This window comes from Pirellulales bacterium (assembly GCA_035939775.1).
In the GTDB taxonomy this organism is placed as follows: Bacteria; Planctomycetota; Planctomycetia; order Pirellulales; family DATAWG01; genus DASZFO01.
This window is the reverse complement of sequence record DASZFO010000159.1, coordinates 57,672-111,925: the sequence shown is the minus strand read 5'-3', so window position 1 is coordinate 111,925 and position 54,254 is coordinate 57,672. Positions and strand designations below refer to the sequence as shown.

Genomic DNA, 54,254 nt, shown 5'->3' with positions numbered 1-54,254 from the left:
ATGGGGCAGTCTTCCCCCAATTTCGAAACACCCACATGGGCTACGCGCCCCCGGCGCTATGCTCGGATAGAAGAATGGACTTACACTGATTCGAATTCTGAAAATGCAGTAGTTGACACGCAACGAGCTTTCATAGAAGGGGAACGCGGCCAGGATTTCGTCGAGATTCCGCTGCCGCTCGTCAGCCGGAGTGTTGAGCACGCTGAACAGTCGTGCGAGGTGCAGGCCGAGATCGCCGCCATCCGGCTTGGTTCGGTCTTCGATATAGAGCCGGAACGCCTCGCGCTCGAAGATCCCGGTGTCTTCGGCAAAGAGGCAAAACAGGACGCGAACCAAAAAACGCTCCAACTCATGGCCGCGATAACCGCCATGTTCCAGAGCGTCGTGAAGATCGCCCATGATTCCCACGGCGCGAAGATTGATCGGGTCTTGGTCTTCAAACCGATGTCGCTGGTAGCCCGGTATGAACGCGAATTCATGGATATGGCGATGCAACTCGGTGAGCGGGAATTCGCTCGTGTCGACGCGGAAACTGTCGAATAGGGGCACTCGGCGCTGATCGTCTGGCTCTAGATCGTGGAGGGCAATGCGAGCGAAGTCAGATACGATGACATAACGTGGGATTTCGTCGTGCCGGTTTTCTCGAACCAGGTCTTGAACGTAGCGGAACGCCTGCGATTCAGCCTTCCCAAGGTCTCGGCCGCGGCTTTTGTGCTCGACCAACAACATCCCGCGCCAGAAGAGATCGATGAATCCGTAATCGCTGGAGATATTCCTGACCGGCTCCTCGAAAGCCGCGACGGTGCGACGGCGAATGCCGAAGACCGCGAAGAATTCGTTCCAAAACGTCTGTTTTTCCGCGCTCTCGCTAGTCGCGCCGGCCCATTCGCTGGAAAACAGAATGGCGTTCTGACGAATTTCGTTCCAAGAAATCGGCATGGAAACCCGTTTACCGCGGAAAACCGCGTGAAAGATGGCTGACGCCGCCGGATTGAGCGTCATCATATTCGCGCGGTCACGCCATCGCTAGCCGCGCTATGACACCAGCCCGTCGGCCGGATGCTTCCACGGCTCGCGATATTCGCGGCGGAGCATGGCCGTGGCTTGCTCGTCGCCGACGACTTGCCGCTTCGCCGGATCGTAGACGATCGCCCGGCCGAGATTCATCGAGAGGTTCGCGAGAATGCAGGAGGAGGTCGAGATGTGCCCCTGTTCGATATCGGCGATCGGGCGGCCGCGGCTTTCGATGGCGGCTAGAAAGTTCTTCATGTTCGCCCGAGTCGCCGGAGCGCCGGAGAGATCGATTTCTTTCTCGGTGACGTCCTCGGGAAACTGCTCGCGCTCGAAGACGGCGTCCTTGTGAATCGCTTTTCCCTTCCCCTCGGGAACGAAATCGTAGCCGTCCATTCCCGCCTTGAGCGTCCCTTTGTCACCATAAAACTTGAACGACCAGGCATACTTCGGGTCATTGGCCGCGCCCCAAGTGCGATGCTGCCAGGTGACGTTCAGCCCGTCGTATTCGAACGTGGCCGTTTGCGTATCGGTGATGTTCGACTTCCCCCCTTTCTCCACGAAAATCCCGCCGCCGGACGAAATCCGCTTCGGCCAGCCCAGCCCGAGCATGAAGCGCGTCGCGTCGAGCATGTGAACGCACATATCGCCCATGATCCCGTTGCCGTATTCCGTGAAGGTCCGCCACCAGCGGACGTGCGGGATCATGTCGTACGGACGAAGCGGCGCGGGGCCGGTCCACATTTCGTAATCGAAATAATCCGGCACGGGGCTGAGCGGTGGATCGCCGTTGGCCCGCATGTGGTAATAGCAGCAAATATCGACCTGCCCGATCTTGCCTAGCAGGCCGGCGTCGACGACGTTCTTCTTCGCATCGAGCATGTGCGGCATGCTCTTTCGCTGCGTGCCGACCTGCACGACGCGGCCATGCTTGCGGGCGGCGGCGACCATCGCTTCTCCTTCGAGCACGTCGCGGCTGATCGGCTTTTGCACGTACACGTCGGCCCCGGCCTCGACGGCGGCGATCATCGCCAGCGCGTGCCAATGATCGGGCGTGCCGACGAGCACGATATCGAGGTCCTTTGCCTTGAGCATCTCGCGATAATCGCCGTAGGTACGCGGGGTCTTCTTGGATTTCTGCCGCTGGGCGACCAGATCGGCCGCGGCCGACAACTGGTGCTTATCCACGTCACAGAGCGAGACGACCTCAACCGGCGAGACCTGGATCAATCTCAGCAGATCGTTCTTGCCATACCAACCCGTGCCAATCAGCCCGACGCGATAGGTCTTCTCGTCTGCGGCCCCGGCAACATGCGCCCCGATCATCGACATAGCCAATCCAGCCGCGCTGGTTTTGAGTGCATCACGACGGTTCATGAGAGACCTCCCGAGCAGAAACGAGGAGAGAATCAATGGCAAATGACGCGGCACCCCACCGCCCGCCACTGTAGCCGAACCGATGGCGATGTCAATTCCGCGACATTACTTGCTCACGACCACAGATTGCGATCGAGCATTCGATAGTTGATCGCTTCGCTGACGTTGTGGGAGCCGATTTTTTCGAGGCCTTCCAGATCGGCGCAAGTGCGGGCGACGCGGAGGATTTTGTCGTGCGCGCGGGCGGAGAGGCCCAGCTCGGCCATCGAGGCTTTGAGCAAGTTCATGCCGGCTTCGTCGAGTTGGCAATGCGCACGGATTTGGCGGTGCGTCATGTGGCCGTTGTTGCGTGTCGAGGTGCCGGCGAAACGACCGCGCTGTGTTGTTCGGGCGGTGGCAACGGCCTCGCGCATTTGTGCGCTCGAGGTGCCTGGCGCCGCGGACGACAATTCGCGAAACGCGACTGCCGGCACTTCGATGTGAATATCGATCCGATCGAGCAACGGGCCGCTGATCTTGCCCATGTACCGCTCGACTTGCGGCACCGTGCAGTTGCAATTCCGCCGGGGATCGTTGCGATAGCCGCACGGGCAAGGATTGAGTGCCGCGATCAGCATGAAGTTCGCCGGAAAGGTCGTGCTCGAAAGGGCCCTGGCAATCGTCACCGTGCCGTCTTCCAGCGGCTGGCGGAGGACTTCGAGCGTTCGGCGATTGAACTCGGGCAATTCGTCGAGAAACAACACGCCATTGTGCGAAAGGCTGATCTCGCCGGGCGACGGAGTCGAGCCGCCGCCGACCAGGCCGGCGTCGCTGATCGTGTGGTGCGGCGAACGATAGGGGCGCGTGGCCAAAAGCGGCTGGCCGGGGCGCAGCAATCCCATCGCGCTATAGATGCGCGTGGTCTCGATCGACTCCGGGCCGGTCAGATCGGGCAAGATCGTGGGAACGCGCTTGGCGAGCATCGTCTTGCCGGAACCGGGCGGGCCGAGCATTAGCAGATTATGCCCGCCGGCCGCGGCGATCGTGATCGCGCGCTTGGCCATCTCCTGGCCGCGAACGTCGGCGAAGTCCACGTCGTAAACTGCGAACTCCTGAAACCATTCGTCGAGCCGCGGTGGGGTTGGCTCGATCTCCAACTCGCCGGCAAAGAAGGCGACTGCCTCGGTGAGCGTCGAGACGCCGATCACTTCGATTCCCTCGACGACGGCCGCCTCCGCCGCGCTCGATTTCGGAACGACTAGCCCGCGCAGCTCCTTCTGCTGCGCCGCGGCGATCGCCATCGAGAGGGCGCCGCGCGCTGGCCGGGTGCTGCCGTCGAGGGCCAGCTCGCCGAACACGGCGTATTGCTTGAAGCGATCAGAAGTGAGTTGCCCGCTGCCAGCCAACAGCCCGAGCGTGATCGGCAGATCGAACGACGCGGCCTGCTTGGGCAGTTCGGCGGGCGCGAGATTAATTACGATCCGGTCCTGCGGGCGCTGGAAGCCGGAGTTGACCATCGCCCGTTCGATCCGATGAACGCTCTCCTTCACCGCCGCCTCCGGCAAGCCGACGAGCACCGTCTTGGGAAGCGCACCGGGCGACACGTCCACCTCGACCTCGACCGGCACGGCCTCGATCCCCAAGAGCGAATAGGTGCGAAGCTGAGCCAGCATGAGGATGGGGCGACGGACTCGGGGCGAGGGTACGAAGACTAGCGACCGATGGCCGGCATGAAGCTTCAAAAGAGCGGATGCTGGCAAAGTGCGGTCATTCTCGCTGGGGCGAAACTCGTTCGCAAGAGGCGGGTAGGGCCGGAGTGAGGAGCCGAATCGAACGAAAGGCCGGTTTCCGCAAGCTGGGATGGCGGATAGGCCGTGGAAATGCCCAATTCGCCGTGCCATCCCAGGTAATGTTTACCAAGGCAGCGCAGACTATGAAAGCCGACGGTTTGCTGGATTGTCGCGCCGATCTGTCTTGTCAATTTAAACTGTTTGGGATAAGAATTGTGCCCCAAATTGCGTATCTGCGCAATGAAGGTGGGCAATGAGTTCCGAATACGTGTGTAGGGGACCGCGGCGCATGGCCGTTGGTTGACGCTCGGCCCGTATCCATTGGGAGTCACGGCGTGGCGAATCGCGATGTCAGCTCGATCGAATCGCGGCCCCCAGTCCACGCATGGCGGGCTGTGGCTTGGCTGACGCTGGCGATCGCCGCTTCGTCGACCGGTTGCCGGCTGACTCCGTCGAACGATCGCGATTGGGCGCCGGAATACTCCCGTGTCGCCACCGCCAATTTTCGCGGCGATCTGGTGACGATCCACAACGTTCGAAACTGCGACTATCGCAGCCAGGACGAATTTGACGTTCACTACTCCGATCGGACCTACGATCTGACGAAAGTCGATTCAGTCGATTACATCCTTGTTCCGTTTGCCGACATGCCGAGCGTGGCGCACACGTTCCTGAGCTTCGGCTTTCAGGGAGACAACTATTTGTCGGTCTCGGTCGAAGTGCGGCATCTGCGCGGGGAGAAATACACGCCCATCCGCGATCTGTTCAACCAGAGCGAAATCGTCTATGTCGTGGGGGACGAGCGCGACCTCATTCGCCTGCGATCGAACTTCCGCAAGGACGACGTCTACCTCTATCGCGCGAACACGACCCCAGGCGAATCGCAGGCGCTGTTCGTCGATATGCTCCAGCGGGCGAACAAGCTGGCCAGCCAGCCGGAGTTCTACAATACGATCACGAACAATTGCACGACGAACATCGTGACCCACGTCAACCACGTCATCCCGAATAAGATTCCCTACAGCTATCAAGTGCTGTTCCCCGGCCTTTCGGATCGGCTGGCCTACAACTTGGGCCTGATAAAGGGGAACGGCACTTTCGAGCAAACGCGCGCCGAGGCCCGAATCAACCGCGTGGCCTACATCTACCGCGACAGCCCGGATTTCTCGCAGCGGATTCGCCGCTATTGACCGTTGCCATTCTGGGGTTGCATGAGTTGTCGTGCGATCTGGCGCGCGCGTGCATTCGCGTGCAGTTTCCCGATGCCGGCGAGGCTGAGGTCGAGGCCGGTTTGCTACGGCGAATTGATATGACGCGCGCATGGGAAGCGATCGGGAGCTGTTGATCGATTGTCTCGAGCGGCTAAGCTACAGCGGTCGTGCCTACATGCTTACCGGCTCAATGGCGAGCGATTATCGGGATAGTCGCAACCGGCCCTCTCGATCGTATATACTGGGTAGAGCGTCGTCATATTCAATGAGGGTTTGTGGTTCGCTTTCTCGAACCGAATCGAGTGATGGCCGCCAAATTGACTTGTCCGCAAGGTCACTATTGGGCCGCCGAAGCCGCGGGCGTTGCCGGTGACGGATCGACCATCGTCGCACACTGCTGTCCGATTTGCGGCGAGGCGGCGGTCGCCAACGGCGAGATGCCGTCGCTTGTCCACGATGCCTCCGCTAGGGCGCCGGATGTCAATTCGCCTCTTAACACGCTCGATCAAAACCGTTCGCCGCTGCCGACGGAGATCTTTGACGGCGCGGCGCAGAAGGAGACCGAATGGGCGCGCCGCGCCGGTTCGACCGCTATCGGCCCAAGCGCCGCCGCTGCCGAGCCGCCGCCCTACGAGATTCTCGGCGAACTCGGCCGTGGCGGAATGGGCGTGGTCTATAAGGTCCGCCAAAGGAGTCTGGGGCGAATCGTCGCGCTGAAGACGGTCATGACCGGAACCGATTCCGACGCCGAACTCTTGACCCGCTTTCATGCCGAGGCGCGAGCGGTGGCTGCGCTCCAACACCCGAACATCGTCCAGATTCACGAGGTCGGGCAATGGAACGGGCGGCCGTATCTGCTTCTGGAATTCATGCCGGGCGGCAGCCTGGCCGACACGTTGCGATCGGATCCGTTGCCGGCGCGCGAGGCCGCTCGGATTGTCGAGATACTGGCCCGAGCGATCCATTTCGCGCACGGCCGCGGGATCGTTCATCGCGATCTCAAGCCAGCCAACGTACTCTTGAGTGAAGAGGGGACGCCAAAGATCACCGACTTTGGCCTCGCCAAACAGCTCCAAGTTCCCGGCCAGACGCAAACCGGCGCAATCCTGGGCACCCCGAGCTACATGGCGCCCGAGCAAGCCGGAGGGGTGATGAAGACCGTCGGGCCGCCCTGCGACGTGTACTCACTCGGGGCGATTCTTTATGAACTAGTGACGTGCCGGCCGCCGTTTCGAGGTCAAGACGCTGTCGCGACGATCTTGCAGGTGCTCGCCGACGATCCGATTTCGCCGCGACTAATGTTTCCGTCAATTCCGCGCGATCTGGAAACAATCATCTTGAAGTGTCTGGAAAAGTCGCCGCGAAGGCGCTACGAATCCGCCGCGGCGCTCGCTGATGACTTGGCCCGGTTCCTCGATGGCCGGCCGATCGTTGCCAGGCCATCGCGGCCATGGCAGCGCGTGGCAAAATGGGCGCGGCGCCGGCCTTCGGTAGCTGCGCTCGTCGGCGTCGTGATTTTGGCAACCGTCGCGATCATCTCGTTCGGAGCGTGGAAGAACGCCCAGCTCAGCGAGTCGTTCGAACGCACCGATCGGGCGCGGCAGCGGGCCGAGGCGAATTTCTCCAAGGCCCTCATCGCCAGCGAAACGCGGCTCAATCGGGCCGGCGAGGATTACCGCTTGCAACTTCAAGACGAACTCGATTTCTATAGAGACATCTATAGCCAAGAGGGAAACGACCCGGAAGTCCGCTTCGAGAAGGCGCTGGCCCGCAAGCAGGCTGGGAACATCTGGATCAAGCTGCATCGCTTCGACGAGGCGCGATCGTGCCTCGAAACGTCGCTCCAACTGCTCAATCAATTGGTGGCCGAGGCGCCCGATTCACTTAAATACGGCCGTGAACTGGCCGCCGCGCATGCGAGCAACGGAAATCTTGAGGAAGCCGCGGGAAACGAAGAAGTGTCTGAAGCGGAATTCCGCAAGTCGCTCGATCTCTTCAAGCAACTCGGCCAAAAGGCACCCGACGACGCGCTCTTGCGCTCGGCCCAGGGAAATCTGTGGAACAATCTGGCTCTGCTCGAATCCCGGCAGAAACGGTTCGACGAGGCGGAGGCCAGCTTTCGCCGCGCGATCGACATTCGCCTTCAATTGGCGGAGCAATCCGAGGGTGAAGCCCATTGGATCGACGATGGTTGGCATGACCTGGCGATCACCTATGCCAATATCAGCTCGCTGTATCTCCGCACGAATCGGCCGCAAGATGCTGTCAACATGCTGGTCAAATCACAGTCAATCTATGATAAACTTCCGCGGTTTAGGGCCGACCAGAGTTTCCGCGAGGGCCAAGCAATGACTTCCATGACGCTGGCCGCCGCCTATCGCGATCTAAAGCGATTCGAGGAGTCGCAAGCTGCGTATTCCCACGCGCTCGCGAGCTATAGGAAATTGACCGAAGACTACCTCGAAGTGCCCGCCTTTTCTCAGAGAGTGGCCGAGGTCGAGGCCAGTCTCGGTCTGCTCTCGGCGCTCGCCGGCCATCCGGCCGCCGAGTCGATCGAACATTATCAAGCGGCAATTCGTGGTTTCGAAAGGCTCGCGACCTACTATCCGAAAGCGCCCGAATACTCGTTGGCGGTCGTCGCCAACCTGTACAACCTTCGGCTTCTGCACCTTGATTCGAAACGGTCCGAGGCGGCGCAGCAGGATTGGGAGCGGATTTCCGAGACGCTCAAGCACGCCGTCGCGGTCGGCAATTTATCCGTGAGCAACGTCACCGAAGAACCGAGCCTCGTGCTGCTGCGGGCCGACGCGGCATTTGCGCCACTGTTAAGGGAGCTTAACCGATGAACGACGCTTCGCTCGAAGAACTCACTAGACAGATCAAGCAACTTACGATCGAGGCGGCCGCTCTCAAACGCGATTTGGCAATGTTTCGCGATGATGCGGCGTCGCAGCCTCACGCGTCGGGCGCCAGAATCGCGCCTGGAGGATCGTCGCGGCCGCCGAGTGGTCGGAGCAACGTCGGTCTCGTAATGCTAGTCGCATTCCTTGCCGTCGCGGTTGGCGCCGGAGTCGTGTGGGCAGTCAGCATGAGCGTCATGCAGACGTCTGCCGGGGAAGCGGCGAGACAAGCGGTGCACGACCAAATGCACGGAATGAAAAGCGTCGTACAGTTCGGCAAGTTCACAGCCAAGAACAAGGTTTCGGACGATCCTTTGGCATTCGACTGGATTCTCAAAACGCCCGTCGATCCGGCGCGGATGGTGAGCGCCACGCCGGAGTTGCTTGGCTCGCCGCCCCCCGTGGCTGTCTCCGCCGAGATCACGCAAGGGGGCAAGGCTTGCCGAATGACTGTGACTGGCGCCACGGCGGCCTTGCTGGAGAAGCTGGCCAATGGACTCGACGCCAAAGTGACCATTCTGATGGACGTCGATCAGCTCGGCGCGTTGCAGCGATCTCGTCAGTAAGACGCACCGGTGCGTCAGCGCTGCGCTCGACGCACCCTACACCTACACTTCCGCCGGCGTTCGCTTTTCCGTGGCAGTCATTGCTCATCGAAAACTTCGAAGGTCCCGTCCGTGCGAACCCAGCGGCGAAGACGAAACAAATGGGCCGGCATCGGCTGCGGCGCCAGATCGACCCAGCCGCGATTCCCCTGCCAAGTATAGCGCGTGCCGCTGAGCAGGTCTTCCATCTGATACGGCTTGTCCTCGCGGACCCCCAGTTGCGCTAGCGGCAATTGCACATTACCCGAGTGCGCGTGGTAAGGATCGAGATTGACGACCGCGACCACCACATTGGCGCCGTCGTCGGTCCGTTTGCTGTAGCAGATGAGCTGATCGCTTTCGACCGGATGGAACTCCAAATTGGCATCGCTCTGCAAGGCCCGGTTCTCGCGGCGAGCGCGGTTGACCCGGGCGATCACGTCCCGCAAGCTCTCCGGCCGATCGAGCTGCCAATGCGGAATCTCATATTTCTCCGAGCCAAGATACTCCTCGCTTTGCGACTCACGGGCCGTCGCGACGCACAGTTCGAACGGCGGGCCATACACGCCGAAGTTTGCCGCCAGCGTCGCCGCCAGCACTAGACGCGCGATGAACGCGGCCCGTTGCCCGCTCTGCAAATACTCCGACAAGATGTCTGGTGTGTTCGTCCAGAGATTCGGCCGAAAGAAATCGCGCATCGCCGGCCGCGTGATCTCCTCGAGATACTCAGTCAACTCCTGCTTCGTATTTCGCCAAGTGAAATAGGTGTACGACTGCGTGAAGCCGAGCTTCGCCAGGCGGTACATCACCTTCGGCCGCGTGAACGCCTCGGAAAGAAAGATCAGATCGGGATCCTGTCGCTTGAGATCATCGATCATCCATTCCCAAAAAGCGAACGGCTTGGTATGCGGATTATCGACGCGGAAGATCCGCACTCCTTGCTCGGCCCAGAAGGATACGACGCTCTTCAATTCGTCCCAAAGCGGCCGCCAAGCCGGCGTTTCGAAATCGAAGGGATAGATGTCCTGATATTTCTTGGGCGGATTCTCGGCATACTGGATCGTGCCATCCGGCCGTTTGCGAAACCATTCGGGATGCGCGGCGACGTACGGGTGATCGGGCGAACATTGATAGGCGATGTCCAGCGCGATCTCGATCCCCCGCGAGGCGGCCGCGGCCACGAGCGAATGGAAATCCGCGAGCGTGCCGAGTTCCCGCAGCACGCCTTTGTGGCCGCCATCGGCCGCGCCGATTGCCCACGGGCTGCCAACGTCCGACGCCAGTGCGGTCGGTGAGTTGTTTTTCCCCTTGCGAAACGCTGCCCCGATCGGGTGGATCGGCGGGAAATAGAGAACGTTGAAGCCCATTTCGGCCACGTATGGCAGTCGAGCCTCGCAGTCGGCGAACGTGCCGTGGCCGCCAGGGGTCGGGCTGGTCGAGCGCGGAAACATTTCGTACCACGCGCTGAACCGCGCCCGCTCGCGATCAACGGTCACTGTCAGTGGCGGATCAAGCGTCGTGGCGAATTGCAAATCAGGATAACGGTCCATCAGGCCGACGAGCACCGGACTGTCGGCAATCTGCGCTCGCTCCTCCGGACTTTTTGCCCCCGATAATGTCGCGGCAAATTCCTTCAGCCGCGCGGCATCCGGCCCCCTCGCCCGCTCAGCGCTTTCCGCCACCAATTGAGCGCCGATCAACAGATCGACCTTCGCATCGGCACCGGCCGCGACGCGCTTCGCCAAATCGTGCCGCCAGGTTTGGAACCGATCGACCCAGCCGCGAATCGTGTAATGGTAGCGGCCGATTTCGCGAACGTCGAATGAGGCTCGCCAACGGTCGTTGAAGAACAACCCCAACTCAGCCTGCGACCAATCGGCGCTCTTTTCGTGGCGCCACAGCAGAACGCCGCGGATTTCCTCGTGACCGTCGGCAAACAGATCGGCCTCGACCGCGATCCGGTCTCCTTGAATTCGCTTGATCGGAAACCGGCCGCAATCCACCAGCGGAGTGACCGCCTCGATCGCCACTCGGTGCCTGCCCCACTCGTTGTCGTGCGTCATAGCGTCCTCGAATCCTCGAGCGTCGTTCAACCACAACGGCGTGGTCGGATTATACCGCCCGTTCGCCGGTCGAACATATCCCCGCGCACGCGTCGCGGCCGACGTTGCCAGCGTCAGTTCCGCGGTTGTCGCACTTCGGCGGCGACGTTTGTGCCGTGTTGCGCCCGAACGTATAATGGGCTGCAACAGGGGACAGTGCCTAGACGAGGCAGCGAGTTGAAAGGCGGACTTCCATTGCGACACGGAATCGAGGGGCGCACTCTGCGCCCGCAGAAGCGTCCGCTGAAGCGATGTGTTTTCGAGGTGCTCGAGCCGCGGTGCCTTTTGGCGTTGACCGTGACCAACGTTAACGACAGCGGCCCTGGATCCCTGCGGCAAGCGATCTTGGACGCCAACGGCCTTGCGGGTTCCACGCAGACGATCACCTTTGCGGTCCCGTCAGGACCACAAACGATCGATCTGCTTTCGCCGCTTCCTACTTCGACCATTCCGCTCGTAGTGCAGCTCGATGCCACACAAAATGTGACCGTGGATTCGCCTTCCGGAGGCGACCAGAACAACCTTGGCGCCCTGACCAAGATCGGCGCTGGCACATTCACCGTCAGCGGCGCGAACAATTTGACGGGCAATCTGCAAGTGGACGATGGTTCGCTGCGGCTCGACGCCGCGGGCACGCCGGTGGGTAGTTCCCAGCCTTTCGGTCCTGTTCAAGGCGTCGATGGTGAGCCGCTCGCCGAACTCTGGCCTTACGGGGGCATGGTTCCCAACGGCAATGCGTTCGCCCGCGGCCCGGTTCTCTTCACGACGCAGGCAGGGACGGTCCTGGCTATGGCTGGTTATCAAGCTAGTTCCCAGGATAGCACTGGCAATAACGATATCTTCGTGCGGCGGAGCATGGACAACGGCGAGACGTTCGGCGCCGCGTCGATCATTACTCCGCCGCAGCTTGCAGGGGATGCCGCCCGCTTAGCGAGTTGGGGCGGCACGAGCTGGATCGTCGGCAGTCCAGATATCGTGCAGCGACAAGACGGCACGATCTATCTGTTCTATTTCCAGACCAGGAATGGAGGCGTCCAGGCCGTTGACCAGCGCCAATACGTATATCGCTACATGACCTCGAAGGACGATGGTCAGACTTGGTCCAAGCCGATCGACATTACGCCCACCACATATTTTGCCGGGAACCAAAACGTTGCCTCGATTACGTCGGTCAGTGACCCGAACCCGGGTATCGTGCGGCTTGGACTGACGTTTAAGACCTCAATCGGCTCGTTGCCCTACGCTCGCGCCTTGGTCACGATCACGGGTCTCGCCAACGATCCAATGGGTTTGAATGGCCACAGCTATTGGCTCAGCAAGGTCATCAGTAATAACACGGGCGGCGCCGCTGTCGTGGAACTCGCCGGAACGCCGGCGTGGCAGGACGGCACGACACTCAATCCTAGCTCGATCGTGACCCCGCAGAGTGTGTGGCTCGGCACCGTGGGAGGCGGCGAGCCGATTCTGCGGTCGAATCGAATCGTGATACCGTTGTATTATCGGTACGACACGGGCGGGTCGGGAGTCGAGCCATTTGTTGGCTGCATCTATTCCGACGACGGCGTTACCTTCTCGCAAGGAAAGCTTACGGACGAGACTCAAGCGGCCGTTTTCGGCGGCGGGGGACAGACAGCAGGGCTTCTTGAGCCCCACTTCACCGAACTGACGGCCGACAATCATCTTTATATCTCGTGCAACACGAAGGGGAGCTTTCATGGGCACATGACTTCGACCAACGGAGGACAAACCTGGACTGCCGGCCTCGACGACGGCACGAATGGCTCGACAATGTTGAAAGCTGCTTCCACGCCAGCCCAAGTCGTCGCGCTTGGTGGCGGCGTGTATGTGATGGTCATGCCCAACAACGCGAACCGAGTGCGGCTAACCGCCTTTCTAAGTACCGACGAATGCGTCACATGGTCGAAGGAGATCCCGCTCTTCACCGGAACGGCATGGTATAGCGATCTGTGCCTGGCTGGCGGGAACATCCTTTGCGCCTACGAGCGTGGTCACACCGACACGGATTTTAATTGGCAAGGAATTCCCGGCGCCACGATTGGACAAATCGGACTCGTGAGATTCAACCTCGCCGCCCTGATGGCCGGAATCACCGAGCAAGTGGTTTACGACTTCAATGAGTTGCCGGCGGGCGAAAATGCCTGGTCAGGGTCCGCTTCGATCGTCGACTACGGGACTGGAGACCACCGCGCGACGACGACGGGGAAGCCGATCTATACCGCCGCGCCGCTCGGCAACGGTCAGTCGGCCCTCACGTTCCATAACGGCGATTACCTGCTCCTGGCAAATCAAGTCGATCCCACGTTCGACCCGGATTACCTGACGACGGACAGCGGCGATGTCACGTTCGAGTTCGACTACACGATTGCCAGTCATGGTTACGGCGTTCTTCTCGGCGGAAACTCGGGAGTTGGGACGGGCACGAAAGGCATCGTCGTCGTCGTCAACCCGAACGGCACCGTATCGATGACGGTCGACGATGGCACGCACCATGCCGCGATTACCTCGACCATCGACGCCACGAACGACGGCGTCTATCATCGCGTCGTTTGTCAGCGGGACACCGCGACTGGCAGACTTCGGATGTGGACGTACCGCAGCGACGGTTCGCTCACTGAAACCGTGACGTCCGTCGTCGATCCTACGACAGTCGCTCCCGATTCGCTCTTGAATTCCACCGACCCGGTGTACCTTTGCCGCTACGGCAACACGACGGCGGGCAGCATGACCCAGAACATTACGTTCGACCTGTTCCGGTATACCAAGAAAGCGTTGGCGATTGGCAACTTCGCTCCGATTCCCTCGGTCGCTCCCGCTCCCGAGCAATTCCCGGCCCCCGGAGCCACTACGCCCGACACCGTTGCGCCGTCAAATCTAAAGCTGTGGTTGCTCGACTCGCGTGGCGGCTATAGCGTGCGGACGAATCGCGGTTCCAGCCCTACGCCGACGAGCGCCCCGATCGGCTATGGGGCGGATTATTTGCTCGACGGTTCGGGACATGGATACTTCACGTCCTACGCCGCGATTCCCTTCTGGCGCGGCGTGGACCCCAGCGTCGGCGACTACTGGACTGTACCCGGCTCGCTTGTGCCGACGAGCCTCGACAACGGCACAATTGGTCAGTTCGATTTCATCTCGCGATTCTCGTCGGCTTGGACCATTGCCGGAATGTTCCGCTTCCCATCGGCAAACATCGCGACTGGGCAAATCGTTCTTAGTAACATCGATGGCAGTGGCCGCGGGTTTACGCTCGGCACTTCATATGTCGGGACCAGGCGCTTTTTTCTTAACGTTGGAAACGAACGCGGCAGCTTCGTCAGTCAGGTTACGTACACAATTGGAAACGGGCAATATTCCGCCGACACATGGTATTATTTTGCAATTGAGTTCAACGGCAACGGCGGGACCGGCAATAATGGCTCGCAAGGGTTATCGGCGTACTTAATTCCGCTGACCGGTGGCCCGCTGGCACTTTCGGATGTGACGGGGAATAAGAGCGCGAATTTGGCCAGCGGGGTAATCACGGGCAATACGACCGCGGCGGCCATCGGCAGCACTGCCGCGTTAACGATTGCCGGCGGCGCTAATTCCGAGTCGCTAGTATCCAACCTCTGCGTCTGGAATACGGCGCTGACTGACGCGAATATTCTTGCTTTGGCAAACAACACTGCTGGGAAGCTCACGGCAACTATCGACGGCTCTGGGACTTTGGTGCTGACCGGTCCCGACTCACCGATGGCCGGTGGCAGCGGTGGCCTAAACATCCTAAATACAAGCAGCGCGGCGGCCGGCCTATTAGTCTCCGGCACGAATCAAATCGTCGGCGGAGTCGACGGCACCGGAAACCTGGTCGTCAGCGCCGGCGGCAGCCTGACAGCCAACCATATTATTCAAGGCGCGTTGGTGATAGGCGGCACTGCCGCGAACTCGGCTAGGGTGACGATCGCCGCGTCCGATACGTCGGGCAATCCCTTGGTCGCCGCGACGACCGTTTCCGCGGATCCCGTCAATGGCGGAGCAACCGCTTTCGCGCCGCCATCCATTCCATTGCTCTATCAATCAATGGTAGACGGGATGGGGGCAACCGCTCGCTTGACTGACACTGAAACCAGCGGGCCAAGTGCGGGAACGCTCGGCTCGCAGGCCGATCATGGAGCCGCAGGAATTGCTCTTGCCTATGCCCCCGTCGAAGAAATGATCGGCCAGTATCCAACACCCAAGCCGGATTTCTCGCCGAGCGGTCCGGCGCCGAACTCGGGACCGCTCGTCAGTCCATTGTCGAACGCGATATTCTCGGTCCACCGCGAAAGCGCGGGTTTCTTCGTAGCCGACGATGCGGGAACTTCGCGGTCGCTCGGGTACGCAGCGGCGCTCGATACAATCCTGGCCGAAACCGACTCTTGGCTAACGGCCGATGATTCGGCCTTGGGTTTGTTGGCCGAGGCCATGCGTCGGAGGCAGTTCGCACTTCATCCGTTTGACATTCGGAGCGACCGTCGCTAGACTGCGGCGGACGTGCGTTGGTGGTCGGCTGTTTGCCTCTGAGACAGCCGACAAACAGGGAACTCCGGTGCAAATCCGGGACGGCCCCGCCGCTGTAACCGAACGATCCTGGGCTGAATGATTTCTAGCCCGTGGGATCAGAGCCGGCCAATCTGAAAGTGCCATTGCCGCCGCGAGCAATTTGCCCGCGGGCGGCGAGAAGGCCGGACTGGCTCAGTTTGGAAGTCAGAAGACCTACCGGCGCTTTGCGTGCAGTTGTTCGCGAGGGACGGACACTGTCGGGACGATTTTGACCGTTTAGGAAGCGCATTTCGTCGATCTTCCGACTTATCGCAGCCGTTTACGGTGCAGTTTGACTCTGCGCGCCGAAACGCCGCCCACGGAAGACCGACCGCGCTAGTCCGCATGAACCGCGATCATCGTAGCAGGCACACTCCGAGTGCCGTCGGCCAGTTTTCCTGCGCGATCCCCGGGATCGCCCTGCCCGCCCCTCGCCACGCCATTCGCGGCACGCTGCGACACACGGAGTGTGCCTGTTACTTCACGCGCCCGGCATTCACTCTGATCGAACTATTGGTGGTGATCGCGATCATCGGCTTGCTCGTCGCTCTGTTGCTGCCGGCGATTCAAGCGTCGCGGGAATCGGCTCGACGGACGGCTTGCGCGAGCAATCTGCGGCAGATCGGCATCGGGCTGTTGAACCACCACAGCGCCCACGGGCATTTTCCCTCCGGTTCGCTCGATCACAGAACGGCGCGCAATCGCAACGGCCGCCAGATCGCTTGGAGCGTGTTCCTGCTCCCATACATCGAAGAGCAAAGCATCTGGAAGCTGTTTCAAACCACTCTCGCTTACGACGCCCCTGAGAATCTGCCAGCCACGCGCCACGTGGTTCTGACGTATGCCTGTCCCAGCACTTGCCGTCTGGCCCCCTATCGCATCGGCAATCTCACCGGCGACCGAACCGGCGTCGGCTTAGACAAGGCGACCGATTGGATGGGCACGACCGATTACGGCGGCATGTTTGGTTGGACCGGGACGGGTTATCCGTGGATCAACGGAACCGGCAACGGAGTCATGGTCTGGGAATCCCCGATCAGCATCAAGCAGATTTCCGGCGGCACGTCGCATTCCATCATCGTGGGCGAGGATACGGGCCGCGATTGGACCGCGACAGAGAACGGCGAATGGGCCGATGGCGCCAATATCTTCGATCAGACCGGCCCGATCAATTTCCGACAGTCTGACGAGATGTGGAGCGATCATCCGGGCGGCGCGCAAGTGATCTTTTGCGACGGCTCGGTTCATTTTCTGAGCGATCAGGTTTCAACGGCGGTGCTTGCGCCGCTCTGCACTCGCGCCGGTGGCGATCCGGCCTTGCTGTCGAGGTTTTGATGGTTGATTGGTTAACCCGGAGCCGTCGGCGACGGCCGCGCGCCGCGGATCCTCCGCCGCCGATGGCTCCCGGTTGACGATGAACGGCTGCGGGGCGGTGAGTTGCAAGCTAGACCGATTTCGATCTTCAACGGAGACAACTAATGAAAAAAACGACACTTCTCCGCACGATTCACGGCGCGATCTGCGTCGCGTCCGCGCTGCTTTTGATTCGCTCGACCGCGGCCCAATCTTTGCCGACTCCCGTCACGACGATCACTACGTTTCCGCCGGCGGCCGCGGACGCGTTCGCGACCAGCATGCGGTTCGGTCCGGACGGCCTGATCTACGCTTGGGACGGTACGAACGTCTGGAAGCAGAGCGGCGTGAACGTCGATAGCTTCGGCTCGACGCCGCTGGGTACCGTGCCGTCCAGCGGTGCGGATACCGGCCCAATCAATTTCTCGCGGGATGGCAAGACAATCTTGATCGGCAACGGCGCGGGCGGAAACGACTTCAGTGGCAATAGTAACGGCTTGCTCTACGCCATGCCGGCCTCCGGCGGCGCCGCCACGATGGTCGGCACGGTGACCTATCATCAGGATTTCATCCCGGTCCCAGCGGCATCGACGATCCCGACGTCCAATACCAAATTCCTCGTTGATATTGGCCATTCAGATTTCGCCACTAGCGAAGTCGATCTGTTTGACTACACGACGGGAAAGGCGACGCCGATCGTTCAGAATATTCCCGGCGCCAGCTCGTCGATCGCGCTCGATTCCGCCAATCGGCTGTACGTCGGTATCGGCTTTGGCTCGCGGCAAGGAGAGATTCGACGCTTTGCCTTGCCGCTCATCGATTTGGCATCGTCCGCCAAGCCCCTCAATTGGACGAACGGCCAGCTTTTCAATTCGGTTGACAACAACGGCGGAGCAGGAATGTTCTTCGACGCCCGCGGCAATCTGTTCACCGGCGGGCCGAACGGCGTGGCGGTGTTCGACAAGAGCGGCGCCAGCCAGGTTTACGGCACGGGAACGAGTACCTTCCCGGTCGTGTCGTACAACGCGGCGAACAATCAATTCGCGCTGACCCTCGGCGGATTCAATGATCCGATGCATCTAGGCTCCAGCCCGTTGATCTATCGCGCGGCGGATTTCAATGTACCCGCGCCATCCACCGCCACTTGGAACGAAGACGCCGACGGCAACTGGTCCGACGGTTCTCGCTGGGATCACGGCGCGGCGCCTAACGGCGTCGATCAGCAGGCGGTGTTCGGCAATGCCATCACGGCGCCGCGAACTGTCACGCTCGACCTACCAGTCACGCTCGGAACACTGTCGATGGATAGCTCGCAGAAATACACAGTGAGCGGTGCGAGCGCATTGACGATGCAAGTGAGTGCCGCGATCGCGGCGATCAACGTGACCGGCGGCGGCCACGAGATTGCGACACCGGTAGTGCTGGCCAGCGACACCGATATCACGCTGCAAAACGCGTCCGACACGCTCACGGTCAGTGGGCCTGTCAGCGGCGGCGGGACCCTGAGCAAGGAAGGAAATGGGTCGCTCACGATCACCGGCCCGAACACATATGCCGGCAATACGGCGATTGACGGCGGGCGGCTCCGTTTTCAAATCGCCTCCGGAGTTGCGATAGTCGGCGCGGAAGCCACCGTCACGATCGCCCCTGGCGCGACGCTCGAATTGGCCGGCGCCGTCTCGGCGCTCGGCGCCGCAGGCGGAAATCGCGCTCGTGTCATCAACGATAGTGCGGCGCCGGGGCTGATTGTCTCGGGCACGAATCAAGCGGTCGGCGGGATTGACGGCGCGGGGGCTACGATGGTGAACGGCGGCAGCGATCTATCGGCCGATCACATCAATCAAACCGCGCTAGTAATCGGCGGCAGCGCGACGAGCTTCGCCCGATTAACAATCGCTCCGTCCGATGCCTCGGGTAATCCGCTGGATGCTGGTGCATCGGCCATGATTCTCGCCAATTCTCTCACGCCGATGTCCCCGTTCGGCGAAGGCATTGACTTGACCCCGGCGATCGCCGAACCTAAAGCAGCGCGTGCGTTCGATGGCGTTTCGTTGACAAGCGTTCCCGGGGTCGGAATGAATCCTGTCACCGTTCCGGAGCCGTCGTCGTGCGCGTTGCTGATACTCGCGATCGTGGCACTTCTGGCGGGGACAAAGTGCCACACTTCAATATCCGACATCTGATCTCCGGCGCACGTATCCTCCGGTTCGCAAGCGAACCGGCTAACGACTAACCTCCGATCTCCGACGTCTGACCTCCGGCCTCCGACCCTGCCTTGCCCATTCGCGATCACAACCGCCGCGCCTGGGACTCGCTGGTTCGCCAGCGGCAGCGATTCACGCGCCCGGCGGACGACGCCGAATTCGCCAATCCGTTGGCCGCGGTGGATGGCGGCGGCTGGCTCGGATCGAGCATCGTCGGGCGGCGCGTGCTTTGCCTCGCGGCCGGCGGCGGGCGACAGAGCGCCCTCTACGCCGCGGCCGGCGCGATCGTGACGGTCGTCGATCTCAGTGCTGAGATGCTTGCGCTCGACCGCCAAGTGGCCGCGGAGAGGGGTTTGGATGTCCACACCGTCGAGACCTCGATGGATAACCTCTCGATGCTCTCCGCCGGCAGCTTCGACATCGTGATCCATCCGGTGAGCACTTGTTATGTGCCGGACATCGCGGCCGTGTATCGTGAAGTCGCCCGCGTGACCGCCGCCGGTGGGCTATACGTCAGCCAGCATAAACAGCCAACAAGCCTGCAAGCCGATACGTCCCCTTCGGCCAATGGCTACGAACTCATCGAGCCATATTATCGTGCTGGTCCTTTGCCGGCGGTCGATGGCAGCCCGCACCGCGAGCCGGGTACGCTCGAATTCCTTCACCGCTGGGAAGAGCTGCTCGGCGGTCTCTGCCGTGCCGGCTTCGTGATCGAAGACGTGATCGAACCGCTCCACGGCGATGCACAAGCGCCGGTTGGCGCCTTCGCTCACCGCAGCCGCTACGTCGCGCCGTACGTGAGAATCAAAGCACGGCGAATCGGCGCGCCGCCGACGTCTCATTCAACCGCCAAATTGTGGACGCCGTAAGCCGCAGCGGAAGTCGCCAGAATTCTTTGATCGAAAGCGATAGCTGAATTCTTGGCGAATTCAGTTACGACGGACACTCTCGCCCGATCCATCGTCACTCGCGGTTGCAAGCATTGGTATTTCACGAGAAGATGAGGACATCGAGACTAAACTTGACCGCCGGAAGATCACTCAGCACACCTCACGACTCTCAACTCTCCGCGCTCGTTACTCGCCGTGTCCAACGCATCGCTGCAACAGATCGTCGCCTTGTTTGGCTATCCCGTCGCGGGGAATCCGACGCAGTATGTGATGGAGAAAGCATTCGCGAGGGCCGGGCTGGACTGGCGGTATCTGACGTTCGAGGTCGCCCCTGAGAAGCTGGCCGACGCGGTGCGCGGAATGCGGGCGATGGGGTTTCGCGGCGGGAATCTAACGATGCCGCACAAGGTGGCCATTGTCCCGCTGCTCGACGATCTCACCGAGTCTGCCCGCTTAATGGGGGCGGTCAATTGCTGGAAGCGGCAGAACGACCGGCTCATCGGCGAAAACACCGACGGCAAGGGTTTCTTGCAAAGTCTGCGGACGCTCGTCGATCCGGCTGGAAAACGATTCGTGGTTCTTGGAGCGGGCGGGGCGGCGCGGGCGATTGCGGTCGAGCTTGGCCTGGCCGGTGCGGCCGAGGTCGTGGTGGTCAATCGCAGTATCGACCGCGGACAGGAGTTGGCCAACCTGCTGAACGATAAAGTCCATGTGCCGGCCCGTTTCGTCGTTTGGGACGGGAACTTTCATCTGCCGGAAGCGACCGACGTGCTCGTGAACGCCACGTCGATCGGCATTGGCGATCCGCAAGCGCGGGCGCCGATTGCGCTCGATACGCTGCGCCCTCGCCTGATCGTCGCTGATGTGATTGTCAACCCGTCGGAATCGCGGCTCTTGCGGGAGGCGAAGGCCCAGGAATGCCGCACACTGGACGGCATGGGGATGCTCGTGAACCAAGCGGCGATCGCGTTTCGGATTTGGACAGGTCTGGAACCGGACACGGACTTGATGCGCGATGCCGTCGAGGAGTTCTTGAGCTAATCGTCTGGTCGGTTGCGACGGAGTTGCTTGTGCTCGGAGCGGTGGCGCTTTTCGACGAGCCGCCGCTCGCGACTGGCCAAAGTAGGCCGCGTGCGCTTGCGCTTCTTGGGCGCGGTCGCAACGCTGGCCAACATTTGCTCGACTTTCTCCAAGCAATCGGCGCGGTTGCGGCTTTGATCGCGGAATCGCTGACTGCTGAGGACGAGTTCCCCCGCACCGGTCAGCCGATTGCCGTACTTTGTGGTGAATCGGCTGCGCACTGCGTCGGGCAGGCTCGGGCTGGCGGCCACCGGCCAGCGCAGCACTGCCTTCGTATTCACCTTGTTCACGTTCTGTCCGCCGGGACCGGCGCTGCGAACGAATGTGAACTCGAACTCGGCGAGCGGAACGCGAATGTTGGGTTCGATGACAAGCATGGGAACAAATACGAAGTACGAAGTACAAAGTACGAAAGGACTGACCTGCCGGTCTTTCATCCTTTGCACTTTGCCGTCTTAAGGTATACAGTATTCTACGTCAACAACGGAGAAACTTATGCGCAGGATTCTGACGATCGTTGCGGTCCTGGCCATGATCGTTTCGGCGGAGCAATCGATCCGCGGGGCGGATGTGCCGGATTTGGGAACTCGCAAGCAAGGGGTCGATTGGCCGCGGTTCCTCGGGCCGACCGGCGACAGCAAATCGCCGGAGCGCGGCATTCTGACGCAATGGCCCGAGCAGGGGCCGCGTTTGGTTTGGCAGATGCGCCTGGCGATGGGCTACTGCATGCCGGCGATCAGCCGCGGCCGGCTGTACGTGTTCGATCGCACGGTGCACGACGCCCGGCTGCGGTGCGTCGAGAGCGAGACGGCCAAACCCCTCTGGGAGTTCACCTATCCCACGGATTACCAGGATATGTACGACTACGATGGCGGACCGCGCGCCTCGCCGATCGTGGATGACGACCGCGTGTACATCTTTGGCCCTGACGGGATGCTCAATTGCCTGAGCGTCGTCGACGGCAAGCGATTGTGGAGTGTCGATACGGCGAAGCAGTTTCACGTGGTGCAGAATTTCTTCGGTGTCGGCAGCACGCCAGCGATCGAAGGCGACCTGCTGATCGTGCAGATCGGCGGCAGCCCGGCGAGCGCAGATCCCGATTCCGCGCCGCGAATCGATCAAGCGAAGGGAGATGGAAGCGCCGTGGTCGCGTTCGACAAGCGGACAGGCAAAGTGAAATACCGGTTCAGCGACGAGCTGGCTTCCTACTCCAGCCCCACGCTAGCGGCCATCGGTGGCCGGCGGTGGTGCTTCGTCTTCGCCCGCGGCGGCCTGATCGGCTTCGATCCGCTGACTGGCAAGCAGGATTTCCATTATCCGTGGCGAGCAAAGCTGCTCGAAAGCGTCAACGCGAGCAGCCCCGTGGTGGTCGACGACACTGTGTTCATCTCCGAGTGCTATCAGGTTGGCAGCTCGCTGTTGCGTGTGCATCCGGGCGGCTACGACGTGGTGTGGCGCGATCCACCCGGAATCCGCGACGAGAAAGCGATGAAGCTGCACTGGAACACGCCGATTTACGTCGACGGCTTTCTGTACGGCTCCAGCGGCCGGCAGCCCGACAGCGCCGATCTGCGCTGTATTGAGTTTGCGACCGGAAAGGTGAAATGGAGCGAGCCGGATCTGACCCGCACTTCGCTCCTCCACGTCGATGGCCACTTTGTCTGCCTCACCGAGGCTGGGCAGTTGCTCTTGGTCCGCGCGAATCCGGAGAAATTCGATCCGGTGGCGAAAGCGGTGCTCATGACCAAAGACGAGCCGATCGGAGGCGTCGATTTCCCAGATCGAAAACTCCTCACCTACCCGTGCTGGGCCGCCCCAATCCTGTCGCACGGCTTGCTCTACGTTCGCGGCAAGGATCGCCTGGCCTGCGTGGAACTGATCCCGAGCAAGTAAGCGTAGGGTACGTCAAGCGAAGCGCGGATGCACCATGCCGCGCCGGCGCGTCAGCGCTTCGCTGGACGCACCCTACATCTACATCTGCCGGCTAATCCGCCAGCGCCATTTCGGCGCGAACTGCGTCCATCGGCTCGATCACTTGGTCCAGTTCGTCCTTGAACAGATCTCCGATCAACAGATCGGTGAGCAAGCCCTTGAGGTGCGGATAACGGCGGACAAAGCGGCCGAAGCTGAAGCCATCGTAGTATTCGCAGACCAGCCGCCGCATGCGGTCCATTCCCTTGACGAAATCCGGCATCCATTTGCCCAATTGCGCGGCGGAAGTGTCTCCCTTGGCGATCCCTTCGGCAACCGCGTCGGCCGCCAACTCACCCGATTTCAGCGCCAAGAGAACTCCGGACGAATACAGCGGATCGAGAAAGCCGAACGCATCACCGGCCAACACCCAGCCGTCTCCCGCCGCGCGGCTGGCTCGGTAGGAATAATCCTTGGTGGCGTAAAATCGCGAGGCCCGGCGACCGATCGACACGCGCTCTTTCACGGCTGGACAGCGGTCGAGTTCCTCGTTGTAAATCGTCTCATGATCGCCGCGATTTTTGAATAGATAATCGAACGACGCCACTACGCCGACGCTGACGATGTTGTCGTGCAGCGGGATATACCAGAACCAGCCCTTCTTGTCTTTCACTTGCAGGACGAGCGTGGCTCCTTCGTCGCGCCCCGAATCGCGATAGGCCCCTTCAAAATAGGTCCACACGGCCCCCTTGTTCAATTTGGGATCGGGCACTTTAAGTTGGAAACGATTGATGAGCATCGAACTCTGTCCGCTCGTATCGACCACGACCTTCGCGCGGACCTCGCGCTCCGCGCCGCTTTCATCCGCGACTTTGACGCCGACGGCCCGATCTCCCTCGAACAACACCTCCAACACCCGCGTTCCCTGGTGAACCTTCACGCCGTGCTCCGCCGCGTTGTCGAGCAGCATGGCGTCGAACTCGCTGCGGACCACTTGCCAAGTTTGCGAGCACTCGTGCGGCTTGTGCTCCATGAAATAGAACGGCTCGGAGAGCTTGCCGTGCTGATTAACAAACTGCACGCTGTATTTCTTGACGAAATGGCTGGCCTTCATTTTCGGCAGCATTCCCAGCCGCTTGAGCACCCAATACGTCTCGGGGATCAGCGATTCGCCAATATGAAATCGCGGGAACCGCTCGCGCTCGAAAAGCTGCACCTGAAGCCCATGCTCGGCGATGAGAGTCGAAGCGGTGGAACCAGCCGGCCCGCCGCCAATGACAACGACGTCGGTGGAATCTGAAGAAGGCATCGGAATATGCGAGAAAGTAAAGGGGAGAAAATGGGAGCGTGTGGACGCGGGAAAACCTCTCGTCGGCCGGTTCGCTTGCGAACCGAAGGGCCCGGCCAATGCCACCCATTATCGAAACGCCACGGATTCGGTCAATTCCCGATTCTCGAGCGCCGCTCGGAGCGGTGGTGGGTCATTCGTCAGTAACGCAACCTTCCGAGGCGTTCTTGACGTTCTTGATGTACTTGTACAGCGTACCGCGCGTCGCCTTGTAGGGCGGGGCATTCCAGGCAGCGCGGCGGCGGGATATTTCGTCGGCGCTCAGCTCAACTTCTAACAGGCTCTTGGCCGCATCGATCACGATCGTGTCGCCGTTTCGCACGAGCGCCAATGGGCCGCCTTCCTGGGCCTCCGGAGTGATGTGGCCGACGATGAATCCGTGCGATCCACCCGAAAACCGCCCGTCGGTCAATAGCGCGACTTCGTTACCCAACCCCGCGCCCATGATGGCCGAGGTGGGCGTGAGCATCTCGGGCATTCCGGGGCCGCCTTTCGGACCCTCGAAGCGGATCACGACCACGTCTCCCTTGCGTATCTCGTTTTTCTCGAGCGCGGCGAGCATCGCTTCCTCCGAGTCGTAGACTCGTGCCGGCCCGGCGAATCGCGTTCCTTCCTTGCCCGTGATTTTTGCAACCGCTCCGTCCGGCGCGAGATTGCCGCGGAGGATGCGGATGTGCCCGGTCGGCTTGATCGGATCCTCGACCTGATGGATGATCTTCTGCCCCGGCGTCAACCCCGGCAGGTCGGCTAGATTCTCGGCCAGGGTTCGGCCGGTCACCGTCAGGCAGCCGCCGTCGAGATAGCCCTTCTCGAGCAGATACTTCATCACGCCGGGAATCCCGCCGATCTGTTGCAGATCTTCTTGCACGAACCGGCCGCTCGGCTTCAGATCGGCCAGAAATGGGACGCGATCGCTCGTATTCTGGAAGTCGTCGATCCCGAGGGGCACGCCGACGGCTCGGGCCATCGCGATCAAGTGCAGCACGGCATTCGTCGAGCCGCCGACGGCCATCACGACGGTCATCGCGTTTTCGAATGCCCGGCGGGTCATGATGTCGCTCGGCTTGATGTCGCGCTCGAGCAGATTGCGGATCGCGGCGCCGGAGCGAAAGCATTCGTCGAGCTTCTTCGGATCCTCGGCAGGCGTCGAGGAACTGTAGGGCAGACTCATCCCCAGGGCCTCGATCGCCGAGGCCATCGTGTTGGCCGTGTACATTCCGCCGCAAGCGCCCGCGCCAGGGCAAGCATGACGGACGATGTCCTGCCGCTTCCAGTCGTCCATGCGGCCGGCAATGTATTCACCATAGCATTGAAAGGCGGAGACGATATCGAGCGTCTCACCGTCAAGATGCCCGGCGCGGATCGTGCCCCCATAGATCATCAGCGAGGGCCGATTGAGCCGCCCCATCGCAATCAGGCAGCCAGGCATGTTCTTATCGCAACCGGGGAGCGAAATGTTCGCGTCGTACCATTGGGCCTGCATCACGGTCTCGATCGAATCGGCGATCAAATCGCGCGATTGGAGCGAATAGCTCATTCCGTCGGTTCCCATCGAGATCCCGTCGCTCACGCCGATCGTGTTGAACCGCATCCCGACCATCCCAGCCGCGACGACGCCTTCTTTCGCGAGATCGGCGAGCCGGTTCAGGTGCATGTTGCAGGAGTTGCCGTCGTACCACATGCTAGCGATGCCGACCTGCGGCTTTTGCATGTCGGCTTCGCTCATACCGGTGGCGTAGAGCATGGCTTGCGAGGCCCCCTGCGACTTCGGCTGGGTGATTCGGGAACTGTACTTATTCAATTGGGCGGCCATGCGTTTGCTCGCGGGCGGGTTTACCTTGACGGAGGTTCATTCTATCTTGGGAAGGTACGAGGGGCGAGGGATGAGGGGCGCGTGGGTAGGGTGCGTCAGGTCCGCGCTGACGCACCGTCGTTTGTAGCAGAATTGGCCCCACGTTCCGGCGCGGTGCGTCTGCGCAGAGCCTTGACGCACCCTACCGTGCATCCGTAGCGAACCGAAGGCGAATGAGACCGAGGAGGACTTCCATGAACAATCGATTGGGCGGATTCTTTTGGGTTGCCTTTTGCGGATTGATGGGTGGCTCGTTGGCGGCTCACGTTCCGATTAGTTTCGGCGCCGATGCGACCGAGAAGGGCCAAGCGATCGCGCTGTTCGATGGCAAAACGTTCAATGGCTGGGAAGGGGATTTGAAGGTGTTCCGGATCGAGGACGGGGCGATCGTCGGCGGGTCGTTGAAAGCGACACTGCCGCGAAATGAGTTTCTCGCCACGACGAAAGAGTACGGCGATTTTGAATTGCGGCTGAAGGTGAAATTGACCGGCGCGACCTCGGCCAATGGCGGAATCCAAATTCGTAGCCGCCGCCTGCCGAACAATAGTGAAATGATTGGCTACCAAGCCGACATGGGCCAGCAGTATTGGGGCAGCTTGTACGACGAATCGAGGCGAAGGAAGACTTTGATCGGGCCGGACGCCGATGAACTCAAGAAGGTGCTCAAGCTCAACGATTGGAACGACTACGTGATCCGCTGCGAGGGCCGGCACATCCAGCTTTGGCTCAACGGCCTGAAGACGGTCGATTACACCGAGCCGGACGAAAAACTGGAACAGAAAGGATTGATCGGCCTGCAAATCCACAGCGGCCCCGCCAGCGAAGCGTGGTATAAGGACCTAGTGATTCGCGAGTTTTAGAGCCGATCCGAAAACCGCCGGGGACTGTCCCCCTTTTGCGAAGTCCGCGGAGCAAAACGGGGACTGTCCCCTTTGCCCAGCGGTTTTCGGATAAGCTCTTAGACTGCCTCGAAATGAAGAGGTCGGAGATCGGAAGTCGGAGGTCGATGATCGCCGCCGCTTGACTCCGCCCCCGCGACCTCCGACCTCCGACCTCTAACCTTCCGACGATGTTCCTCTACTTCGATCTCGGCAACGTCGTCGCGCGATTCGATCATCTCAAGGGATGCCGGCAGATCGCGGAGGTGGCCGGCATTCCGCCCGAGCAAGTATTCGCGGCGGTGTTCGACAGCGAATTGAGCCGGCGATATGGTCTCGGGGAGATTTCAAGCCACGATTTCCACGCTGAATTCTGCCGCACGACCGGCGCTAGCCCCAAGGCCGATCGATTCTTTCACGCGGCCAGCGACATCTTCGAACTGAATCATTCGTTGCTGCCCGTGATCACGGCGCTGGAAGACGCCGGCTTTCGGCTCGGAATCCTTTCCAACACCTGCGAGTGCGATTGGCAGCGCCTGATGAACTCGGACTACGGAATCCTGCCGGCGGCGTTCACCGTGTTCGCGCTTAGCTTTCAGATCGGAGCGCTCAAGCCCGATCCGAAAATCTATCGAGCGGCGGCCGAGCTGGCGGGCGTCGCCCCGGGAGAAATCCTCTTCTGCGACGATATCCTCGGACACGTCACCGGGGCGCGTGAGGCGGGCTTCGATGCCGTCCAGTACACGAGCACGCCCGCCCTCGTCGCCGAGTTGCACGACCGCGGGCTGCGCTTCAATTACTGACCGGCGGTTGTGGGAAGTTTCAGTATTTAACGGCCAGAGATTTGAGATCGGATTCGTCAGCCGGTTCGCTTGCAAACCGCCGTGTTGGAGTTCAGGCTTTAGCCTGCGCGTCACAGCCTAAAGGCTGAACTCCAAAAGTCTCGCTCCTACGGCACGCTCACCGTTTCGCCTCCAGCCCGCGTCGATAGCGCCTGGAAAAGCTGGAAATCGATCTCGTAATCAAGCGAATGCACGGACGTGTCTGCAAACGAGAACAGCACGAGGTCAGGATGGTAGCTCCAAAAGTGAAAATTATGGCTGCCATCGGGCGCCCCGGGGCAAAGGCCCAGTTGCGTGCTGCAAAGATTATCACCGTCTCCGGTGCCGTCCCCATAGCCGCAATAAGGCCATCCCCAGAGATTATTCGAAACCCCACGCTCTCCCATGATGATTGTGTGTGAGGAACCATCTGTGACTTGGCTCAGCCGCACGCTGCCGGCGTAAAACAAGATTCCGTCATTCGCCGTCGACGACGTTCCCATCATCCCGAGATAATTGGTGCAACCGAAGTTTCCGAAAACTGAATCGGGGTAGATGCTGCCGGCGCTCGGATCGTCCGGGCACTTGTCGACGCTGAGGACCCTGTTGGCGGGGTCCAATTCTGGTGGCTGGGCGCCGCACCATTCAAAGCAGGTACGCGGACGACCCCAGATAAACCCGCCAAAGTCGATCATCTGATAGACGTCCTTTGACTCCATGAACGGCAAGAGCTTGGCCTGAAAGCCCCACCAGCGATCTTGGACATTTCCGACGGGGAAGGTCTTGAATGCATTGTGGAAGTGCTGCAATGCGAATCCATATTGCCGGAGATTATTCTGGCACTGGGTCCGCCGCGCGGCCTCCCGCGTGGCTTGCAAGCCAGGCAGCAATAGCCCGATCAGGATGCCAAGAATCGCGATGACGACGAGCAGCTCGACGAGCGTAAAGCCGAGTTTGGCGGAAGCATGTCGCGGCATGGCTGTGGGCCCCTTGGCGGCTATGGCTCCAACGCGAAATCGCACCGAGCGCGGTTCTCCGCGACATCGACGAACAGCGTCCATTCCATCTTAGAATCCCTGGCCGGCGCGGGCTTGACGTCCTTCGGCTGTTTGCTGGCTAAGCCCTCTAGCATTCTACTCTTGGAGATGACCCGCCGCACAATCACCCGATGGGGACCGGCCGTCGGCCCGTTGCTGCGATCGAAGCGATAGTTGCCATCGACCAGCGTCGTCGTTGCCGCCGGGCCACGATGGCCCGCAGCGGGGACAAAGGTGATCGAACCGGTCAGTTTTTCTCCGCTGGAAAGCCAAACGGCGCCGACCACCGGCAGCCGCGTTGCTCCGTCCCCCTTGCCGCAGCCGACCAGCGTCGCCCCTATTCCCAGGAGAATCCACAGCCCGGCCGATCTTCCGCGGTTCAAAGCCAATTCTGCTCCGAATGAAGCTTGATCTGACGTTTCGGACGTGTGGCGGGACCAGCGTTGAACCAGCCTCGCCCTACCGGCCATTTTACCGCGCCGCCACCCCTTCCTGTCCAGCGGGTTGGATTTCTTTTTTCCCCAAAGGTATTCCGCCGAGTAATCGGAAGGATCGTCGGCCGAGGCAGCCGCTCCCGACGTCGTGGTTGGCACATTTTACGGATTGGGCCGAAACAAACGGCGCGATTGCTGCGCGAGATCAGATTGGCTCGTCTCGAACACTAGCACGGATTCGCGCAATTCCGCATTCGGAGTCTTTGTTGCGGCTTTACCGACCCAAAAAGTTCCCGCAAGCCGTATAAGCCGGACAGATTTATTCGAATTGGTCACGGATGATCGATGGAACGAACACCGGCTAGTCTCCGCATTCGGATTGCGCTCGCTTTGTTCGCGGTGGTGATCGTGGCATTGGGCATTGGGATCGGCACCGTGTGCGCCCAAATGCCTGCGGCCAATCCTGTGGACGCGGCCTTCCGCGCCGATGCCGCATGCAATGGCGGCAACGACCAGTCAAAGCTGCCCGGCGGCGAGGAAGTCGAATCCGCCAACAAGAGCGAGACCGGCGACCAGAGCAAAGAAGAAACGTTCAATGTCTTCGGCCAAGGGACGGTGATCTCGCAGTGGCACGGCACGTTTCATTCGCCGTACAGCGGGCCGCACAGTTTCCTATCCGAAAATGAGCTAGCGACCTCGGAGACGGCCACTCTGTTTATGGGTTTGCGGTTGTGGGATGGAGGTGAACTCTATTTCGATCCGGAAATCTCCGGCGGACTGGGGCTGAGCGACGTGTTCGGCGTCGCCGCATTTCCCAACGGCGACATTCAGCGGGTCGGCAAGCCGGCGCCGACTCCGTACGTCTCACATCTTTACGTAGCGCAAACGCTCGGTTTCGGCGGCGATCAGGAGAAAGTTGAGTCGGGACCGAATGCCCTGGCGGGGTCCCGGGATGTCTCGCGCTTGACAGTCTATCTCGGCAAGTTCGCGGCCGAGGATTTCTTCGATGGAAACGCGTATAGCCACGATGCCCGTAGCCAGTTCATGAACTGGGCCCTCGAATACAATGCGGCTTGGGACTATCCAGCCGACACGCGCGGCTACACCTATGGCGGCGTGATTGAACTGAATGAGGCGAACTGGGCCTTTCGGTATGGCCTATTCGCCGAGCCGTTGGTGGCGAACGGCCCCGATTTGGATCCTCATTTCGACGAGGCTCACGGCCAAGCGTGGGAACTCGAAACGCGCTATCGACTCTTCGATCACCCCGGGAAAGCGCGATTTCTAGTCTATTGGAACCGCGCCGACATGGGCAACTACAACGAAGCGACATTCGATCCGGTGTTTGGCCTGAATATCGCAAATACGCGCAAGTATTCATCGAAATACGGCTACGGGATCAGCTTGGAGCAAGAGTTCGGCAAAGACCTCGGTGGCTTCCTCCGCTGGGGCTGGGACGACGGTCACACGGAAACGTGGGCGTTCACGGAATGTGATCGCACAATCAACTTCGGTCTGCTCTTGAAGGGGACCAAATGGTGCCGCGCGGATGACGCGATCGGCAGCGGCGTGGCTATCGACGGCCTGTCGGCGCCGCACCGCAACTATCTCGCCGCCGGCGGATTGGGGTTCGAGCTGGGGGACGGCCGGCTGAATTACGCCCCGGAAGTCGCCTTCGAGACCTTTTATGCTTTCAAGTTCAAGAAGAAGCAAATCTGGATCACGCCGGATTTGCAGCTAATCGGCGATCCGGGTTACAACCAAGACCGCGGTCCCGTTGTCATCGGCAGTCTACGTTTGCATGCCGAGTTCTGAGGGCGCCGCCACGGGACGACTGGCATCGCCGTCGTTTCTCCCACTCTCGTGGGGATACCGACAATTTTCGTTGCCGGTGGCAAGCGAGGTCGCGTAGAATCGGGAAAGTCCGCGACGGCGTGGCCGCGTCGGCTCTGCCGCCCGGAGCCGCGGAGGAGAAGCTTCGGCTTGGTATCGCCTCGTTTTCTCGGACGTGGAAAGCTCGGTCATGTCCTTAAAACAGCGCACCGATCGGGCGCAAGACGCGAGCAAGAACGTCGGGGTAGTCGATTGGCTCGGCGCGACATATCCGCCCGAGATTCAAGATCGATTTCGGCTCGTGCTAAACAAGGTGCCGGTGGTCTTGTTCACCCACGACGATCAGCTTCGCTTCACCTCGATTCACAATCCGCTGGGGCAGATTCCCACGGGCTCCATCATCGGAAAGACCGATCTGGAGTTGGCTGAAATCTACGCGCCCGAGGCGGCGGCGGAACTCGTTGAATTCAAGTCCGAAGTATTGCGGACCGGCCGCGGCGCGCGGCGGACCTTCTTTCTCTCGATTTTCGGCAATCCGTGCGCCTTCGACCTGACCGCCGAACCGATCCGGGATGCGGACGGTCGGCTGGTCGGGCTGGCCTGCGCCGCGATCGATGTCACCGAGCAGCAGCGAGCCGAACGGGCGCTGCGCGAGGCCAATCGTCAAAAGGACGAATTCCTGGCGATGCTGGCCCACGAGCTGCGCAATCCGCTGGCACCGATTCGCGGCGCGGTGCAATTGCTGCAACTTTTCGGTTCGAACGTGCCGGACAAAGGGCTGGCGATCGAGGTGATCGATCGGCAGGTGGATATGTTGGCCCGGCTGGTGGACGATCTGCTCGATGTCTCGCGAATTACGCGCGGAAAGATCACCGTCCGCAGAGAGCCGGTGGAGCTTTCCACGGCGATCCAGCGCGCCATCGACACAACCCTCCCGATGATTCATTCCCGTGGGCAAACGCTTTCCGTTTCGCACTCCAATGAACCGCTCTCGATCTCGGGAGATGCGGCGCGCATCGAACAGGTCTTTTGCAATCTGTTGAACAACGCCGCCAAATTCATGGGGGCGGGGGGGCGGATTGAAGTTCAATGCGAGCGGGTCGACGCAGAAGCCATCGTCCGCGTTCGCGACCAGGGGCGCGGCCTAGCGGCCGAATCGATTCCGCGATTGTTCGAGTCGTTCTATCAGGTTGATCAAGGGCTCGCGCGCAGCGAAGGAGGACTTGGCCTCGGCTTGGCCCTGGCCAAACGGCTGGTTGAACTCCACGGCGGCTCAATCGAAGCTCTTAGCGAAGGTTTGGGACGCGGGAGCGAATTCGTCGTCCGGCTGCCGCTGGCCGTTTGGCCGGAGTCAAGCGAGTCGCCGGCGGGCGTTCCGTCGGGCGCCGCTCGCTGCGCTGGGGGACTGCGAATCTTGATCGTCGACGATAGTGCCGATGCGGTGACGACGTTGAAACTGCTGCTCGCAGTCCGCGGTCATGAGATTTGCACCGCTGGCGACGGCGCGGAAGCGCTTACGGCATTCAATGATTTTGATCCGCAAGTGGTCCTCTTGGACATCGGCCTGCCCGGCATGGATGGTTATGAAATCGCCAAGCGCATACGGCAGAGCGCCAACGGCGAACAGGTGAGAATCATCGCCACCACCGGTTACGGCCGCGACGAGGATCGCCATCGCGCGATGGAAGCCGGCTTCGATTTTCATCTCACCAAGCCGGTCAATTTCAAGACACTGGAGGAATTGATTAACGGCATCCGCGTTTCCTAGTTACCAAGTTTCCCATGACAACCACGATTCGCCCCGCCCGCTTGCGGCGAGATCGCGCGATTGCGCTCGCGGTTTCATCATTTCTCGCACTCGTCGTCAGCGGCGCGACCGGTTGCGGGCAAACCGGCGGTGGGCCATCCGTATCCGCGGCGGCCAGTCAATCTCCCGGAGGCACCAAGATGTCGATCACCGTTTCCAGCGAAGCGTTCAAAGCCGGCGAAGCGATTCCGAAGATGTACACGGGCGAAGGAGCCGACCGCTCTCCGCCGCTCTCATGGTCCGGCGTGCCGGCAGGGGCCAAAGAACTTGCTCTGATTTGCGACGATCCCGACGCCCCGACGAAAGAACCGTGGGTGCATTGGGTGCTTTATAAGATTCCAGCCGAAACGAAATCGCTCGCGGAGGGCATTCCGCGCAAAGAGCGTCCGCCGCAGCCGGCTGGCGTTCTCCAGGGAGTGAATTCGTTCCCGAGCGATCACACGGGCTACCGCGGCCCGATGCCGCCGCCAGGGCACGGCGTGCATCACTACCACTTCACGCTCTACGCGCTCGACAAACCGCTCGATCTGGAATCGGGCCTCGACAAGAAAGCCCTCCTTGCCGCAATGAGCGGACATATCTTGGAGCAAGGGGAGATCGTCGGGACCTATCAGCGGTAGCAGGCCGCGGCATTTTCACGCGGCATCTTCGCTCTCGGCCTTTATCCGGCCGGATTTCACGGCGGCGAGCATGGCGGCGTGGTCTTGCTCCGTCACGTCCGCGTAGTCGCGCGCGAATGTCGCGATCGCGCGATCGAACACGTCGCTCTTGCCCAGATAGCCGCTGATCAATCCGGCGTCGCCCGACTTGGCGTGAGCGCGGGCCAGCGCCCAGCCGCACATTTCGCCGTAATCGATCAGGGCCGAGGCCGACAGACCATCGATGTTGATTACGGCCTTCATGTCGCGAAGCTGGCGGAAATAGAAATCGCGTCCTTCTTCCGCGGACCAGCCGAGCAGAATATCGCTGGAGGACTGCATCATCCGCTGCCCGGCGACGACTCGCTGCCCTTGGTTGGCGTATTGGCTCTTGCCGGCATAGGGGGCGAGCACCGATTCGCCGGCCTCTTTGTATTGCAAAAAGATTGGATCATCGTCATCGGCCAGGAGCAAGATCACCGCGCAGCGCGTGCCGACGCTCCCCACGCCGACCACTTTCATCGCCACGTCGACGATGCGATATCGCGACAACAGAAAGCGGCGGTCGCCGGAAAGCGACTCGCGATACCGCTTGAAGAACGTGTGCATCTCCTCCTCGAAGCGGCCATCGTGCTTGGGATGAAACACCAGGGGATGGCGGTCGACGATCCGCCGATGGCCATCGACCACCTCGGTCATGCGGGGAAAGATATGGCTGGCAACTTGCGACCGGGCCTTTGCCAGCGTCGGCTGCCGAGCGCGGCGATTGTCTGACACGCGGGCCAGGTCCATCACCACGGTGGCGTCGATGTGCGCGTACCAAACTTCGATCGCCCGCATCTCCGCATACCCGCGCATTCGCTCGCGATACGTGCGGGCGACCGCCACGGCCGCGTCTTCGCAATCGCGCTTGGCCACGCCGATCGAGCGGCCGGCCACGACGAAGCTCGCCGCGAGCCGCTTGAGATCCCACTCCCAAGGGCCGGGAAGCGTTTCGTCGAAATCCATCACGTCGAAGATCAGGTTCCGCTCGGGAGTGCCGAATGCGCCAAAGTTATTCAGATGGCAATCGCCGCCGAGCTGCACTCGGATGCCGGTGGTCGGCGTCGCCGCCAGATCGTAGGCCATCGCCGCGGCGGATCCGCGCAGAAATGTGAACGGCGAACGGACCATGCGGCCATACCGGATCGGCACAAGTTCCGGCAACCGCCCCACGCTCGTCTGCTCGAGCATTTCGATCGGATCGGGACGATCGGGCGACTTCGACCACTGGGCGTGAGAAGTTCGCGGCACGCGCTGCCGCAGCGCTTTCCCCTGCGCCAGGCGCTCGACCAGGGAATAGGCGATTTCCGTCGAATGGTGTTGATGCATGGAGGACTATCTCGAGATCCCAGAGTTGGCTGCTGGATCACCATTCTAGCTGGCGCGCAGGCCAATTGCACCGGTTCATGGCCCGTCAGCCGGCGCATCCCAGTCGCCGCGAAGCCAGTTGACGAGAAACCGGACTTCCTTGGGGCTCAGACGATTCTTGCTCGGATCGGCATCTTTCGCGAAGGCCGGCATACGATCGTTGGTCGTGCCGTAAAACCGCTTGTGCGACGGATTGCCGATAAACGCGACGAGCCACTCGTTGGAACCGTAACCGGTCAAATCGGGCGCGCTGCCTAACTCAACTCCGTTGTCGCGGAAGCGATGGCATTCGCCGCAGCGATCGGTGTCTTTGAGGCGCGCCTGGCCCTTCCCGATCGGATCTTGTTCAGTCTGGTCAAGGACCTTCTGCGCCGGCAGGTCCGCTTCGGCCGACAGCGCTGCCACCACCTGCTTGACCTCGTCCGGCTTCCACAGCTTGGGATCGTGGAGCCGATCGGTCACGAAATCAACCATGTCGGACTTCTTGTGCTTCGTATTGCCGAAGAATTGCGGGCCGGCGATCAGCTTGGGGTCGAGCAGCCGTTCGAGCCAGCGGCGACTGGCGAAACCGTAGAGATTCGGCGCGGTCGCCCTGGCCAGTTGATCCTTGTTGTGGATTTCGGCCGGCGGCAGATCCGGGTCGAAAACCATGTGGCAGCTCGCGCAATGCTGATAGAACAATCGCCCCCCTTGGGTCTTGGAATCCTCGCGCAGCATGTTCAATGCGCCCGTCGGCGGAATGCGCTCGGCGCGGCCCGCGAGTTCCATTGCTCGCTCGGCGTCGTCGTTGGCGAGAGCGACGGCCTTCAAATAGTCGTCTGACTTCCGATATTTTTCAAAGGCCACTTTCTGGCGGCGGAATTCGGCGATCTTTTGCTGATCGCCACTGAAGAACTGCTCCATCTTTTTGTCGTCGCCACCAAATTGCTGGATTTGCGTCTCGACCTCGGCGAACTGCGCCCGATCGGTCCACTTCGCTCGGTGGTCTTCGATATAGGCCGAGGCAGTCAGCCAGCCAATGCCCGCGAGCAGCAACAGCGTGAAACCGACGTTGAACCGATGTCCCAATTTCCAGCGGCCAAGAATTGGCATCAAAAACATGAAGCCCATCACCAGGCCCGGAATTATAATCGCGCCGAAGAATTCTCCTTTCTCGCCGAGCCCTTCAAAGAGCTTGAGAAACTGAAACAAGAACAGAAAATACCACTCCGGGCGAGCGGCAGAGTACGCATGAGCCGGATCGGCCGGGGCGCCGAGTTCCGCTCCGAGGTTGGACGGGTTGGCCGGCACCCCGTTGCCCCCGACGACGGCCGGCAGCGTCGGCCGCACGATCAGCAGCAGCACCACCACCAGCACGGCCAGGCAGGCCACAGAATCCTTGAGCACCTGATCCGACCAAAACGTCGCATCCGGACCCTTTACCGGCGTCTTGTGACAGATGCCGTGCCGCCGAAACAGGGCGACGTGCAGCACGAGGAAGAACACGAGCATGCCCGGGAGCACACCGGCATGAAGGGCGAAGAATCGCGTCAACGTATGATGGCCGTAGTCTGGCCCACCGATCACGAGTGCGGGCAACCGTTTGTCGACGAGGCTCATCAAGTTGGTCGCCACGCGAGTGGCCCAATAGCCCTTCTGGTCCCAGGGAAGCAGATAGCCCGTCAGCGACAGCCCGAGCACGATCAGCATCAGCACCAGACCGAGCCAGAAATTCACTTCCCGCGGCGCGCGATAGGCCCCGTCGATCACCACCTGCATCAGGTGCAGCACCAACAGCACGATCATCGCCTGGGCCGTGAAATGGTGCAGCCCACGAAGCAGCCAGCCCCCTTGCATCTCGTGCTGGATGAAATAGACGCTTTCCCAGGCGGTCTGAGCGCTCGGGCTGTAGGCCATCCAAAGAAAGATGCCCGTGATCAGTTGCACGCCGAACGTGAATACGAGCGTGCTGCCCCAGACATAGCGCCACCTCGCGCCGCCAGGAATCCGTTCGTATAGCGCTTCATGCACGAAATGCCGATAGCCCGTGCGGTTGTCCAGCCAGTTCGAGAGCGCTTTGAGCTTGGATATCACGACTTGGCGATCTTCTCCGCGATGCCGGTGTGGAAGGTTTCGAACTTCACCCACACCTCTTTCAGGCCGTGGTTGTCGCGGATTTCGTAGGCGAGGCTATCCATCGGGCGGGGGCTGGGGCCGTAATCGAGTTGGCCGTCGAGGTGGAAGGCGCTGTTATGACACGGGCATTTGAAGTCATTGCCCGAGGCCGAGTAATCGAGCATGCAACCGGCGTGGGGGCAGGTTGTCTGAAACACCTCGAGTTTCGCAGGGCCCTGCTTTCGCCGCACGAAGACGGCGCCGATCGGCTCGCTGGGAAAACAAGTCCAGGCATCGATGCAACTGGCCACGACTGGAAAGGCTCGCGGGACGTCGTCGTCCGGAACCGACTCGAGATTCGTCACTTTGATAAAACCCCGCCCCGCCGCTCCCCTCCGCAAGGGATCGGCAAAAACAAATAGCCCCGCCGCCAAAGGGAACACCGTAATCAGCGCGCCGATCGCGACGGCTGCCACGCGAGCGAAGAAACCGCGGCGATTGCTGCCGGCAGCGCTGGCTTTCGGACCGTTGGCATGGGGCGCGCCATGCCGCGCCGGCGACGGGTTCGGAGGAGGGTTTGTCTCTTGAGCCTGGTTCGCCATAATTCCGCCGCTTGCCTGCGTGCCTTCCCTCCGACTCAATTTCCAGTGTTCATGGCGGCGCGAACGGCGTCAAGCACCTTGGCTTGGGCGACGTCGAACGGTTCATTGAGCGTTGCACCGGCCGCTGCTTTATGGCCCCCGCCGCCGAATTGCTCGGCTAATCGGCTGCAATCCAATTGCCCCCGGCTGCGGAAGCTGACCTTCACTCCGCCGACGGCCAACTCGACCAGCATGATGGCCGCCTGAGTGCCGACGACGGTGAGCGTCATGTTGATGATATCTTCGGTATCGCTGGCGACCGCGCCGGTGGCGCGAAAGTCCTCCTGCCGGATCGACGTGTGAATGAGCCGCCCGTCCAACTCGGTTTGAGCCCGAGCCAGCGTGCGGCCGATCAGGTTTATCCGCGGGAGCGTGTCGCGTTCATAGAGCGCGTTGTACAACTCGAACGGCTTCACTCCGGCTTCCATGAGCATGGCAGCCACACGGAGCGTATCCGGCTGGGTCGAGGCAAAACGAAACCAACCGGTGTCGGTCGCGATCGCGGCAAACAGTGGGACGGCAATCTGCGGGGTGAGTCGAACGCCAAGCTGCTCCGCCGCCTGAACGACGAGCCGGCCGGTCGCTTCGGCGGCCGTATCCTTGAACGGCTCCGCACCCAGATCATCGCCGCTGACATGGTGGTCGATGACGATTTTCTTCGCCTTGGTGGATCGGAGCACGTCGCCCATCGGGCCCAACTGCGCCCAGGCACTCGTGTCGAGGACGATCAGAACTTCGTACGATTCGAGAGCATTGGGCTGAACATCGACACCGATGGTTCTCAGTCGCCGTCCCGGGTCGATGAATTGAAGGTTTCGCGGCGTCGGCTGGCCGTTGACGATCAGCACTTCCTTGCCGAGCGACTCGAGCACTCCCGCCATCCCCAATTCGCTTCCCAGGGCGTCGCAGTCCGAGCGAATGTGGCTCGTGAGCAGGAACCGCTGGTGACCACGGATGATTTCGACCAGTCGCGGCCAGTTGATGCTCATGTGTGTTTCTCTACGCCTCGGCCGCCGCCGCGATATCGGCTTCCAATTGGACTTTGAGTGCTTCAACGTTGTCGAACCGCTGAATGTCCCGCAGACGGCGATGAAAGTCAACCTCGAGCGGCTGGCCATAGAGCGATCCCTGAAACCCGATCAAATGGATTTCGACCTTCATCCGCTGCTCGCCGAAAGTCGGATTCGGGCCGACGTTGATGGCCGCCGGCCAAGCCGTGCCATCGGCAAACGCGCGGCCCGCGTAGACGCCCGGGCCCGGCAACAGCGTGTCGATGGCGTCCAGATTTGCGGTGGGAAAGCCGATCCGCGCGCCGCGCGCCGCGCCGTGGCGGACCATCCCGCGGAGGCGATAGGGGCGCGTGAGCATCAGACCGGCCTCGTCGATGCGGCCTGCCGAAATCAGTTTGCGGACCCGCGAGCTGGAGACATAGTCGCCTTCGACTGTGATCGGTTCGACCACTTCCAGGCCCAAGCCCGCAGTTTTGCATAGCCCTCGGAGCACGTCGATCGTGCCGGCGCGGCCGCGGCCGAAATTGAAATTCGGACCCTCGACCAGAATTCGCGCATCGAGCCGTTGGCGGATGATCTGGTCGAAGAATTCGCCGGCCGTAAGGCGCAGCAGCTCTTCGTCGGTCGGGTAGGCGATCATCGCGTCGACCCCGAGTTCGCCGAGCAACTCCGCCTTGCGATCGGTCCAGGTGAGCGGTGGCGGGGCTTCTCGCGGCCGCAGGATTCGCACCGGATGGGGATCGAACGTGAATACGACCGCCCGGCCGCTCACTTCGCGAGCCCGCTCGATTAGCCGCTGGGCAATTTGCGCGTGCCCGAGGTGAACACCGTCGAAATTCCCGATCGCCACCGCGCCGCGGCGTAGTTGATCGGGCAGGTGAGCTAAGTCGCAGATGAGTAGCACGGGAAAGTGACAAGTTGCAAGTGATAAGTGGCAAGTGGCCGCGGAAAGGCGCGGATGCACGCTCGAACGATGGGGCATTATCCGTCGATTCGCTCGTCCAATCAACGGCAAGCACTCGGTCACCGCACTTCTGATTCGCGTCCCTTGCCACCTGCTACTTGCCACTTTCCCTTATGCTATTGTATTGAAGTAGATAAACTTTACGTAACTGACGAATGTGCCGGCTGGGCGCGGCACGCCGGTTGGGATCCGCAGCCAAAGCGATCAATGGACGACAAGCAAATCTACTTTTCGCCGGAGATGGCCCATCGTTTGGCGGCCATCGATATTGGCTCCAACAGCGTGCGCCTGATGGTCGCTGAGCCGATGCGGGGCGGGAATTACCGAATCCTCGATGAAGAGCGGGAAGCCACCCGCTTGGGTCGAGCGCTCAATTCCACCGGCCGGCTCGATCCCGAGGCGACGGCCCTGACGCTCGCCGCTTTGCGAAGGTTCAAGCAAATCACCGACGGCTTTCAGGTCGCCGAATTGCGGACGATCGCCACCTGCGCCGTCCGCGAAGCGACCAACGGCCCCGATTTCTGCCGCCGGGCGAAAGAGGAACTCGGCATCGACATCGACGTGATCAGCGCCGAGAAAGAGGCCCGGCTCGCGTTTTTCAGCGTGCAGCGAGCATTCGATCTGTCGGGCAAGAATGTGGTCGTGGCCGACATCGGCGGAGGCAGCACGGAGATCATTCTGGCCTCGGGCAACCTCATCGAAGCCACGTTCACCACGCCGCTCGGCGCCGTGCGGCTCACTGAAATCTATGGCAATGGAAATGGTCTCGCCGATCCCGATCTCGAGAAACTCGCCAAAGCGATCGACCAGCAGCTTCGCCGGTTGACAAAGAAGCCGTTTTTCTCGCCGCATTTTCTGATCGGATCGGGTGGCACATTCACCAGCCTCGCCGACATGATCATGGCCTCGAAGGGGCAAGTGGGGCTGCCGACCCGAGGCTATAACGTGACGCATGCCGAGGTGAGCCATTTGCTCGATCGCTTGCGGAAAATGCCCCTCAAGACACGCCGCGGCGTGCCGGGCTTGAGCCCCGATCGGGCCGACATTATCGTCGCCGGACTCACGATCATCGACCGGATCATGCGGCAATTTCAGGTGAATTTGCTGCAGGTCCACAACCGGGGTGTGCGCGACGGCCTGATCCTGACGATGATCGACCAAAACCTTGGGGCCCCGAGCCAGGACCCGCACGATCGGGACTCGGCCATCGAGCGATTCGCGGCATCCTCATCCGGTGAACTGGCCCATGGCCGACAGGTAGCTCGACTGGCGGGGCGCATTTTTGAGCAGTTGGCGCCGTCCATCGGGATGAACACAGGAGATCAGTTGCTCTTGGAAACGGCCGCTCGGCTTCAAGACGTCGGCTATCTCATCAACTACGAAAAGCATCACAAGCACAGCTATCATCTCATCCTCAATAGCGGGCTACCGGGCTTTCAACCGCGCGAGCTAGAGCTGATCGCCAACGTAGCCCGCTACCATCGCGGCGCGAAGCCGAAACGGAAGCACGGCAACTTTCGCCAGTTATCGGCCGAAGATCAGCAGCGAGTGCGGCAGCTTGCAGCCATCTTGCGGTTGGCAGGCGGATTGGATCGGAGCCATTCCGGCCAGGTGCGCGACGTGATCGTGAAGCGCGACGGCGATGGCCGGCTGGCGATGAAAGTCGCGGCCGCAGAGAATCCCGATGTCGATATCTGGAGCGCTCGGCGGCGTGCAGCCATGTTCGAAAAGGTCTTCAAATGTCCGCTCTCGATTCGCTGGCAGGGGCAGAATCAATCGGCTGCCGACACCGACTCTGGGGACACCACGGCCCAGGCCGGCTAAGTCCCAGCCACGAATGCCGCCCCGGCTACTTCCGTTCGCCGAACGACGGCTCTATATTCATGTTCGCGTAGGCAGTCAATCGGCCCGAACGGAGCGCAATGTGGTCAGCAAGGAATTCTTGGCGATGATTCGCTGCCCGGAGAATCGTTCAGCGTTGGCGCTGGCGGACGCCGCACTGGTCGGTCGCCTTAACGACGCGATTGATGCCGGCTGGCTGCGGAATCGCGCCGGTCAGGCGGTAGCCGAATTCCTCGACGGCGGCCTCGTGCGAGAAGACCAGGCAATCGTATATCCGATCGTCAGGCAAATCCCCATCCTGCTTGTCGATGAAGGTATCCCGCTGGAACAAGTGACTAGCGGTACTTCAAAGCTGTTGTGACATGTTGGGTGCCATGCCCACGGCTCGGCGTCGGCTCGGCGTGGGCATGAGACGCAACGAGGCATGGCCACTCAGGGCAGTGGCCATGCCACCCGTCAATTCAGCATTGAAGCTCCATTAGCGGCAAGTGACGATTGACAAAGTCGCACCGTGGAGAAAATGCATCCACGTGCGCATCCACCGATTCCGAGTCTCCGGTCCATAGCCCCAATGAAAACCATTTTCAAACGGATCATCGATCGAGAGATTCCAGCCGACATCGTCTACGAAGACGATCAATGCCTGGCGTTTCGCGACATCTCGCCCCAGGCCCCGACGCACGTGCTGCTGATCCCCAAGCGCGAAATCGCATCGATCGACGCGTTGACGGATGCCGACTCCGAGTTGATCTCACATCTTTGGTTTGTGGTCCGTGACTTGGCCCGCAAGTTGAATCTCGGCAACGGCTATCGGGTCGTGATCAACAACGGTCCGGGGGCCGGACAAAGCGTAGATCATTTGCACTTGCACCTCCTCGGCGGCCGCCCGATGCACTGGCCGCCGGGATAAACTCTGAACCTGGAATTCCGGCGAATTCCGCTGCAAGATGCGCCGCGGCGCTAGAACTTCCAGGCGTCTTTGATTCTATCGAGAACGCCCGGTTTGGCGGCTTGGTTCGGCGCCGGTGGGGCGAGCGGATTGGCAACTGCCGGCGCCGGCCCGAGCGGGACTTGTGCGTTAAGAAGCCGGGGCCAATAGCCTTCCAATTCGTAGAGGCAGTCGCCGAGGCGGCCAGAATTGAGTTGAAAGTCGGCCCGCGCGATGATCGTGCTGAGCTGAGTTTTTTCGGTGTCATTGAACACCAGGTCGAACAACTGCACGTCGTCGAGCCAAACCTCCCCGGATCCAAGTAAATCGATGCCGAACTGAAGCTGCGCGGGGGCGTCCGGTTGCAGATCGTCGATCTCGAAAATGAATTGCTTCCATTGTCCGGGGATCGGCACCACGCGCTGCGCGAAGCGGGGATCGTCCTGCCCAAGCCGAGCGGTTCGGCGAAACGGCCGGCCATCCGGAGTTCCTTCGAGCACCAGCGTCAGAGGCGGCTGCTCGGCCGGATTCGCCACTTTGAGCCAAATCGAAACGGCCAATCGCCCGGTTTGCGGTGTGACGAATGGCTCGCTCCGAACCGAAACGACCCCTCCGCCGCTCTGTAAGTGCAACGATTGCTTGCCGTCGTGCGGGGCTTCGGAATCAAGACTTGCCCGATCACCTGCTGTTGCCGACCACGTCCAACCCGGAATCTGATTGCCGCGTGCCGGCAACTCGAAGCCAGGGTTGCTCAATAGCGACAAGGGCGGAGGCGACTCCAGGACGGCCCGACGATTGTGCAGGTCCCGGATGTTGGTCGCCAACATCGATTTCGCGTCGTCGCTGAAATCGACTTGCGGCGAGGAGAGCTTCACCTCCTCCGTCCCAAAACGCACCACGTCTAAATCGTAGGCCGCCAGATCGATCGTCCAGGTCGATCCCTTCAATTGGGATGAATGCTGGCCGCCGAGTTCTTCCGGTCGAGCGCCCGGCGGTCCGTCTACCTGCACGGCGACTCGCACCGGCCAGGGAGAGTCGTTGACGACATAGGCATAGGTTCGCCCTCCGGCGTGGAGCGTGCGCAACGTGATTGGCTCGATCGAGTCGGCCACCGTTTCGAAGCGTTCCGCCGGCAGCCGCCGATAGCCCGCGATGAAATCCTTAAGCGCCGGTTCCTGTCCGAGCGGCAGCAACCATCCGCCATCAAACATGGCGTCGCTATCGAGCGCCGCCAGGCTATGAACAAACCGCCGGCGGTTGTCTTCTTGTGATGGCGAGAGCTGCGAAACAAGCAGCGTGTAGGTTTTGTCCTTGCCGAACGGGCTCTTGGCGTCGAACGATGCCAAGCGCAAGCGTTGCGGCTCGTGGTAGAAAAGACTGCCGGCAGATGACTGAGCGTGAATTGCCGCGTCCCAGTCGCTCGAACGATTGGTTTCGATGTCGACCGCTTGAGTCGCGAGGGATCCCGGCGCAGAAATCCGTTGCTGTCGAAGCAATACGATCCCTTTTTCGTTCTGATACGACTCCGGACGAATCCCCACGGCCAGCAGAGCTTCGTCAATCCGGCCGTGCGACGGAAGACCGGGGCGCAAATCACGCTCTAACTCGCGAGAATTCAACATGTTGGTGGGGGCCAGATACAGCCGAGCATCGGGCCGGACGGCCGCCAATTCGCGTTGCAAGCGGCGATGGAAGTCGGCCAGCACTTCGCTGCGCCAGAGGAGCCATGCCCGCCGTCCCGCGCCCGTCACAAACGCATCCCGCTCGGCGAACCTTCCGCGCCCTTGCCCGGGAACCGAGAGGTGAGCTTCTTGTGCAAACCGGGCGATCGTGCGGTCGTCGAGACCCCAGGCTTCACCTGGCAACTGAGCGAAGCCATCGGCCGACAACTCGATCGCCAGTCCGGCAAGCGACGGATGCCCGCCATAACGTGTGACCAACTCATGAACAACTTTGAGCATCGCGTCCTGCACGCGCGGATCGAGCACGTTGTAATAGGGGGCCATCGCGTGCTGTGAATCGTTGGCATCGGTCCATGCCGTCCCGTCGCGGCCAACCCATTCCAAGCCGACGCTATTGGGACCTCCTTCCCGAATCGCCGCTTCAAGCTCCGGCAACGGAGTGGAGAATTGCAGCATCGGAATGAATTTCAATCGCTCGCGATCGAAGAGGCGCAGCAACAACTCGAGCACGTCCTTCCGCACAGGGTCCTGGCCGAGGTCGAAGAAGATGCCCGTATCGAATCGCGGCGTCGGTTCCAAAAGCTTGCTCGGATAGATCGTGCTTCCTCCGGCCAACACCGCCATCATCAGACCATTTTGGCCAGTGGAGTTGAGATACTCGACTAGCCGGGCGCCGCCTTCGTAGAAAGTCTGCCAGTCGGTAAGGCTGTGGCCCGTGAAGGCGTCGAGCGACTCACTGGCCGAGAAGTTCGCCGAGAAAAGCGGTCGGTCGAGGTAGCCGGCCAGCAACCTCTCCCCAGGATCGTCCCCCTGAAACGCGGGCTTGAGGTGTTGTGGGCCGGACATGAGCCGCAGCTTTCCGTAGACGGCTCGCGCTCCATCGCGGCGATTGGTGAGCAACACGACCGGGGACGAAGTGCGCGGCCAAAACAGCAACCGGTGCTTGAGCCAACTCGGCTGGCCGCCGACCGCAGCACGCGACGCGTAAAAGCCCGAGTCCAGTTCGATCGGCGCCACCGCGCCGGCGGCATTCGGCTCGATAATGCTGACCCCCAGCGTTTGTTCGACGTCGCTGGGGTAATCGACTTCGAGGATGTGCGGCGTGCTGGGCTTTGCGATCGCCAACGGATACGCTTCCCAACTGGCATCGCTTCCCTTGCCGGCGGCGGCAAGCTGTACGACGCGGCCCAGCGGATGTTGGACGATCTGCGAATTGCCGCTGCCGATCGGCCCTTGCCAGGTCGGTCCCGTCTCCTTGCCGAGCGGCGCGGTAATCAGAGAGGAGAGCCGCAGCGATTTGAAACGGTCGTACCAATGCGGATTGGCCGGATCGATCTCGAGCACCTGCGTCCAGCCGGCTGAATTACTCGAACCGACGCTGGGCCGATTCCCAACGACGATCACCTGCACGCGCCGCTCGGCGATCGGCTTCGGCCATCGCAATGGTCCCCGCTCGCTCGCCTCGATCACCAGGTCGTACACTCCTTCGGTCTCGGGCAATTTCACGTCGAGCGGCACGACGGACGGATTGGCGTCGGTCGCCGTGGTTTTGATAGTATGTTCTTCAGACCAGAATTCGGTCGTTGCGCGACCGGCCAGCAATCGACTCTTGAGATAAACGGTCGTTCCCGCGGCGACCGGCAAAAGACGCGGCTTCACGTCGAGCTTCCAAAGTTCGCCGGGCGTGAAGATCAACGGGTCGTGGTCCGTGGCCACTCGGAGCATGTCGCCCGATCCGCGACGGATAAGCAACTGGTTGTCGTCCTCGTCGAGTTTGTGACGGTGCAGCTTGGCGGACAGGTCCGACAGCGGGATTTCATCTGTCACCGCCCGCGACTCGGCGTCCGCAGCGAGGCTAACGGTGATTCGCGCATCGCTGGGGGCCGTGATTTCGACGTCCGCTCCATCGTAGTCGCGAATGCTCTTTTCGCGGATTTCAATCTCCGTGTCGCTCGCAGCCCAGATCGAACCCGGCGAATCCGCAACGATCGCAAGCGGACGCACCAGCGCGAGCGTTCCTTTGTCGATCGAGATGCTCCCGTGCCATTGCCGTTCCGCGCCGCCGCCCCAACTGACGCGCAGTTGCATCGTCGGTTCCGCGGCGGCAAGCACCTGTGCGGTTAGCGCCACGAGCGCGGCGAGCCATGGCCGGAAAAGCCCTCCGACCAACAAGCCGAAACCAGGCGCAAACCGCCGTCCCGTGCTCGGACTTCCCTGTCCGACCATCGTTGGCCCAGCGGTGGATTGATCGAGAAAATGCCCAAAATGGGAGCGGGATTATAGTGACCTGCTGGCAGCCACGATAGCCCGGAAACCGACGGCGTCATTCAAGTCCGCACGACAGTTTTTCCGTCAACGGCGGGGGATCGGCTGATTCGACAGACTGGCACGAATGGTGAAACTGGTCAAAGGCCGTCCGCAGTTCCGCGATGCAGTCAGGGCAGCGGTCAGCCACTTCGTTCACTTCAAACCGATCGTCCGGCTTCACAAACAGCTCGCAGCCGCCTTCCCGCTCGTCTAGCCCTTTGTTACCGCCATCTCCTCTGTCCGGTGCCTCGATTTCCTGGCCTCTGGCCTCTAGCCCCTGGTCCCCGAAGATCCGCATGTGCCAAGCCGGCGTGACGATCGCACGCTCGTTTGGCAAGGCGATAGCGCACGCCCGGTCGCGCACCCTGTCGCTCGCGCCGGTCGCTAGCGGCAGCAACGAGCGGCCCGCGGCAAAATTTTCACGATCATTTCGCGGCAATCCACACCATTCGGCGAGCGTCGCGTATAGGTCGGCCGGTTGTACAAGGGCCTGCGTGCGCTCGCATTGCCCTGTGCCGTCGGGAAAGCGGATGAACCACGGGATTTGCGTCAGCTCGCCATACAGGGCCTCATCCACCGGTCCCAATCGGCCATGCTCGCCCAACGGAAACCCGCGCGCCGACAGCAATACCAATAACGTGTTCTCGGCGAAGGGGTGTTCCGCCAAGGCCTCGAGCAGCGAGCCAATGCACAGGTCTAAGAGCGAGACCTGCCCGGCATAGGAATGCACGATCCCCAGCAATTCGTCGGGGTCCGCTCCGGCAGGCAAATGCCGGCAGGGAACATTGGCCGACACAGGCGGCGTTGGGTCGTCTTCGTCGGCGTATTGGTTGCGAAATTCCAGCGGGGCCTCCCAAACTCGGCCAAGCGAACCCGTGTGCAGCCAAAGGCAAAATGGCTCTAGCATTGCAGAGAGCCGCTCGGCAGCCGACGCGAAGAAACCGGCCAGTTGCGTTTCCTCGATCGATTCCGCCACGTCTTGCCGCGGCGACGAATCAAGTTCATCGCGCTCGCTAAAACCGGCCGCCAATGGGTGCCGGCTGACGAGCGGATCATCGCTCACTAGCGCCGTGGAGTACCCCTCCGCATTAAGCCGCCGCGGCAAATCATGACCATGCTGCCGTTCAGCAAACACCGCTGGATCGGCCAGGGCGTGCAAGCCCAGCCAATACGCCCGATACAAGTCGGCCAGCCGCGGCGAATCAATCACTGCCCGATCGAAGAGCAACGCCTCGGCCGCCAGCCGATTCATTTCGGAGGTGGAAATCCAGGTGTTCCCATACGCGCCGACAAAGCCACTGTGAAGCCGATCGACGACCAGGCAGACGATGTTTCTGGCGTTATTCATTCAGCGGCCCGAGGAGGGACGAGTGGCCTAATTCTAGGGCAGGCAGTACGATTCGGCGAGGCGGCAGGCCTCGTTGCCTCTTCCACTGCGTCCGCCCCTCTGCGGAGAATCCTAACGCTTCTCGCACAATGGCCCAAAGAAACTTGGAAAAACAGGGCTCCGGGGGCCAAAGACCGCTTGATTCAGGCCGGCGGTTTACATACCCTTAGCGGCTGAACGTCGGCGGTCTGACAGCCTCGTCCGGCCAAGGATGGTTTGGTCCGTTGGGAGTGCCGGGGCGGTAGGTCAGCCGGTGTCGCTGGAGGGAGTGCCTCTGGCAACGCCGTCGTACGTGTAAGAGCGCGGCGGGCTTCCTTCCGGGCAGACACGTGAGCGGTGGTCGGGATCGGTCGCGCACACATCGGTCTCGAGGAAACTTAGTCAGCGTGCGTGAGGAGCGTCTAGTATGGCGTTAGGTACGATCAAGAAGTTGGTTCACGACAAGGGATTCGGTTTTATTGCCACCGGCGATGGGAGCGATGTGTTCTTCCATCATTCGGCGGTGGCCGACCAGCAGTTCGACAATCTGGAAGAAGGGCAGCAAGTCGAGTATTCCGTGGAACAAGGCTCGGGACCGAAGGGAAAAGGTCCGCGTGCCGCTTCCGTGGCCCCCGCCTGAACCCGCTTGGTCTCAAGCGGCCTCTCGGGTCGAACAAGCATACCCATCGGGGGCGGAGATTCTTCTCCGCCCCTTGTCTTTGCGCCGGCGAGCTGCGCGTCTGTCTTTTCACCGGCGGTCATTTCGCGTCGGCCGCCGACGATTTCGCTCGGTCTTGGACTTTTTTCACCCTGTCAATGAGAAAGTCCAATTTCGGCTTGAGCGAGGGCTGCAATTGCAGGCAGGCCTCGAAATCCTGTTGCGCTTCGACTCCTTGCATTAACTGCAAGCGGATCAAGCCGCGATTGGCATAAGCTGCCGCTTCGTTGCGATTGATTTCGATCGAGTGGTTCAAATCGGCCAGCGCGCCGAGCAGATCTCCCTTGTCTTCTCGCGTCAAAGCGCGATTGTTGTAGGCGGTCGGAGCGTCCGGCCGCAGCTCGATCACCTGATCGAAGTCCTTGATCGCGCCGTCCAGATCGCCGAGCGCGCGGCGGGCCAATCCGCGGTGATCGAAAACTTCTGGAATGTGAGGATCCAATTCGATCGCCTTGTCGAAATCGGCAATGGCCAGCTTCAATTGCTCCTTGGCCGCCTTGTCCTCTTCCTCGGCCCCTTGCGGATCGCTGGGCCGCCGATGTTCCGCCTGCATGTGCCGCTCGTCGGCCCGTGTGCGATAGGCGACTCCCCGATTGTGATAGATCTTGGCCAATTTCGGGTTGATCTCGATCGCCTGAGAATAATCCCCGATCGCGCCGGTGAAATCGCCCGTCAGATGCTTCGCCAGCGCGCGATTCGAATAGGCATCGACAAAGTTCGGATCAATTTCCACGGCCTTATCGAAACTGCTGATCGCGGCGGCGAAGTCCTTTGTCGCCAGCAGCGCCAACCCGCGGCCGTTGTGCGCCTCCGCCAGATGGCCGTTCAGACTGATCGCCTTATTGTAATCGACCACCGCGCCGCGCGGGTCTCCGGCGGCGAGCCGTGCCTCGCCACGCCGCGAATACGCGGGAGCGAATTGTGGATCGACGGAGATGGCCTTATCGTAGTCTTCCATTGCTCGCTTGGGGTCGCCGCCTTCCGCCTTGCGGGCGGAGCCGCGATTGGCGTATGCCTCGGCATACTGCGGATCGGCGGCGACGGCCTTGTTGAAATCGACGATGGCGTCCGCGACCTTGTCGCGCTCCATGAGGATCATCCCGCGAGCGTTGTAAGCGGCGGCGAATTTTTCGTCCAGCTCGATGGCTTTGCCGAAGTCGTTTAGCGCTCCGCTGTTGTCTCCGTTGTCGCGTCTTGCCAGCCCGCGGTTGTAATAGAAAGTTGCCTCGCCAGGTTTCAATTCGATGGCGTTGTCGAAATCGGAGACTGCTTCCTTCAATTCCTTGCGCTGATAATGGATCAGCCCGCGGCGATTGAAAGGCTCGGGCAGACGGGCGTCGGTCGCGATGGCAGCGTTATAGTCCGCCAGCGCGCCGTCCAAATCGCCGGCAGCTTGTCGATTGAAACCGCGATTGCAGTGGGCATCGGCAAGATGCGGGTCGAGTTCGATGGCGCGGTTGAAATCGGCTGTAGCTTCCGGGTAGTCCTTCAAATACTGGTGGGCGCGGCCGCGGTCGTTGTAGGCGGCGACGAAGTTGGGATTCAGGCGGATCGCGATCGTAAAATACTGGATCGATTGATCCGGATGCTGGTGCTCCAACCGTAGCAAACCTTGCTTATAGTTGGTGGCAGCCTCTTCAAGCGGGTCGGGCTTTGCACAGCCGGTCACGATCGACAGGCCGATGACGGCGATCAACGCGGAACGAACGTGCATGGGTGGATTACAACCGCAAGTCGCGGCTCCAGGGGCAATCGTGGGCGCTCGGAAGGCACTCTTGCCATAGTAGCACGCCGGAGCGCAGTTGCCCAATCCCTACGAACGTCGCTGGCGAAATGATCGTTATCTTGCGGCCTTATCATCGGCAGCCCGCTGCTTTAGCAGGCCGACGAACTGGTCCAGCTCCTCGCGATTCAGATCGGAGACAGCCCAGTATCGCATCGCCGAGTCGCGCCACGAGATGAGCCGATAGCCCTGGTAACTATCGGTTCTCGGTTCATCGGCAGCCGCTGGAACGTCGGCCAGCGGCTGAATGAAGAGATTGATGATGTGCGGACTCGCCTCCGGGCCATGCTTGTAGACCAACGCCGCGACGGGCCGGCCGTCGAGCAAATCCAAACGGCCCCCAGTCAACGGAAATCCTTCTTCCTTCAAATCCTCGACTCGCGGCGAGAAATCGATCTTCCCGGCGAACCAAGGCTTGACCGTGTGCTTATCGGTCGAGGCCACGTCCATTAAATGCTCCCCCTCCGGCATCAGCGAGCGAATGTGGTTGGAGTAAAGCTCCATCGCCATGCGGTCCGTGGCGGACTCACCCGGGGCGGCATGCATCAGACTCCAGCCCACGGCCATCACCGCAATCACGACGGCTGCCGACGCGAGCGCCTCCCAGCGATATGGGCGCGCGCGACGCTCGACGCGTACTGGGCTCGGCGCATCACTCGACAAATCGCGGAGCCGCTCGATGAGTTCCGCAGGCGCGGCGAACCGCGGCGCGTGGCTTTGGACAGCGGTCCGCACCGCTTCGGTCCGCTGGGCCAAGTCGGCGCAGGCCTGGCAACTCTCCAAATGCCGATCGATCTCCAGCGAGTGCACGAGGTCTAATTCGCCGTCGAGATAGGCATGGATCAGGTTGCGGGTTTCTTCACATTCCACGGTCAGCCTCTTTCTCCAAACGTTGGCCGAGCGATTGTTCCAACCGCTTTCGCGCCCGGGAGAGCCGCGACATGACGGTCCCCAACGGCACGCCGACGATCTCGGCCACTTCTTTGTACGACATTCCATCCAATTCGCGGAGCACGATCACCTCGCGGTACTCGATCGGCAATTCCTCGACCGCCCGTTGGACCATTTCCCGATCAGCCTTTCGGATTGCCATCGCCGGCGGGTCCAACTCGCCGCTCGGCGGTTCGTTCGTCTGGTCTACCGGCAGGGTACGGTTCAATTCGCTCGGCCGATTCTTTTGCAGCCATGTGCAACAAGTGTTTCGCACGATCGCCAGCAGCCAGCCGCGGCTGTTCTCGCCGCGATGCGTCGCAATGAACCGAATCGCGCGGAGACACGCCTCTTGCACGACGTCCTCCGCATCATGGTCGTTGCGCGTCAACCAGCGCGACAAATTGTATGCGGCGTCGAGGTGCGGGAGCACCTTCATCTCGAATTGCAGATCGGCGTCATCAACAGGCAAACGGATTCTCCACAGCCGCAGGACTCCCAACAAACAGACCGCCACCTATCCCATTTTATTCCCGCGGCGAAAAAGTTTCACCTGGGCGGGAATTTTTGCGGCGCGGCGCCGGTCCAGATCGGCAGAAAGCCACGGTTCCCGGTTGTTACGTAGTTACGTTTGTTTAAACCGGAGCCAACGGCGAGAGCGGAATCTCGCGAACGGCCCGCCGCCGACGTTGGCTCCGGGTTAAACAAAGCTTGCAGTAAATCGTTGTTGGTCAATTGCAAATCCACCACTCATCCAAACCGAAGGTAAATCCATGACTTGCCGCTCCAATATCGATCGTAGCGAAGCCTCTCCAACTTCCGTGAATCAATCGGACGACGGTGTCGATCGCCGCGGGTTTCTCGAATGCATGGCTTGGGCCGGCACGGGATTGATTTGGAGCGTGAGCGGCGGCGTGCTGTCATCGCGCGTCTTCGGCGATGAGCCCCGCGGGGCGGGGCAGGCCGATTTCACATTCGTGCAGATCAGCGACAGCCATATCGGATTCAAGAAGGCGCCAAACCAGGATGTCGCCGGAACGCTCGATCGCGCCGTCGCGCAAATCAACTCGGCCGCTGAACCCCCCGCCCTGCTCCTGCACACAGGCGACCTTACCCATCTGGCCAAACCGGCCGAATTCGATACCTGCGCCCAAATTGTCAGCCGTGCGAAGGTGGGCGGAGCGTTTTACGTTCCGGGTGAGCACGACGTGTTCACCGACGATGCCAAGCTCTATCTCGAGCGCTACGGCAAGGGAACTCGCGGCAACGGTTGGCTTAGCTTCGATTACCGGGGAGTGCATTTCGCTGGTCTCGTCAACGTGATGAACCTCAAGGCTGGCGGGCTGGGCGTGCTTGGCGCCGACCAAATTGATTGGCTCAAGCAGGATTTGGCCGGGTTGGCCGACAGCACGCCGATCGTCGTATTCGCGCACGTGCCGCTCTGGACCGTCTATCCGAAATGGGGCTGGGGCACCGAGGACAGCGCCCAGGCGCTCGCACTCCTCAAGCGTTTCGGCTCGGTCACCGTCCTCAACGGCCACATCCATCAAATTCTGCAAAAGGTCGAAGGCAACATCACCTTCCATTCAGCCCGCTCCACCGCCTTTCCGCAACCGGAACCGGGCAAGGCGGAATCTCCCGGCCCGATCAAAGACGTTGCGGCCGACAAGCTGAAGCGGATGCTCGGCGTTACGCGTGTGAGCTATGTGCAAGGGCGACGATCTCTCGCCATCGCGGACGCGACCTTGGTTGAGAACGGCTAGCCAGTCAGCCAAGGGCGCGTGAATCGCTGATCAGCTTGCTTCGGCGTCGGCCAGCGGCTTGCGCCTGCAAGGGGCGTGAGAATGTAGCCGAACTCCGCAAGACTTTCGGGATCGACAGCGATGTGACTGGACTGAATTCGCGTGCTGTCGGCTTTGATGGTGGAAACACTCTGGCCGCCGGTAAGGAGCGATTTCTCGGCATCAGAGGCTCAAATGTTTGACAACCCGTTGAGGATTCTCTAAATTAGATATGGGTAGAGGTCCAGCACGCTTCCGCACCCTTTCGCCATAGTTCGCGAAGGGGTGTTTTTTTTGGCCCCGATCGCCGGTCGCCATGGCTGTCCACGTCGTCCCGGCGGAGGCCTAAAGCCTGGTTGAGCAAGGCGCTTTGGTCAAATCTGGCGAGTCGTTGGTGGTTTCCGCCGTATATCATTGAGTTCGAGTCGCGCCGCAAGGCAATGAGAATTGGGGCCACGGATTTCTATGAAGGAGCCTTCCATGCCTTCCCTCTTGGTCATTGACGACGATGCGATGGTCTTGCAGATTTTCCGCCGCGTCTTTCAAGACACCGACACAACGGTCTTCACGGCCGAGTTGGGCGCGGAAGGGCTGGAAATGGTCAAGCGGCATCGGCCCGACACGGTGATTCTCGATATCGTGCTGCCCGACATGTCTGGGCTGACGATGTTCGAGAAGCTGCACCAACTCGATCCGAAAATTCCGGTGATTTTCATCACGGCCGGCGGGGCGAGCGACACAGCGATCGAAGCGATGAAGCTGGGGGCCTTCGACTATCTGCTGAAGCCGCTGGATTTTCCCAAAGTGCGCGAGTTGGTCGCTCGTGCGTTCGAGATTCGCCGGTTCATGCACGTGCCGGTATCGATGGCCGAGGAATCCGAGTCCGACGAGCTCGGCGATGCCCTGATCGGCCGCTGCCCCGCGATGCAAGAGGTGTATAAGGCGATTGGCCGCGTCGCGCCGCAAAACGTCACGGTGTTGATTCATGGCGAAAGCGGCACGGGAAAGGAATTAGTCGCTCGGGCCATCTATCAGCACAGCCCCCGATCGGCAGGACGGTTTCTGGCCGTCAATTGCGCGGCGATTCCCGAAGCGCTGTTGGAAAGTGAATTGTTCGGTCACGAAAAGGGCTCGTTCACCGGCGCCGATTCGAAGCGGATCGGGAAGTTCGAGCAGT

The 54,254-nt window shown here is 61.1% G+C and carries 40 protein-coding genes and 1 riboswitch (1 of these 41 only partly in view); of the genes, 22 read left to right on the top strand and 18 right to left on the bottom strand.

Annotation, left to right across the window (positions count from 1 at the left end; genetic code table 11):
- Together VGY55_10630 and VGY55_10625 are read left to right on the top strand one after the other, a co-directional pair.
- Positions 1–543, top strand: a 543-nt coding sequence (locus tag VGY55_10630; GenBank protein ID HEV2970436.1) for a hypothetical protein, incomplete at its 5' end; no start/stop codon positions are given.
- Between the two features lie 87 nt (positions 544–630).
- Positions 631–981, top strand: coding sequence for a hypothetical protein (locus VGY55_10625; GenBank protein ID HEV2970435.1), 351 nt, complete (start codon positions 631–633; stop codon positions 979–981).
- Positions 982–1,035: 54 nt separating this feature from the next.
- On the opposite strand, the gene VGY55_10620 is transcribed toward VGY55_10625, so the two are convergent.
- Both VGY55_10620 and VGY55_10615 read right to left on the bottom strand, forming a co-directional pair.
- The gene (locus tag VGY55_10620; protein ID HEV2970434.1) at positions 1,036–2,388 is read right to left on the bottom strand and encodes a Gfo/Idh/MocA family oxidoreductase; all 1,353 of its coding nucleotides are present in this window, start codon (positions 2,386–2,388) and stop codon (positions 1,036–1,038) included.
- Between the two features lie 113 nt (positions 2,389–2,501).
- Positions 2,502–4,040, bottom strand: coding sequence for a YifB family Mg chelatase-like AAA ATPase (locus VGY55_10615; protein ID HEV2970433.1), 1,539 nt, complete (start codon positions 4,038–4,040; stop codon positions 2,502–2,504).
- A 452-nt stretch (positions 4,041–4,492) separates the two neighbouring features.
- On the opposite strand from VGY55_10615, the gene VGY55_10610 reads away from it, so the two are divergent.
- The 3 genes from VGY55_10610 (at position 4,493) to VGY55_10600 (ending at position 8,834) form a co-directional block, all read left to right on the top strand.
- Positions 4,493–5,347, top strand: coding sequence for a DUF4105 domain-containing protein (locus VGY55_10610; GenBank protein HEV2970432.1), 855 nt, complete (start codon positions 4,493–4,495; stop codon positions 5,345–5,347).
- Positions 5,348–5,673: 326 nt separating this feature from the next.
- Positions 5,674–8,214 (top strand): protein kinase, encoded by a 2,541-nt coding sequence (locus VGY55_10605; GenBank protein HEV2970431.1) that lies wholly within the window; start codon positions 5,674–5,676, stop codon positions 8,212–8,214.
- The gene (locus tag VGY55_10600) at positions 8,211–8,834 is read left to right on the top strand and encodes a hypothetical protein (GenBank protein HEV2970430.1); all 624 of its coding nucleotides are present in this window, start codon (positions 8,211–8,213) and stop codon (positions 8,832–8,834) included. Before VGY55_10605 ends, VGY55_10600 begins: the two co-directional genes overlap by 4 nt.
- A gap of 77 nt (positions 8,835–8,911) precedes the next feature.
- On the opposite strand, the gene VGY55_10595 is transcribed toward VGY55_10600, so the two are convergent.
- Positions 8,912–10,915 carry an alpha-1,4-glucan--maltose-1-phosphate maltosyltransferase gene (locus tag VGY55_10595; GenBank protein ID HEV2970429.1) on the bottom strand — a complete coding sequence of 668 codons (2,004 nt, stop codon included), beginning with the start codon at positions 10,913–10,915 and terminating at the stop codon, positions 8,912–8,914.
- 234 nt (positions 10,916–11,149) lie between these two features.
- Between VGY55_10595 and VGY55_10590 the strand changes: the two genes are divergently transcribed.
- From VGY55_10590 to aroE, 5 genes are all read left to right on the top strand, one after another.
- Positions 11,150–15,475 (top strand): exo-alpha-sialidase, encoded by a 4,326-nt coding sequence (locus tag VGY55_10590; protein ID HEV2970428.1) that lies wholly within the window; start codon positions 11,150–11,152, stop codon positions 15,473–15,475.
- 1 nt (position 15,476) lies between these two features.
- Positions 15,477–15,732, top strand: a riboswitch (cobalamin riboswitch).
- Positions 15,733–15,880: 148 nt separating this feature from the next.
- On the top strand, positions 15,881–16,870 hold the full coding sequence (locus tag VGY55_10585) for a DUF1559 domain-containing protein (protein HEV2970427.1): 990 nt from the start codon (positions 15,881–15,883) through the stop codon (positions 16,868–16,870).
- Positions 16,871–17,013: 143 nt separating this feature from the next.
- Positions 17,014–19,071, top strand: a complete 2,058-nt coding sequence (locus VGY55_10580; protein ID HEV2970426.1) for an autotransporter-associated beta strand repeat-containing protein — start codon at positions 17,014–17,016, stop codon at positions 19,069–19,071.
- A 92-nt stretch (positions 19,072–19,163) separates the two neighbouring features.
- Positions 19,164–19,961, top strand: coding sequence for a class I SAM-dependent methyltransferase (locus VGY55_10575; protein ID HEV2970425.1), 798 nt, complete (start codon positions 19,164–19,166; stop codon positions 19,959–19,961).
- A 216-nt stretch (positions 19,962–20,177) separates the two neighbouring features.
- Positions 20,178–21,023, top strand: coding sequence for a shikimate dehydrogenase (gene aroE / locus VGY55_10570; protein ID HEV2970424.1), 846 nt, complete (start codon positions 20,178–20,180; stop codon positions 21,021–21,023).
- On the opposite strand, the gene arfB is transcribed toward aroE, so the two are convergent.
- Positions 21,020–21,439 carry an alternative ribosome rescue aminoacyl-tRNA hydrolase ArfB gene (arfB, locus tag VGY55_10565; GenBank protein ID HEV2970423.1) on the bottom strand — a complete coding sequence of 140 codons (420 nt, stop codon included), beginning with the start codon at positions 21,437–21,439 and terminating at the stop codon, positions 21,020–21,022. The genes aroE and arfB overlap by 4 nt on opposite strands.
- Before the next feature lie 118 nt (positions 21,440–21,557).
- Between arfB and VGY55_10560 the strand changes: the two genes are divergently transcribed.
- Complete coding sequence (locus VGY55_10560) at positions 21,558–22,955, top strand: PQQ-binding-like beta-propeller repeat protein (protein HEV2970422.1); 1,398 nt, start codon at positions 21,558–21,560, stop codon at positions 22,953–22,955.
- A 91-nt stretch (positions 22,956–23,046) separates the two neighbouring features.
- Here VGY55_10560 and VGY55_10555 read toward each other — a convergent pair whose 3' ends face one another.
- Both VGY55_10555 and ilvD read right to left on the bottom strand, forming a co-directional pair.
- A complete protein-coding gene (locus tag VGY55_10555) occupies positions 23,047–24,282 on the bottom strand; it encodes an NAD(P)/FAD-dependent oxidoreductase (GenBank protein ID HEV2970421.1) in 1,236 nt (411 codons plus the stop codon).
- 172 nt (positions 24,283–24,454) lie between these two features.
- A complete protein-coding gene (gene ilvD, locus VGY55_10550) occupies positions 24,455–26,134 on the bottom strand; it encodes a dihydroxy-acid dehydratase (protein HEV2970420.1) in 1,680 nt (559 codons plus the stop codon).
- Positions 26,135–26,367: 233 nt separating this feature from the next.
- Here ilvD and VGY55_10545 point away from each other — a divergent pair, with 233 nt between their 5' ends.
- Both VGY55_10545 and VGY55_10540 read left to right on the top strand, forming a co-directional pair.
- Positions 26,368–27,033: a DUF1080 domain-containing protein gene (locus tag VGY55_10545; protein ID HEV2970419.1), complete on the top strand. Its 666-nt coding sequence runs from the start codon at positions 26,368–26,370 to the stop codon at positions 27,031–27,033.
- A 209-nt stretch (positions 27,034–27,242) separates the two neighbouring features.
- Complete coding sequence (locus VGY55_10540; protein ID HEV2970418.1) at positions 27,243–27,854, top strand: HAD family phosphatase; 612 nt, start codon at positions 27,243–27,245, stop codon at positions 27,852–27,854.
- Between the two features lie 146 nt (positions 27,855–28,000).
- On the opposite strand, the gene VGY55_10535 is transcribed toward VGY55_10540, so the two are convergent.
- Positions 28,001–28,849, bottom strand: a complete 849-nt coding sequence (locus VGY55_10535; protein ID HEV2970417.1) for a DUF1559 domain-containing protein — start codon at positions 28,847–28,849, stop codon at positions 28,001–28,003.
- A gap of 20 nt (positions 28,850–28,869) precedes the next feature.
- Positions 28,870–29,292, bottom strand: coding sequence for a hypothetical protein (locus VGY55_10530; GenBank protein HEV2970416.1), 423 nt, complete (start codon positions 29,290–29,292; stop codon positions 28,870–28,872).
- Positions 29,293–29,688: 396 nt separating this feature from the next.
- On the opposite strand from VGY55_10530, the gene VGY55_10525 reads away from it, so the two are divergent.
- From VGY55_10525 to VGY55_10515, 3 genes are all read left to right on the top strand, one after another.
- Positions 29,689–31,158, top strand: a complete 1,470-nt coding sequence (locus VGY55_10525) for a carbohydrate porin (GenBank protein HEV2970415.1) — start codon at positions 29,689–29,691, stop codon at positions 31,156–31,158.
- Positions 31,159–31,366: 208 nt separating this feature from the next.
- Entirely contained in the window at positions 31,367–32,944 is a 1,578-nt protein-coding gene (locus tag VGY55_10520; protein HEV2970414.1) for an ATP-binding protein, read from the top strand.
- A gap of 14 nt (positions 32,945–32,958) precedes the next feature.
- Entirely contained in the window at positions 32,959–33,603 is a 645-nt protein-coding gene (locus VGY55_10515; protein HEV2970413.1) for a YbhB/YbcL family Raf kinase inhibitor-like protein, read from the top strand.
- Positions 33,604–33,618: 15 nt separating this feature from the next.
- On the opposite strand, the gene VGY55_10510 is transcribed toward VGY55_10515, so the two are convergent.
- The 5 genes from VGY55_10510 to ribF form a co-directional block, all read right to left on the bottom strand.
- Positions 33,619–34,992 carry a DUF2252 domain-containing protein gene (locus tag VGY55_10510; protein ID HEV2970412.1) on the bottom strand — a complete coding sequence of 458 codons (1,374 nt, stop codon included), beginning with the start codon at positions 34,990–34,992 and terminating at the stop codon, positions 33,619–33,621.
- Between the two features lie 75 nt (positions 34,993–35,067).
- Complete coding sequence (locus VGY55_10505) at positions 35,068–37,104, bottom strand: cytochrome b N-terminal domain-containing protein (GenBank protein HEV2970411.1); 2,037 nt, start codon at positions 37,102–37,104, stop codon at positions 35,068–35,070.
- Positions 37,101–37,727 (bottom strand): Rieske 2Fe-2S domain-containing protein, encoded by a 627-nt coding sequence (locus VGY55_10500; GenBank protein ID HEV2970410.1) that lies wholly within the window; start codon positions 37,725–37,727, stop codon positions 37,101–37,103. The genes VGY55_10505 and VGY55_10500 overlap by 4 nt, the downstream gene beginning before the upstream one ends.
- A gap of 35 nt (positions 37,728–37,762) precedes the next feature.
- Positions 37,763–38,755: a DHH family phosphoesterase gene (locus VGY55_10495; GenBank protein HEV2970409.1), complete on the bottom strand. Its 993-nt coding sequence runs from the start codon at positions 38,753–38,755 to the stop codon at positions 37,763–37,765.
- 10 nt (positions 38,756–38,765) lie between these two features.
- Positions 38,766–39,680, bottom strand: a complete 915-nt coding sequence (gene ribF, locus VGY55_10490; GenBank protein ID HEV2970408.1) for a riboflavin biosynthesis protein RibF — start codon at positions 39,678–39,680, stop codon at positions 38,766–38,768.
- Positions 39,681–39,947: 267 nt separating this feature from the next.
- Here ribF and VGY55_10485 point away from each other — a divergent pair, with 267 nt between their 5' ends.
- The 3 genes from VGY55_10485 to VGY55_10475 all read left to right on the top strand — a co-directional run bounded on the left by VGY55_10485 (position 39,948) and on the right by VGY55_10475 (position 42,492).
- Positions 39,948–41,564, top strand: coding sequence for a Ppx/GppA phosphatase family protein (locus VGY55_10485; GenBank protein HEV2970407.1), 1,617 nt, complete (start codon positions 39,948–39,950; stop codon positions 41,562–41,564).
- Positions 41,565–41,664: 100 nt separating this feature from the next.
- Entirely contained in the window at positions 41,665–41,943 is a 279-nt protein-coding gene (locus VGY55_10480) for a hypothetical protein (GenBank protein HEV2970406.1), read from the top strand.
- Positions 41,944–42,153: 210 nt separating this feature from the next.
- Positions 42,154–42,492, top strand: a complete 339-nt coding sequence (locus VGY55_10475) for a histidine triad nucleotide-binding protein (protein ID HEV2970405.1) — start codon at positions 42,154–42,156, stop codon at positions 42,490–42,492.
- 50 nt (positions 42,493–42,542) lie between these two features.
- On the opposite strand, the gene VGY55_10470 is transcribed toward VGY55_10475, so the two are convergent.
- Together VGY55_10470 and VGY55_10465 are read right to left on the bottom strand one after the other, a co-directional pair.
- Positions 42,543–46,418 (bottom strand): family 10 glycosylhydrolase, encoded by a 3,876-nt coding sequence (locus VGY55_10470; protein HEV2970404.1) that lies wholly within the window; start codon positions 46,416–46,418, stop codon positions 42,543–42,545.
- Between the two features lie 97 nt (positions 46,419–46,515).
- Complete coding sequence (locus VGY55_10465) at positions 46,516–47,847, bottom strand: sulfatase-like hydrolase/transferase (protein HEV2970403.1); 1,332 nt, start codon at positions 47,845–47,847, stop codon at positions 46,516–46,518.
- A 445-nt stretch (positions 47,848–48,292) separates the two neighbouring features.
- Here VGY55_10465 and VGY55_10460 point away from each other — a divergent pair, with 445 nt between their 5' ends.
- Positions 48,293–48,505 (top strand): cold shock domain-containing protein, encoded by a 213-nt coding sequence (locus VGY55_10460; GenBank protein HEV2970402.1) that lies wholly within the window; start codon positions 48,293–48,295, stop codon positions 48,503–48,505.
- A gap of 118 nt (positions 48,506–48,623) precedes the next feature.
- Here VGY55_10460 and VGY55_10455 read toward each other — a convergent pair whose 3' ends face one another.
- The 3 genes from VGY55_10455 to VGY55_10445 all read right to left on the bottom strand — a co-directional run bounded on the left by VGY55_10455 (position 48,624) and on the right by VGY55_10445 (position 51,768).
- Positions 48,624–50,297 carry a tetratricopeptide repeat protein gene (locus VGY55_10455; GenBank protein ID HEV2970401.1) on the bottom strand — a complete coding sequence of 558 codons (1,674 nt, stop codon included), beginning with the start codon at positions 50,295–50,297 and terminating at the stop codon, positions 48,624–48,626.
- 126 nt (positions 50,298–50,423) lie between these two features.
- Positions 50,424–51,236, bottom strand: coding sequence for an anti-sigma factor (locus VGY55_10450; GenBank protein HEV2970400.1), 813 nt, complete (start codon positions 51,234–51,236; stop codon positions 50,424–50,426).
- Positions 51,226–51,768 carry a sigma-70 family RNA polymerase sigma factor gene (locus VGY55_10445; protein HEV2970399.1) on the bottom strand — a complete coding sequence of 181 codons (543 nt, stop codon included), beginning with the start codon at positions 51,766–51,768 and terminating at the stop codon, positions 51,226–51,228. The genes VGY55_10450 and VGY55_10445 overlap by 11 nt, the downstream gene beginning before the upstream one ends.
- Before the next feature lie 301 nt (positions 51,769–52,069).
- Here VGY55_10445 and VGY55_10440 point away from each other — a divergent pair, with 301 nt between their 5' ends.
- The gene (locus VGY55_10440) at positions 52,070–53,059 is read left to right on the top strand and encodes a metallophosphoesterase (GenBank protein ID HEV2970398.1); all 990 of its coding nucleotides are present in this window, start codon (positions 52,070–52,072) and stop codon (positions 53,057–53,059) included.
- Between the two features lie 498 nt (positions 53,060–53,557).
- Positions 53,558–54,254, top strand: partial view of a sigma-54 dependent transcriptional regulator gene (locus VGY55_10435; GenBank protein HEV2970397.1) — the 5' portion only. Its footprint extends 788 nt past the window's final position; 697 of the gene's 1,485 nt are visible here — the first part of the coding sequence; its start codon is at positions 53,558–53,560; its stop codon lies beyond the right edge, outside the window.

Excerpts from the sequence above, each read along its gene's own strand:
- VGY55_10540 (HEV2970418.1), top strand. The coding sequence starts at position 27,243 with ATGTTCCTCTACTTCGATCTCGGCAACGTCGTCGCGCGATTCGATCAT.
- VGY55_10510 (HEV2970412.1), bottom strand. The coding sequence starts at position 34,992 with ATGCATCAACACCATTCGACGGAAATCGCCTATTCCCTGGTCGAGCGC.
- VGY55_10595 (HEV2970429.1), bottom strand. The coding sequence starts at position 10,915 with ATGACGCACGACAACGAGTGGGGCAGGCACCGAGTGGCGATCGAGGCG.
- VGY55_10605 (HEV2970431.1), top strand. The coding sequence starts at position 5,674 with ATGGCCGCCAAATTGACTTGTCCGCAAGGTCACTATTGGGCCGCCGAA.
- VGY55_10600 (HEV2970430.1), top strand. The coding sequence starts at position 8,211 with ATGAACGACGCTTCGCTCGAAGAACTCACTAGACAGATCAAGCAACTT.
- VGY55_10585 (HEV2970427.1), top strand. The coding sequence starts at position 15,881 with ATGAACCGCGATCATCGTAGCAGGCACACTCCGAGTGCCGTCGGCCAG.
- VGY55_10485 (HEV2970407.1), top strand. The coding sequence starts at position 39,948 with ATGGACGACAAGCAAATCTACTTTTCGCCGGAGATGGCCCATCGTTTG.
- VGY55_10470 (HEV2970404.1), bottom strand. The coding sequence starts at position 46,418 with ATGGTCGGACAGGGAAGTCCGAGCACGGGACGGCGGTTTGCGCCTGGT.
- VGY55_10535 (HEV2970417.1), bottom strand. The coding sequence starts at position 28,849 with ATGCCGCGACATGCTTCCGCCAAACTCGGCTTTACGCTCGTCGAGCTG.
- VGY55_10520 (HEV2970414.1), top strand. The coding sequence starts at position 31,367 with ATGTCCTTAAAACAGCGCACCGATCGGGCGCAAGACGCGAGCAAGAAC.
- VGY55_10525 (HEV2970415.1), top strand. The coding sequence starts at position 29,689 with ATGGAACGAACACCGGCTAGTCTCCGCATTCGGATTGCGCTCGCTTTG.
- VGY55_10475 (HEV2970405.1), top strand. The coding sequence starts at position 42,154 with ATGAAAACCATTTTCAAACGGATCATCGATCGAGAGATTCCAGCCGAC.
- VGY55_10500 (HEV2970410.1), bottom strand. The coding sequence starts at position 37,727 with ATGGCGAACCAGGCTCAAGAGACAAACCCTCCTCCGAACCCGTCGCCG.
- VGY55_10620 (HEV2970434.1), bottom strand. The coding sequence starts at position 2,388 with ATGAACCGTCGTGATGCACTCAAAACCAGCGCGGCTGGATTGGCTATG.
- VGY55_10580 (HEV2970426.1), top strand. The coding sequence starts at position 17,014 with ATGAAAAAAACGACACTTCTCCGCACGATTCACGGCGCGATCTGCGTC.
- VGY55_10515 (HEV2970413.1), top strand. The coding sequence starts at position 32,959 with ATGACAACCACGATTCGCCCCGCCCGCTTGCGGCGAGATCGCGCGATT.
- VGY55_10555 (HEV2970421.1), bottom strand. The coding sequence starts at position 24,282 with ATGCCTTCTTCAGATTCCACCGACGTCGTTGTCATTGGCGGCGGGCCG.
- VGY55_10460 (HEV2970402.1), top strand. The coding sequence starts at position 48,293 with ATGGCGTTAGGTACGATCAAGAAGTTGGTTCACGACAAGGGATTCGGT.
- VGY55_10545 (HEV2970419.1), top strand. The coding sequence starts at position 26,368 with ATGAACAATCGATTGGGCGGATTCTTTTGGGTTGCCTTTTGCGGATTG.
- VGY55_10440 (HEV2970398.1), top strand. The coding sequence starts at position 52,070 with ATGACTTGCCGCTCCAATATCGATCGTAGCGAAGCCTCTCCAACTTCC.
- ilvD (HEV2970420.1), bottom strand. The coding sequence starts at position 26,134 with ATGGCCGCCCAATTGAATAAGTACAGTTCCCGAATCACCCAGCCGAAG.
- VGY55_10615 (HEV2970433.1), bottom strand. The coding sequence starts at position 4,040 with ATGCTGGCTCAGCTTCGCACCTATTCGCTCTTGGGGATCGAGGCCGTG.
- VGY55_10465 (HEV2970403.1), bottom strand. The coding sequence starts at position 47,847 with ATGAATAACGCCAGAAACATCGTCTGCCTGGTCGTCGATCGGCTTCAC.
- arfB (HEV2970423.1), bottom strand. The coding sequence starts at position 21,439 with ATGCTTGTCATCGAACCCAACATTCGCGTTCCGCTCGCCGAGTTCGAG.
- VGY55_10560 (HEV2970422.1), top strand. The coding sequence starts at position 21,558 with ATGCGCAGGATTCTGACGATCGTTGCGGTCCTGGCCATGATCGTTTCG.
- VGY55_10455 (HEV2970401.1), bottom strand. The coding sequence starts at position 50,297 with ATGCACGTTCGTTCCGCGTTGATCGCCGTCATCGGCCTGTCGATCGTG.
- VGY55_10495 (HEV2970409.1), bottom strand. The coding sequence starts at position 38,755 with ATGAGCATCAACTGGCCGCGACTGGTCGAAATCATCCGTGGTCACCAG.